This window comes from Zhongshania marina, from assembly GCF_002915595.1.
GTDB classification, from domain to species: domain Bacteria; phylum Pseudomonadota; class Gammaproteobacteria; order Pseudomonadales; family Spongiibacteraceae; genus Spongiibacter; species Spongiibacter marinus_B.
On sequence record NZ_PQGG01000005.1, the window covers coordinates 1 to 57,671 of the forward strand.

55 protein-coding genes (1 of these 55 running past the window's edge) are annotated in these 57,671 nt (G+C 47.2%); 49 read left to right on the top strand and 6 right to left on the bottom strand.

Features of this window, described 5'->3' with window-relative positions:
- Positions 1 to 199 precede the first annotated feature (199 nt).
- From C0068_RS01305 to C0068_RS19755, 6 genes are all read left to right on the top strand, one after another.
- Entirely contained in the window at positions 200 to 1,291 is a 1,092-nt protein-coding gene (locus tag C0068_RS01305; RefSeq protein WP_103682693.1) for an AAA family ATPase, read from the top strand.
- Between the two features lie 13 nt (positions 1,292 to 1,304).
- Positions 1,305 to 3,185, top strand: a complete 1,881-nt coding sequence (locus C0068_RS01310) for a S8 family peptidase (RefSeq protein ID WP_103682694.1) — start codon at positions 1,305 to 1,307, stop codon at positions 3,183 to 3,185.
- A 171-nt stretch (positions 3,186 to 3,356) separates the two neighbouring features.
- Entirely contained in the window at positions 3,357 to 3,758 is a 402-nt protein-coding gene (merR, locus tag C0068_RS01315; RefSeq protein ID WP_103682759.1) for a mercury resistance transcriptional regulator MerR, read from the top strand.
- A 49-nt stretch (positions 3,759 to 3,807) separates the two neighbouring features.
- Entirely contained in the window at positions 3,808 to 4,155 is a 348-nt protein-coding gene (locus C0068_RS01320) for a mercuric transporter MerT family protein (protein ID WP_103682695.1), read from the top strand.
- Positions 4,156 to 4,166: 11 nt separating this feature from the next.
- Positions 4,167 to 4,451: a mercury resistance system periplasmic binding protein MerP gene (gene merP / locus C0068_RS01325; RefSeq protein WP_103682696.1), complete on the top strand. Its 285-nt coding sequence runs from the start codon at positions 4,167 to 4,169 to the stop codon at positions 4,449 to 4,451.
- A 2-nt stretch (positions 4,452 to 4,453) separates the two neighbouring features.
- Positions 4,454 to 4,684 carry a GDCCVxC domain-containing (seleno)protein gene (locus C0068_RS19755; protein ID WP_103682697.1) on the top strand — a complete coding sequence of 77 codons (231 nt, stop codon included), beginning with the start codon at positions 4,454 to 4,456 and terminating at the stop codon, positions 4,682 to 4,684.
- Between the two features lie 4 nt (positions 4,685 to 4,688).
- Here the strand turns inward: C0068_RS19755 and C0068_RS01335 are convergent, their stop codons facing one another.
- Positions 4,689 to 5,270, bottom strand: a complete 582-nt coding sequence (locus C0068_RS01335; protein WP_103682698.1) for a recombinase family protein — start codon at positions 5,268 to 5,270, stop codon at positions 4,689 to 4,691.
- Positions 5,271 to 5,595: 325 nt separating this feature from the next.
- Here C0068_RS01335 and C0068_RS01340 point away from each other — a divergent pair, with 325 nt between their 5' ends.
- The 13 genes from C0068_RS01340 (at position 5,596) to C0068_RS01400 (ending at position 17,458) form a co-directional block, all read left to right on the top strand.
- The gene (locus C0068_RS01340; protein ID WP_103682699.1) at positions 5,596 to 6,234 is read left to right on the top strand and encodes a helix-turn-helix domain-containing protein; all 639 of its coding nucleotides are present in this window, start codon (positions 5,596 to 5,598) and stop codon (positions 6,232 to 6,234) included.
- A gap of 9 nt (positions 6,235 to 6,243) precedes the next feature.
- On the top strand, positions 6,244 to 6,819 hold the full coding sequence (locus tag C0068_RS01345) for a hypothetical protein (protein WP_103682700.1): 576 nt from the start codon (positions 6,244 to 6,246) through the stop codon (positions 6,817 to 6,819).
- A 14-nt stretch (positions 6,820 to 6,833) separates the two neighbouring features.
- Positions 6,834 to 9,404, top strand: a complete 2,571-nt coding sequence (locus tag C0068_RS01350; protein WP_103682701.1) for a Tn3 family transposase — start codon at positions 6,834 to 6,836, stop codon at positions 9,402 to 9,404.
- Entirely contained in the window at positions 9,405 to 9,998 is a 594-nt protein-coding gene (locus C0068_RS01355) for a hypothetical protein (RefSeq protein WP_103682702.1), read from the top strand.
- A gap of 79 nt (positions 9,999 to 10,077) precedes the next feature.
- Positions 10,078 to 12,105 carry an NAD-dependent DNA ligase LigA gene (gene ligA, locus C0068_RS01360; protein ID WP_103682703.1) on the top strand — a complete coding sequence of 676 codons (2,028 nt, stop codon included), beginning with the start codon at positions 10,078 to 10,080 and terminating at the stop codon, positions 12,103 to 12,105.
- 58 nt (positions 12,106 to 12,163) lie between these two features.
- A complete protein-coding gene (locus C0068_RS01365; RefSeq protein ID WP_103682704.1) occupies positions 12,164 to 12,658 on the top strand; it encodes a hypothetical protein in 495 nt (164 codons plus the stop codon).
- A gap of 128 nt (positions 12,659 to 12,786) precedes the next feature.
- Positions 12,787 to 13,467 (top strand): YgdI/YgdR family lipoprotein, encoded by a 681-nt coding sequence (locus C0068_RS01370; protein ID WP_146047815.1) that lies wholly within the window; start codon positions 12,787 to 12,789, stop codon positions 13,465 to 13,467.
- 63 nt (positions 13,468 to 13,530) lie between these two features.
- The gene (locus C0068_RS19425; protein ID WP_146047816.1) at positions 13,531 to 14,154 is read left to right on the top strand and encodes a hypothetical protein; all 624 of its coding nucleotides are present in this window, start codon (positions 13,531 to 13,533) and stop codon (positions 14,152 to 14,154) included.
- Positions 14,155 to 14,173: 19 nt separating this feature from the next.
- Positions 14,174 to 15,502 (top strand): DUF1173 family protein, encoded by a 1,329-nt coding sequence (locus C0068_RS01380; RefSeq protein ID WP_146047817.1) that lies wholly within the window; start codon positions 14,174 to 14,176, stop codon positions 15,500 to 15,502.
- Positions 15,503 to 15,511: 9 nt separating this feature from the next.
- Entirely contained in the window at positions 15,512 to 15,694 is a 183-nt protein-coding gene (locus C0068_RS01385) for a hypothetical protein (RefSeq protein ID WP_103682707.1), read from the top strand.
- Positions 15,695 to 15,859: 165 nt separating this feature from the next.
- Entirely contained in the window at positions 15,860 to 16,282 is a 423-nt protein-coding gene (locus C0068_RS01390; protein WP_103682708.1) for a DUF4262 domain-containing protein, read from the top strand.
- 172 nt (positions 16,283 to 16,454) lie between these two features.
- Positions 16,455 to 16,676 carry a hypothetical protein gene (locus tag C0068_RS01395; RefSeq protein WP_103682709.1) on the top strand — a complete coding sequence of 74 codons (222 nt, stop codon included), beginning with the start codon at positions 16,455 to 16,457 and terminating at the stop codon, positions 16,674 to 16,676.
- Positions 16,677 to 16,774: 98 nt separating this feature from the next.
- Positions 16,775 to 17,458 (top strand): hypothetical protein, encoded by a 684-nt coding sequence (locus tag C0068_RS01400; protein ID WP_146047818.1) that lies wholly within the window; start codon positions 16,775 to 16,777, stop codon positions 17,456 to 17,458.
- Between the two features lie 227 nt (positions 17,459 to 17,685).
- Here the strand turns inward: C0068_RS01400 and C0068_RS01405 are convergent, their stop codons facing one another.
- Together C0068_RS01405 and C0068_RS01410 are read right to left on the bottom strand one after the other, a co-directional pair.
- Positions 17,686 to 18,903, bottom strand: coding sequence for an NAD(P)/FAD-dependent oxidoreductase (locus C0068_RS01405; RefSeq protein ID WP_103682711.1), 1,218 nt, complete (start codon positions 18,901 to 18,903; stop codon positions 17,686 to 17,688).
- A 73-nt stretch (positions 18,904 to 18,976) separates the two neighbouring features.
- The gene (locus tag C0068_RS01410) at positions 18,977 to 20,356 is read right to left on the bottom strand and encodes a DUF1329 domain-containing protein (RefSeq protein ID WP_103682712.1); all 1,380 of its coding nucleotides are present in this window, start codon (positions 20,354 to 20,356) and stop codon (positions 18,977 to 18,979) included.
- 1,093 nt (positions 20,357 to 21,449) lie between these two features.
- On the opposite strand from C0068_RS01410, the gene C0068_RS01415 reads away from it, so the two are divergent.
- The 4 genes from C0068_RS01415 (at position 21,450) to C0068_RS01430 (ending at position 28,621) form a co-directional block, all read left to right on the top strand.
- Positions 21,450 to 23,813 carry an efflux RND transporter permease subunit gene (locus C0068_RS01415; RefSeq protein ID WP_233208702.1) on the top strand — a complete coding sequence of 788 codons (2,364 nt, stop codon included), beginning with the start codon at positions 21,450 to 21,452 and terminating at the stop codon, positions 23,811 to 23,813.
- A gap of 56 nt (positions 23,814 to 23,869) precedes the next feature.
- The gene (locus C0068_RS01420) at positions 23,870 to 25,255 is read left to right on the top strand and encodes a DUF1329 domain-containing protein (RefSeq protein ID WP_103682714.1); all 1,386 of its coding nucleotides are present in this window, start codon (positions 23,870 to 23,872) and stop codon (positions 25,253 to 25,255) included.
- A 52-nt stretch (positions 25,256 to 25,307) separates the two neighbouring features.
- Positions 25,308 to 26,288, top strand: a complete 981-nt coding sequence (locus tag C0068_RS01425; RefSeq protein WP_103682715.1) for a WD40/YVTN/BNR-like repeat-containing protein — start codon at positions 25,308 to 25,310, stop codon at positions 26,286 to 26,288.
- Positions 26,289 to 26,578: 290 nt separating this feature from the next.
- Positions 26,579 to 28,621: a DUF1302 family protein gene (locus C0068_RS01430; protein WP_103682716.1), complete on the top strand. Its 2,043-nt coding sequence runs from the start codon at positions 26,579 to 26,581 to the stop codon at positions 28,619 to 28,621.
- Positions 28,622 to 28,682: 61 nt separating this feature from the next.
- Here the strand turns inward: C0068_RS01430 and C0068_RS01435 are convergent, their stop codons facing one another.
- On the bottom strand, positions 28,683 to 29,588 hold the full coding sequence (locus C0068_RS01435; RefSeq protein WP_199176076.1) for a LysR family transcriptional regulator: 906 nt from the start codon (positions 29,586 to 29,588) through the stop codon (positions 28,683 to 28,685).
- Between the two features lie 253 nt (positions 29,589 to 29,841).
- On the opposite strand from C0068_RS01435, the gene C0068_RS01440 reads away from it, so the two are divergent.
- From C0068_RS01440 to C0068_RS01485, 10 genes are read left to right on the top strand one after another with little or no spacing between them, the layout of a single operon-like run.
- Positions 29,842 to 31,296, top strand: coding sequence for a 2-hydroxymuconic semialdehyde dehydrogenase (locus tag C0068_RS01440; protein WP_103682717.1), 1,455 nt, complete (start codon positions 29,842 to 29,844; stop codon positions 31,294 to 31,296).
- 10 nt (positions 31,297 to 31,306) lie between these two features.
- Positions 31,307 to 32,092, top strand: a complete 786-nt coding sequence (dmpE, locus tag C0068_RS01445; protein WP_103682718.1) for a 2-oxopent-4-enoate hydratase — start codon at positions 31,307 to 31,309, stop codon at positions 32,090 to 32,092.
- A gap of 10 nt (positions 32,093 to 32,102) precedes the next feature.
- Positions 32,103 to 32,894 (top strand): 2-oxo-3-hexenedioate decarboxylase, encoded by a 792-nt coding sequence (gene dmpH, locus C0068_RS01450; RefSeq protein WP_103682719.1) that lies wholly within the window; start codon positions 32,103 to 32,105, stop codon positions 32,892 to 32,894.
- Between the two features lie 2 nt (positions 32,895 to 32,896).
- A complete protein-coding gene (locus tag C0068_RS01455) occupies positions 32,897 to 34,144 on the top strand; it encodes an acyl-CoA dehydrogenase family protein (RefSeq protein ID WP_199176077.1) in 1,248 nt (415 codons plus the stop codon).
- 5 nt (positions 34,145 to 34,149) lie between these two features.
- Positions 34,150 to 34,398: a tautomerase family protein gene (locus tag C0068_RS01460; protein WP_103682720.1), complete on the top strand. Its 249-nt coding sequence runs from the start codon at positions 34,150 to 34,152 to the stop codon at positions 34,396 to 34,398.
- Positions 34,398 to 35,315, top strand: coding sequence for an acetaldehyde dehydrogenase (acetylating) (locus C0068_RS01465; protein ID WP_199176078.1), 918 nt, complete (start codon positions 34,398 to 34,400; stop codon positions 35,313 to 35,315). The genes C0068_RS01460 and C0068_RS01465 overlap by 1 nt, the downstream gene beginning before the upstream one ends.
- Positions 35,312 to 36,361 carry a 4-hydroxy-2-oxovalerate aldolase gene (gene dmpG, locus C0068_RS01470; protein WP_103682722.1) on the top strand — a complete coding sequence of 350 codons (1,050 nt, stop codon included), beginning with the start codon at positions 35,312 to 35,314 and terminating at the stop codon, positions 36,359 to 36,361. The genes C0068_RS01465 and dmpG overlap by 4 nt, the downstream gene beginning before the upstream one ends.
- Before the next feature lie 38 nt (positions 36,362 to 36,399).
- Positions 36,400 to 37,320, top strand: a complete 921-nt coding sequence (locus C0068_RS01475; RefSeq protein WP_269844872.1) for a catechol 2,3-dioxygenase — start codon at positions 36,400 to 36,402, stop codon at positions 37,318 to 37,320.
- Positions 37,321 to 37,334: 14 nt separating this feature from the next.
- Complete coding sequence (locus tag C0068_RS19840; RefSeq protein WP_103682724.1) at positions 37,335 to 37,634, top strand: 2Fe-2S iron-sulfur cluster-binding protein; 300 nt, start codon at positions 37,335 to 37,337, stop codon at positions 37,632 to 37,634.
- Between the two features lie 42 nt (positions 37,635 to 37,676).
- Entirely contained in the window at positions 37,677 to 38,423 is a 747-nt protein-coding gene (locus tag C0068_RS01485; protein WP_103682725.1) for an SDR family oxidoreductase, read from the top strand.
- A 292-nt stretch (positions 38,424 to 38,715) separates the two neighbouring features.
- Here the strand turns inward: C0068_RS01485 and C0068_RS01490 are convergent, their stop codons facing one another.
- The gene (locus C0068_RS01490) at positions 38,716 to 40,485 is read right to left on the bottom strand and encodes a sigma-54-dependent Fis family transcriptional regulator (RefSeq protein WP_199176079.1); all 1,770 of its coding nucleotides are present in this window, start codon (positions 40,483 to 40,485) and stop codon (positions 38,716 to 38,718) included.
- Between the two features lie 283 nt (positions 40,486 to 40,768).
- On the opposite strand from C0068_RS01490, the gene C0068_RS01495 reads away from it, so the two are divergent.
- From C0068_RS01495 to C0068_RS01540, 10 genes are all read left to right on the top strand, one after another.
- Positions 40,769 to 41,038, top strand: coding sequence for a phenol hydroxylase subunit (locus C0068_RS01495; RefSeq protein ID WP_103682727.1), 270 nt, complete (start codon positions 40,769 to 40,771; stop codon positions 41,036 to 41,038).
- A gap of 35 nt (positions 41,039 to 41,073) precedes the next feature.
- Positions 41,074 to 42,066, top strand: coding sequence for an aromatic/alkene monooxygenase hydroxylase subunit beta (locus C0068_RS01500; protein WP_103682728.1), 993 nt, complete (start codon positions 41,074 to 41,076; stop codon positions 42,064 to 42,066).
- Positions 42,067 to 42,091: 25 nt separating this feature from the next.
- Positions 42,092 to 42,370: an MmoB/DmpM family protein gene (locus tag C0068_RS01505; RefSeq protein ID WP_103682729.1), complete on the top strand. Its 279-nt coding sequence runs from the start codon at positions 42,092 to 42,094 to the stop codon at positions 42,368 to 42,370.
- A gap of 55 nt (positions 42,371 to 42,425) precedes the next feature.
- Positions 42,426 to 44,015, top strand: coding sequence for a YHS domain-containing protein (locus tag C0068_RS01510; RefSeq protein ID WP_103682730.1), 1,590 nt, complete (start codon positions 42,426 to 42,428; stop codon positions 44,013 to 44,015).
- Between the two features lie 17 nt (positions 44,016 to 44,032).
- Positions 44,033 to 44,392 (top strand): phenol hydroxylase subunit P4, encoded by a 360-nt coding sequence (locus tag C0068_RS01515; RefSeq protein ID WP_103682731.1) that lies wholly within the window; start codon positions 44,033 to 44,035, stop codon positions 44,390 to 44,392.
- Between the two features lie 5 nt (positions 44,393 to 44,397).
- Positions 44,398 to 45,453, top strand: a complete 1,056-nt coding sequence (locus C0068_RS01520; RefSeq protein WP_103682732.1) for an NADH:ubiquinone reductase (Na(+)-transporting) subunit F — start codon at positions 44,398 to 44,400, stop codon at positions 45,451 to 45,453.
- A gap of 62 nt (positions 45,454 to 45,515) precedes the next feature.
- Positions 45,516 to 46,559 (top strand): aromatic ring-hydroxylating oxygenase subunit alpha, encoded by a 1,044-nt coding sequence (locus C0068_RS01525; protein WP_103682733.1) that lies wholly within the window; start codon positions 45,516 to 45,518, stop codon positions 46,557 to 46,559.
- 330 nt (positions 46,560 to 46,889) lie between these two features.
- Positions 46,890 to 47,327: a GFA family protein gene (locus C0068_RS01530; RefSeq protein ID WP_103682734.1), complete on the top strand. Its 438-nt coding sequence runs from the start codon at positions 46,890 to 46,892 to the stop codon at positions 47,325 to 47,327.
- Between the two features lie 197 nt (positions 47,328 to 47,524).
- Positions 47,525 to 47,932, top strand: coding sequence for a tautomerase family protein (locus C0068_RS01535; RefSeq protein ID WP_103682735.1), 408 nt, complete (start codon positions 47,525 to 47,527; stop codon positions 47,930 to 47,932).
- A gap of 391 nt (positions 47,933 to 48,323) precedes the next feature.
- Positions 48,324 to 48,926: a DUF3141 domain-containing protein gene (locus C0068_RS01540; protein ID WP_269844871.1), complete on the top strand. Its 603-nt coding sequence runs from the start codon at positions 48,324 to 48,326 to the stop codon at positions 48,924 to 48,926.
- Positions 48,927 to 49,250: 324 nt separating this feature from the next.
- On the opposite strand, the gene C0068_RS01545 is transcribed toward C0068_RS01540, so the two are convergent.
- Positions 49,251 to 50,144: a LysR family transcriptional regulator gene (locus C0068_RS01545; protein WP_103682737.1), complete on the bottom strand. Its 894-nt coding sequence runs from the start codon at positions 50,142 to 50,144 to the stop codon at positions 49,251 to 49,253.
- A 194-nt stretch (positions 50,145 to 50,338) separates the two neighbouring features.
- On the opposite strand from C0068_RS01545, the gene C0068_RS01550 reads away from it, so the two are divergent.
- The 6 genes from C0068_RS01550 to C0068_RS01575 all read left to right on the top strand — a co-directional run.
- Complete coding sequence (locus C0068_RS01550; protein ID WP_103682738.1) at positions 50,339 to 51,469, top strand: S-(hydroxymethyl)glutathione dehydrogenase/class III alcohol dehydrogenase; 1,131 nt, start codon at positions 50,339 to 50,341, stop codon at positions 51,467 to 51,469.
- Positions 51,470 to 51,490: 21 nt separating this feature from the next.
- Complete coding sequence (fghA, locus tag C0068_RS01555; protein ID WP_199176081.1) at positions 51,491 to 52,339, top strand: S-formylglutathione hydrolase; 849 nt, start codon at positions 51,491 to 51,493, stop codon at positions 52,337 to 52,339.
- Between the two features lie 306 nt (positions 52,340 to 52,645).
- Positions 52,646 to 53,791, top strand: coding sequence for an acyl-CoA dehydrogenase family protein (locus tag C0068_RS01560; protein ID WP_103682740.1), 1,146 nt, complete (start codon positions 52,646 to 52,648; stop codon positions 53,789 to 53,791).
- A gap of 247 nt (positions 53,792 to 54,038) precedes the next feature.
- Complete coding sequence (gene fghA / locus C0068_RS01565; RefSeq protein WP_103682741.1) at positions 54,039 to 54,899, top strand: S-formylglutathione hydrolase; 861 nt, start codon at positions 54,039 to 54,041, stop codon at positions 54,897 to 54,899.
- A 595-nt stretch (positions 54,900 to 55,494) separates the two neighbouring features.
- The gene (locus C0068_RS01570) at positions 55,495 to 55,848 is read left to right on the top strand and encodes a hypothetical protein (protein ID WP_103682742.1); all 354 of its coding nucleotides are present in this window, start codon (positions 55,495 to 55,497) and stop codon (positions 55,846 to 55,848) included.
- 16 nt (positions 55,849 to 55,864) lie between these two features.
- Positions 55,865 to 57,671 carry the 5' portion of an FdhF/YdeP family oxidoreductase gene (locus C0068_RS01575; RefSeq protein WP_103682743.1) on the top strand. Its footprint extends 404 nt past the window's final position, so only the first 1,807 of its 2,211 coding nucleotides appear in the window; the start codon lies at positions 55,865 to 55,867; its stop codon lies beyond the right edge, outside the window.

Sequence of the window (57,671 nt, forward strand, 5' to 3'; positions counted from 1 at the left end):
ATGTGATAATACCATTTTCCCCGCCTTGCCACGCATCCAACCCGCAGATCGCATGAGTTGTGACAAATAAGTGCTGAAAGTGGAAGTAATAGCCATCTATGTTGATTTCTAACTACATGTAATTATGTACTTTATAATTCTCAGTGACTAGAATGATGCATAAACACACAATCTAGTCACTTATAATGGCGTAAGCAGTATGCAACCCAATGAAACGCTGGAAATCGCAAGGCTGGCATTAGAAGGCAAGCCTTCCGACGTGAGGCTCTACATCGCCAAACTGGTGCGGAAAGCGCGTAGGACAGACCCGGATTACGCGTCAAAACTCGAGGCGTTGCTGAAATCGGAGACCTCCAGGTCAAACGGGGTCTTGCGGAAAGGGCGCCACCCTGAGCAGGAGATCCCTGAAAAGTTAGAGCTGGCACTGCTTCGGCGGTATCATGGCGCGCCTGTGGCAGCGCCACTCCTCGACAGCGCCGTAAGCGATCAGCTGCAGCAGATATTGATGGAAAGGCGTCATGCGAGTCAGCTCGCGCTCAAGGGCTTAAGCCCTGCCAGTGCATTAATCTTTCAAGGACCGCCAGGGGTCGGCAAAACCATGACGGCGGGTTGGTTGGCTCAACAACTCGACCTGCCTCTCTATGTGCTGGATCTTACGGCGGTGATGAGCAGTCTGCTAGGGAAAACCGGTAGCAACCTGCGGTCGGTCCTGGACTATGCGAAAAGTCATCCTTGCGTTTTGTTTCTTGACGAGATCGACGCCATTGCAAAAAAACGTAGCGATGACTCCGATGTTGGCGAACTCAAGCGCCTCGTAAACGTGCTTCTACAAGAGATCGAAAACTGGCCAGATCAAGGGTTATTGGTGGCCGCCACAAATCACCCCGAGCTTGTCGACCCTGCTTTGTGGCGCCGGTTTGATCTGGATGTCACCTTTAGTTTGCCGAATGACGAAAATATCAAGAAAGCGGTCATCGAATTCCTTGGCGATGACCGCGTTGAATTCACAAATTACCTGGATTTACTGGCCGACAGTCTGAGGGGCGAATCGTATAGCAATATTAAACGAGCTATTTACAAACTTCGCAAAATGAAGCTGATCAACCCTGAGGGATTTGAGAATTTTGGCATCCAGCAATTAATTCCCAATATCGATACGCTTTCGCGGCAGGAACGAATAACGCTAGCGGTTAAACTTGTCTCCCAGCATGCCTTTCCAAAACAACGCGCCGCTAAACTTCTCGGCGTGAGCAGGGACACCATTCGCAAGAAATTGGGCGAGAACGAATAATAAGGACATTATTATGGCGAAAAAGACAAACTACCTGATCGGCAAGGCTGAAGAGCTGGCAAAAATAACGCCGCCACCTAAAATTAACCCTCAGAGTAGAGACCTTTACACCATCAACGAGGTAGTGGCGAGGCTTCGACCACAGCTCGAACACGTCAACAAGGAATTTTCAACGCTTGATGCCGATCTTTGCCCACGGGGATACGCCGTCGCGGAAATGACGCTGCATCCATCGTTTATAGCAAAAGGCCACTATCCAAAGCAGCTGCTCCGTGACATGGGGGTAAGGTCTATTGGCAGCAAGGCGACTGAGGTCAAGCCAGACAAATGGATGAGAAAAGGCGCGCCACAGCCATCCCCATCGACGAGCCTTTTTATTGCTGGGAAAATCACAAATTTTGAAGATTATGCCAATAAACTTCAAGGCATTACGGAAGAGTCGCCTTTTTCTGAGGACTTAATGAAGGTCTGGCGATTTAGCAGTGTTTCCGCAGCGTCAAAGCTAAAACAGAACGAATCCTCCAAGCCGGGATATTTTGAGGTCGGGATACAATTCATACCGGGCGGCACCTCCGAGTTTATTAAACAATCCTTTCTCGCTTATGCGCATAAGCTGGGCTTCCAAAGCAAGGATGAGTTGTCACTGGAGGTATCAAGTTTATGGTTTATTCCCGTAATAGGCGATCCAGATAAAGCGATCGAGCTTGCACGTCACTCCTTCGTGCGGGTTGTAAGGCCGATAGCGCCTCTGCGGTCATTCCGGCCCCTGGTGCGCTCGCTGCCAGGTTCAGCGATGGCCAAACTACCCACGGCACCGCCGTTGGCATCAGATGTGCGCGTCGCTATTCTAGATGGAGGGCTTCCTGAAACTCACGCGATTAAGCCGTGGCTAAATGAATACAAGCTGTCTGATTCAGCGTCGTCAGACTACCCAGGTGGCACGGATCACGGCCTGGGCGTGACATCGGCATTTCTATTTGGGCCGCTACCCCACGAGAGTGAGGCACCTCGACCGTATTCATTTGTTGATCACCATCGAGTTCTAGATTGCGATATTGATACCGAAGATCCGCTTGAGCTATATAGGACGCTAACCCATATTGAGGATATCTTAATTTCCCGCCAATATGAGTTCTTAAACATCAGCCTCGGCCCTGATCTACCGATAGACGACGATGAGATTCATCCATGGACATCGATGTTGGACTCCTATCTCGCAGATGGTGAAACCTTATTAACTATAGCCGCGGGCAATAACGGGGAAAATGATGAATCGCTGGGGTTGAATAGAATACAAGTGCCCTCCGATAGCGTAAATGCGATAGCTGTCGGCGCTTCAGATAGAATGAATCAGAGTTGGCAAAAAGCGAGCTATAGTGCAAGCGGGCCAGGGAGAGCGCCAGGTAGAGTAAAGCCGGATCTGCTCGCCTTTGGCGGCTCTCATCATCAATACTTTCATGTTTTAAACTCCTCAGCCATCCCAGAAATTGTTCCGCAACAAGGCACCAGCTTCTCCGCGCCCTATCTTTTGCGAAAGGCGGTCGGCATTCGCGCCTTATTTGGCCACGATATTTCTCCTCTTGCGATAAAGGCGCTACTGATCAACTCCGCCCAGCGAAACGAACAAGAGCAATTTCAGATTGGCTGGGGAAAAGTGATCGATGAGGTTGAAGACTTAATACGATCCCCATCAGGCGTCGCAAAAATACTGTACCAGGGCGAACTCCTACCTGGGAAATATTTGAGAGTCCCGCTACCGATCCCCAAAAGCGGAATTAACGGAATGGTTCGCATTAGGGCGACCTGCTGCTTTTCAACCCACGTTGACCCTCAAGACACGTCCATGTATACCAAGGCAGGTGTTGAAATAGCGTGGAAGCCCAAAAAGGACTAGCGGGGGCATTTGAACAGAAACTTACGGTTTCGCCCTCGCGGACCCACCTCAAACCGTAGGTTTTCGCACGAAAACCCCTTCGTTGAGAAAGTGGCTAAATTAAGCGCGTATACTGGGCGTGGCCTCCAGGCTATAATTTCCGTACTTAAATACGGTCTTGTTAATGCCACTATGTATACTATTAGCCAGCTCGCCAAGTCCGCAGGCGTGAATGTCGAAACCATCCGCTACTACGAACGGCAAAATCTTATCGAACAACCGAACAAGCCGCCCCAGGGCTACCGGCAATATCCCGAAGATACTCTGACCAAAGTGTTGTTTATCAAGCGTGCCCAGCACCTGGGGTTTACGCTTGCCGAAATCCATGCATTGATTGAATTGAGTACTGGGTCTTGTCACGAGGTTCAACACCTGGCAGAACATAAGCTTGATATTGTTCAAGCCAAAATCAAAGATCTGAAACGCTTGGAGAATAGTCTGAAACAGTTGGTTACTTCGTGCCAGTCCAATCCCGATACCGCTTCTTGCCCAGTCATCGACGCGCTGGTTCCGGTAGGTCGCCGTCTTTCTTGACTCCGTAGTATAGTACGGAGTTTATACTGCCTCTCAGAGGTATTTCGACATGAAAAAAAATACACCTGCCTGGTTATTGGGTGGTGGCATGGTCGCTGCCATTGGCGCGAGTGTTTGTTGTGCTGGCCCCTTTGTTTTGCTGCTACTGGGAGTTAGTGGTTCCTGGATCAGTACACTAACAGCCTTTGAGTCATTTCGTCCGTATTTCATTGCTATTGTGGTTGCGCTTTATTGTTGGGCTGGTTGGCAGGTTCATCGACCTATTGAACGTTGCCCTGAAGGTAGCGTGTGCGCTATCCCCAAAAATCGACAGCGTTATCAGCTCTTCTTCTGGATTTTTACTGTTGTAGCACTGTTGCTGATTTTGAGTCCCTATTGGCTGGTCTGGCTCGCATAGGAGAAAATGGTATGAAACAGGTTTTAATTTTTGCCCTACTTATGAGTGGTTTGTTAAGCGTTGCGTGGGCAGATACCCGTACCGTGAAGCTGTCGGTACCGAGCATGAATTGCGCGATGTGTCCCATCACCGTGCGTAAAGCCTTGGAGAAGGTCGATGGCGTCAAGCAGGCTGATGTGGACTATAAAACCAAATCAGCTGTAGTCGTCTATGATGATCAAAAAGCCAGTGTGGATCTGCTTACCAAGGCGACACAAGATGCAGGGTACCCATCGACAGAAGTCATGCAGGAGTAGTTATGACGCAAGACGTTATTCTGGAGTCCGAACTTACCTGCCCGGATTGTGGGCTCAAGAAACGGGAAACCATGCCGACGGATGCCTGTCAGTGGTTCTATGAGTGTGAGCAGTGCCATACAGTGCTGAAGCCCAAGGCGGGCGATTGCTGTGTCTATTGCTCCTATGGTTCGGTTCCCTGCCCACCCATACAGCTCTCGCCACAAAGCAAGGGCAGAGGCTGCTGTTCGTAACTCGTCATTTTCGAGGGTTCTTCCACTGGCTTCCTTTGGCGGCGTCGATGTATTTATAGAGCGTGGGCTTTGAGATCCCCATCATTTCGCAGATCTGATCCACGGTGTGTTTCTTTTCATCGTAAAGCTTCACGGCCAAGGCCTGCTTATCTTTGTTGAGCGACTTAGGTCTACCGCCTTTTCGTCCACGCGCTCGCGCTGCCTGGAGTCCGGCCTGGGTGCGCTCACGGATCAGGTTCCGTTCAAATTCAGCCAGCGCTCCGAATATATGGAAAATTAGCTTGCCGGAGCTGGATGAGGTGTCGATGGCTTCTTGGAGGCTCTTCAAGCCGATTCCCTTGGATTCAAGCAATGTCACCATCTCAATCAGGTCTTTGAGTGACCGGCTCAGGCGGTCCAGCCGCCAGACCACTATGGTGTCACCCGCTCTCGCGTACTGCAAAGCCTGGTGTAGCCCTGGGCGTTCCGCTTTGGCACCGCTAAGCTGATCCTCGAAGATTTGCTCACACCCAGCCTGGTCGAGGGCGTCTCGTTGCAGGTTGAGGTTTTGATCGTCAGTCGATACTCGTGCATAACCAACCAGCATGTGCTTTTCACTCTCCAGGCAAACTTTACAGATTTGGGGGTTCTTCCACCGGGCCAAAAAAGTTGGCGGTTATCACAGCTACCCGGTCATCGCTCGCAAAAAGTTAATTTACTCGTAATTGCAGCCTGTATATTAACATTGAATTATTAACCGAGTATATTAACTTCAGATATACTGCAAATCCGTTGTCTTTCAAGGCCTGTGCGAATCAGTTAATAAAACGAGGGTTTTCTTTACTCTACAATTATTAAAGTAAATATATATTTTATAGTTATTGTGGTATAGTGCCTGTAATTGGCATTGAGCACTTGCTGGAGGTACCGCGATGCAGGCCGTAAATGATGAAGCCATCCAGGTAGAGAATCTGAAAATCCGGGCAACCCTGGCTCGCGCCGTGCGCGATACTCTGGTTCAAAACCATCTGACCCAAATCGAAGCCGCCGAGCGTCTTGGCATTTCCCAGCCACGGGTAAGTGCGTTGCTTAAAGGCAAAGCCAGAGAGTTCCGCGTGGACGCCCTGGTCAACATGGCGCTCAAGTTGGGTTTGAACGTATCCCTGGAGGTCGATGCACTCCCTAAGCGGGATGTTCTGACGCCCGGTGGTGTTCTGGATCGCATGTGCGAATCAGCCATTCAACAAGACACAGTGGCCTTTATGGATGACGTGCAGCTTTTCTGGCGCAAGGAGTGGGATTTGGCCCTGGTGCCGGATCCCCACGAAAAAGATGCGCTGAAATATGCGCTCAAGGCCTGCTTCCTGGAGCGCATGGCCGAAGTCTGGTCGGAGCCGCCGAAGTCTCACCCTGCGCAAGCACCTGACTGGTGTCAGCGCGTACCGGCAGTACAAAAAGAATTTTCTGTCATCCCTGAAGAATATCGGGAATTTTACGAGGGAGACTTGGTGTCGCCCATTTTCAGCAAGCGCAATATTTTTGCGCCACGCGACTTCATGTTTTTTGTATAAGGACTTTTCATGTACCAGTATTCCAGCACCGGCAAACAAATCAGTATCCATACCTTGACCCAAGCACTTAAACGCTTGGGTGATTTGCTCCAGAAGGAAAACAAGCGGCTGGAACTCACCTGTTGCGGCGGCATTATCAGCTTGATGTATTTCCACTCCCGCGCCATGACTCAGGATGTCGATGCTATCTTTCCCGAGAATCCGGCCAACAAACAGTTGCTGATTAAACTGATCAAGCAGGTCGGTGAAGAAATGGGGTTGGCGGCTGATGAAAAATCGCTGTGGTTCAATGACAGCGTGAGCTTTTTCGGTCTGGAAACCACGTCCAATGTTATTATTTTTCAGCATCCCTTCCTGGTCTTAAAAGCCGCGAGCTGGGAAGAACTCCTGGCCCACAAAGTTCACGCCTCACGCCATGACAAAGACATTCAGGATGCGGTGCGCCTGTTGAAAGAAATCAAGGGTAAGGAGAAAGAGCAGATTTACGAGGCCGTAAAAAAGTACGCGCCTTTTACCCCGCACGTCCCGGAACCCTTGCTGAGAAAACGTTTTGAAGGGGTCTGGAATATCGCCTTCAAGAAATAGCCTGGGATTTCGTCATGACCGCCAAAGAGAAGTTCCTGACCCAGAGGCAGCGTTACCAGCCGGTGACATTGCCGCAGGACTTCTCCGATGAGGAAATGGCCAGGGACTGGACGCTATCTGAGACCGACAAGAAAGAAGTCAATCGCTACCGCACCAACTCCCGCTTATTCATTGCCATCCAGCTTTGCGCCGTGCGCCTGTATGGCCGCTTCCTAGTGGAGGTCAACGACCTGTCGCGGCGCATTGTGAGCTACCTGAATAGCCAGCTTGAATTGCCGCCATCACTGACCATCAGCACCCCGGATCGAGATGCCACCTTTTCCGAGCAACGCAAGAACATCCTGACCTACCTGGGCTTTTCCAAATACGACGATACCGCACAGGCCAGTCTGGAAACGTGGTTATCCAAGCAAGCGGAACAAGGTTACTTGCCTGACGAATTGTTTCTGCGTGCAGAGCAATATCTTCTGAGTACCAAGGTAATATTGCCGGGGCCAAGTGTCATGGAGCGCTTGATTATCAGTGTCTGCTCCGATGTTCATGAGCGACTGTTTGAATCTCTCTACCAGCAACTGTCCGTGGAAATCCGGCAGGCCATCGATGAGCTGTTGATTGCCGCACCAGGTGATCAACGATCACTGTTCTACCTTCTGAAAGAATATCCACCTTCAGCCACCATCACCTCGATTCAAAGCTACCTGGAGCGTTATCGCTCCCTTGACGGTACCGGCATCGATGCCATTGAATCCAGAATCGTGGATCCGGCGTTTATGGATTACCTCTACAAACTGGCTCGCCGCTACAACGCCAAGGACATCAAACGGTTCAAGGAAAACAAGCGTTACTCGTTGATGCTGTGTTTCCTGCTGGAAACGCGCAAGGTACTGCTGGATCACCTGGTGAAAATGCATGATCAGTACATCCTGGACATGCTGCGCAAGGGCAAGCAGGTTCATGAGAAAAAGCACCGTGAATTTCGCAAACGCCAAAAGAAAGCCATCGATACAGTGCTGGACGCGACCCACTTGGTTCTGGACTGGCCGGATGAGAAGCCGCTGACCAAGGTGGATCTGTGGCAACGCATCGATGAAAAGAAGCTGCTGGAATCGGTGGATGATTTGCATATCTTCAAGCGCCTGGAAGAGCGCGGCTACGGTGATTTGCTGCTGGCTCGCTATCCCAGTTTGCGCAAGTATTTCCCGGAGTTCCTGCACCTGCCGTTCCAGGCCAAACCCGGTACTGAACCCCTCCTGAAGTCCATACAACTGATTCGCCAGCTCGATGCCGGGGAGCTGAAAACCCTGCCCGATGACAAGGCAGAAATCCCTGAGGCGGTGAAGAAACTCCAGAAGGTCATCGATGCCAGTATGCCCACCATTCGCATTGAAGAATTGCTGATGGAGGTGGACAGGGAAACCAATTTCACCCGGCACTTTATCCCGGTGCAGCAACATCACTCCAGGCCCAAGAATTTCTATAAAACGCTGATTTCGGCCCTGATTTCCCAGGCCACCAATCTTGGTGTCGTGGCCATGAGTGCAAGCGTTGATGACGTAACTGTGGACATGCTGCGCCACGTCTTGCAGTTTTACGTGCGCGAAGAAACCATTACGGCGGCCAGCGCCGAGATCGTGAACCAGCACCACCAATTACCGTTCAGTGAGGTACACGGATCCGGCCAGGTGTCGTCATCGGATGCGCAACGCTTCCGGATCCGGGCCGACAGCCTGTTGGCGGCCTATTATCCCCGGTACTACGGCTACTATGAGAAAGCGATCGGCATCTACACCCATGTGTCCGATCAATACTCGGTGTACAGCACCAAGGCCATTTCCTGTAATCCCAGGGAAGCGCTGTACGTCCTCGATGGAATATTGGAAAACAACACCATTCTGAAGATCCGCGAACATACCACCGACACCCACGGCTACACCGAAATTATCTTCGCCTTGTGCTATTTGCTGGGGTATTACTTCATGCCCCGGATCCGCGACCTCAAGGATCAACAGCTCTACCGGGTGGAGCGTAACGTCAATTACGGCGTGTTCACGCCCTTACTGAACAAGACGGCGGATCTGGATATTGTTGAAGAGCAGTGGGATGAAATGATTCATGTGGCCACGTCGTTAAAGGAACGCACGGCTCCGGCACATGTGATTGTGGAGCGACTGACCAACAGCTTTCCCTCCGACCGGCTGGCGAAGGCCTTCACCAACCTGGGCAGGATCATAAAAACCGAATACATCCTGCGTTACATTACCGACAAGGATTTGCGCCGCACGGTTCAGCTCCAACTCAACAAAGGCGAGTATCGGCACAACCTGCCGCGCTGGATCTTCTTTGCCAACCAAGGCGAGTTCACCACCGGTGATTACCTAGAGATTATGAACAAGGCCAGCGCTTTAAGCATGGTGTCCAATGCGATCCTGTACTGGAACACCTCCAGGATCAGCAATATCGTTGATGAACTCAGAAAGCAGGGTGAGACAGTGGATGACGACCTGCTGGCTCATATCTCCCTATTGCCATATAAACATGTATTGCCCAATGGCACTTACTTTATTGAACAAGAGGATACGAAATAGATGGGCGAAATCCACAACTTCCTGCCACGCCTGACAGTCAATCAATTGTTGATCCGCGATCTTATGGCCGCGCAAGCGCCGTGTTTCGCCTTGGGTTATGTGGAGGATCGGAAAGAAAAGTGCGGTTTCATCGCGGTGCGGCCAGAGAGTCCAATACCGAACCAGGTAACGCAGCGAGGCATGAACTTCGGCCACTCAGTTCTTGGCACAAGCCAGTACAAGGTGCTTCACTTTGGGTTTGAATTCTATGGCCATGCGACGTATCACGGCCTGGTACCTGCCGGAAATCCGATCATTCAGGCCGTAATTGCAACCATGCTGGATACCCAGGACTACTTTTTCTTCGCCATCAATCCGGATCAAACCGTCACAGCCTTTCGATCACAATTCGAGGCCCAAGACCTTGCGGGACTACGTACCAACCAAGAACAATTTGGCGAGGACAGCTGCTCTTTAGAGCAGTACGAAAGCGCGGTAAAGACCTTTACTAAAAACCCGGATCCACCGGGTACAGTGATGAACTGGGTATGCAGAAATAACTGGGATTACCTGGATTTAAAGAAGTATCCGCTAGATCTCAATCCCCGGCCATGAAATGAGGCAGGTGAATATTGCGCAGGAATTTACGGTTTGAGGTGGATCCGTGAAGGCGAAACCGTAAGTTTCTGTTCAAATGCCCCCGCTAGTCCTTAAAGCAACCAACATTTCTCCCGAACAGACTATGGCTGACCTTTCCGCTCAACTGATCCAGTGGGCGAAAGAGTACTACCTGCTCGATTCACCTACCGTCTGCGATCAACGCTACGACCGCGCCTTCCGCGAGCTTCAGGAGCTGGAAAAGCAGTTTCCAGAATTCATCAACCACAATTCGCCAACTCAGCGCGTGGGCGGAGGGCGGCTGTCATCCTTCGGCGAAATCCGCCATGCCACACCCATGCTATCCCTGAACAATGCCCTCGACATGGACGAGCTAAATAAGTTTGTCGTTGGCACCAGCGAGCACGAATGGGTCGCTGAACCGAAGATAGATGGCTTGGCCCTGTCCCTCTACTACGTGGATGGCAAGCTGGCCTATGCGGCTACTCGCGGCGACGGACAGGTGGGCGAGGACGTCACGCACAACGCCAAAACCATCCAGAGCATTCCGATCCAGCTTGAGGGGCCAATGATCCCGAATAGGCTTGAAGTCAGGGGTGAAGTATTCATGCGTAAGTCCACGCTGGATCGGCTTAACAAACAGGGCGGCTCGGATCGCAAGTTCGCCAACTGCCGCAATGCTGCTGCCGGAACCATGCGTCAGTTAGACTCCGCCAAAGCCATGCGTCGGCCCTTGGATTTCTTCGCCTACTCCATCGCTGAATGCAGCGGTTTACCGAAAAGCATCAAGACCTCTCCAGCAGCTGAGTACCATTACTCCGCGCTGAAATTTTTGAAGCAGATCGGATTTCAGGTGAACGAGTATTCCCAAGTGCTGACCAGCAAGGACATGGAGAGCTATTGCGAAAAACTGGCCTCCGTCCGTGACAGTCTCGACTATCTGGTTGATGGCATCGTGTTCAAGGTTAATTCTCTTTTCAGTCAGGCGGAACTGGGGTTCGTCTCTCGCGCCCCCCGGTGGGCCATCGCCTATAAATTCCCCTCAGACACCCGCGAAACCACCCTGACAGCCGTTGACTTCCAGATTGGCAGTTCTGGCGTTCTCTGCCCGGTGGCGAGGCTTTCACCGATTGCCATTGGTGGCGTGACCGTATCCAACGCCACTCTCCACAACATGGAGGAGATCGAGCGGCTCGGGCTTGCGATTGGGGATACTGTGGTGGTGTCGCGCGCTGCCGATGTCATCCCCAAAGTATCATCAGTCTCAGCACGACCCGAAAATCGCACACCAATCTTGATGCCCTCCGTTTGCCCGTCCTGCTCAAGCCCCGTGGCTAGAATGGAAGGGCAGGTGGCGTATCGCTGCACGGGCGGCTCCAGCTGTCCAGCACAAGCCGTCGCGCTGATTAAGCGGTTTGCCCGTCGCGACATCATGGACATTGATGGCCTTGGCGAGCGCCTGGTGGAACAGCTTTACGAGGCCGACTTCATCCGCCGACCCAGCGATTTGTATTACCTCTGCTACCACGCTGTTGCAGAGCTGCCGGGGATGGGCAAAAAATCTGCCGAAAAGCTCAAAAAGGGCATTCAAGCCAGCCGGGAAACCACGCTGGACAAAGTTCTCGCCGCCCAGAACATCCGGGAAGTTGGGCGCAGCGCCTGTCGGGAACTGGCAAAACACTTCCACAATGATTTGGACGCCATTTTGGCAGCCACTCAGGAGCAGTTGCTTGAGGTGGAGTTGTTCGGCCCCGTGATGGCAGAGCTGGCATACGAGGCCTTTCGAGACCCCGAATTAATCAAAGAAATTAGCCGCCTCCGCTATGGCGGCATGCAGTGGCCGGAAGGTAGCCAACCAGTTCCCAGTAGTGAATCCACGCTATCTGGTGAGGTGTGGGTGCTGACGGGGACGTTTGATTCCATGACGCGCAGCGAAGCCGAAGCCAGGCTCGCAGCCAAGGGGTGTCGCGTCGCCTCATCGGTAAGCAAGAACGTCACCACCCTATGCGCGGGAGCCAAGGCGGGATCGAAGCTGGCCAAGGCCGAAAAGCTCGGGGTGAAGGTTGTTGACGAGGGCTATTTGCTTTCTGTTCTTGAAGCCTAACCACGAAGCACTGAGCCGGGGCAATCCCCGGCTCTCACCACCGACCAGGAGAACACCAATGATTTTGAGATTCAGCGCAAGCGAAGTGCTAACCCTTGTGGAGCACGCAAGACAACACCCGGCCTGCAAGCCCACTTTCGAGCACATCTCGAACCCAGCGTTTTGGAAGGCTGGCGCAAAGCCCAATGAAAGCGGCTTTATCGTCCCGTCCGGCATCGACACAGCAAAGATCCCGACAACCCTCCAATTCGTTGTTGGGTACGGGGTCTACCTCTACAGCTCGTCCACAACCCCGTTGCTTGATGACAACGCCATCCTCGACGCCCCCGGCGACACGCCGCACTTAAAAGTGTATGCAGAGGGCTGCCGCCCGTCCGGCGATATTGACCAACTTACCGATACCCTTGAGGAAATGGGGACGAATGATTTTCAGGCATCTCTCCCAATAGAGATGTTCCATGACGAGCTGTTCCAGCGCGACACCATTTACCTCGCCTTTTCGCGCTGGAGTATCCGGCTTGTTGGGAGCGACGAGGTATCGGAGACATTTTAGGGGAGAGACTTATGCCCCAAAATGGATATTTTTTTGCCAAATGAGCTGACAAGATGTGTCCTAACAGCACTTTTGGGTGTCCATTGGTCTACCATAGACGCAAAAAATCAACTATGGAGCACAAATAGATGGAAAGGACAAGAAAACTGGGCATGGCACTGGCGCTCACTGGGGCGGTGTTTCTCGAGGGCTGTGCCTCTGGTCAGCACATCACGACCGCAGACGGCACTTGCCTGACCTGCATGAATAACCCCATCACGGGAAAGCCGATCAACTACGACCCAGGCACCCATCCTGGCAGCACCATCGCCGGAGGCCAAAGCGCGTCTAACCACGCCAGCTTCAGAGTGGAAGCGGCCCAAATGGTCAACCGGGGGTTTTCCTCTCTGCCCCAGGACAATCTGTACTTTCGCGACCGTACCGCCTACGTTCACGCCGATGGAATGGTAGTTGGCAACTCCATCTGGATGCCGTCAATTACCAGCCTCAAGCTGAAACAGTTCTTTGGCGTGAGGTCTGCTGATGAGATGCGCGCGCAAGGCATGTCGCAAGAGCAAATTCGCCTAGCATTGCAGGAAAAGCCCTATCGCCAATCAGGTGACACTTACTACCTGGGAGGCACATTCAACGGCGCTGCCGGCCCTATTACGGGCGTAATCGCTGCCTATCCCTATACCAATGAAAGGGGACAGTCGCTCGTTGCAGTTAATGTAATCGGCTATGACAAGGCTTACAGCAGCACCAAGGCGGCGCAGTCTAGCCTGTATAACCTGGTGCTTCAGGCAATTAACTACAACAAAGCAAACTAGGGGTTGCTGGTTGGAAAAGGTGGGGTAGCTTTAAATGGAACGTACTATTAAAGGACTATTTCAATGAAACTCCTCACCGTTTTTGTATTCGCTTTTTTAGCTATAGGGTGCGCTTCCGGACAGCACACTTACACCAAGGATGGCACCTGCCTGACTTGCATGAATAATCCAATCACCGGGAAGCCAGTGAACTATGACCCTGCTGTTGACTCTCCCTACAGCCCGCGCCAGAAAGCCGCTCAGGAGCGACAAGCCACTCACTCAGCCGGAAGTATTGGTTTCGAGGTTCCCTACAGCGTAGAGCACGCCTATTACGTCGTACAAAGGGAATTCAGCTTTCCCACCCCGCTCGATGATGAATTCCACCGGGCCAGAGTTGATCCCGTCGATCCTGACTTGAGACGCAGCGGTAAACGCAACTTTGATGTGCCTTCCAAATTCCGGTATGCACAAGGCTTCCGCCAGCATGGCGACTTGTATTTGGTTATTGGTGCAAAAATTCAGCGCGTAGATCATCGGACCAGCAAAATAACGCTGAGCTACCTGTCTGATGACCCCTCCCTTGAGGTTTGGGATATTTCCAGATCCTTGAGGGAGCGAGTCCGAAGCGCTCTTGAGTATTACCGTTGCGATTCAAATATCAATCGGGACTACGATAACAGATACCGCTATTCAGACCCTTGCTAACCAAGGGGAAGGGGGGGAAATGACGGACTATTTATTCTTCGGGGCAGCGGTATCCAAGATAGACGACGATTTCCAAGACTATCTCCAGCGCGCCCACACAGAAAGTCATCACCCCCTTTGCCTTTGCAAGTCTCCACCAGTGCCAATGTACGTTTCCAGGGTCAACAATTCCTACATTTTGAAGCGTATGCCCAACAAGGGGTCTGAACATCACCCCGACTGTGACTCATACGAGATCCCCGTTGGTCTATCTGGCCGAGGGTTGGTACAGAATCGAGCGATCGTTGAAGACCACGATTCTGGCCTGACATCCCTGAAGCTCGCATTCCCCCTGTCAAAATTGGCATCCAGCAGAGACCCGGTTACCGCAAGCGCCGGTGAAAAGAAGACCGTTCATGCCGATCCCGCAAAACTTTCTATGCGAGCCTATTTTGAATACTTGTACGAAGAGGCTGGATTAACCCGGTGGTCACCCAAAATGAAGGGGAAGCGAAACTGGCACATTGTCAGGCATCACTTGCTCCAGGCTTCACAGAATAAGCTCTCTCGACGAAGCCCTCTCGCCGAATGCACATGGGTACCAGAAGTATTCTCCGTAGACAAAAAGGATGAAATAGCTGGCCGTCGGCGCCGATTCCTTTCTGGCCTAAAGGCTGAGAAGGGCAAGACCCCCTTTGCGTTGATGATAGGGGAGATAAAGGCAATAGAAACATCGCGGTTTGGCGGCAAACTGATTATCAAGCACATGCCAGACGCGCCGATCTACATGGCGGAGGACGTCTTCGGCAGAGTCAACAAGGCTTTTGCTGCAGAAATCGCGCTATTTGAGGAAGACGAATCGATCCACCTTCTCGCAATGATGACGTTCTACCTATCTGCATCTGGGAACCCACAGGTCGAAACCATCACATTTATAACAGTAGATCAAAACTGGCTTCCGTTTGAGTCCCTGGATGAGCGGGAGCTACTGGAAAGGCTTGTCTCGGATCGACGCTATTTTATCAAGTCCATGCGGTACAACCTTTCCTCCACTGATGTCGTTGCCGCAGCAATAATCACTGATACAAAGCCAGACCCAACTGCTTTTTATATTGTGCCAATGGGTGCTACTGAATCCTTCTATGACGAACTGGATGAACTTTGCAAATCGACCGGCATCCCCAGCTCCATCTGGGACGCGAACGAAGAAGCGGCAATGTCCCTGCCCCCCGCTGGCCGATCTACGCTCGCCAGAGAAACATCTGGAGGACCAGATTCAGAGGAGTCGCTACCTGGTCAGCATTACGACGACTACCCCGAGCCTGATGGCGAAAGATTTGATATGTACGCTGACGAAGACCGGGGCTGAGGCCGCACTATGGACAATTGCAACTTTGTCACGGCCTACGTAACTGGCGTGGGCTGGTGTTATATGTGCGACGGCGAAATTGTAGAGGTTATCGACAATGGCCACGACCAAGAGGGACATGGCACCGACACAAGCAGTCTGTCTATCCGCACAGGTCAAACAACACCAATAGCGGTAAGCGACAGAAATTAACAGCGCGCACCTCAAAACCTGGTGGAGCGCGACAATCCAGGGTCGGTGACGCGGATAGATGCCGACCTTTCACTCAAAATTTCACGATTTCATATGAAAGTAGGCTTGCTGGTTTCGGCTTCCATGATATTGCTAAAGATACACATCATTAGCCGGAGCTAAAAAATGAATTTTCAGTTTACAAACGGACTTGAGATGCAAAAACAGAGGATCGCAGAAGAAGTTCTCAGATCAGGTTTTTACATCGACCACCAGGCTGGGCTGGCCGGGGGCAACAAGAGCACCACTGTCGGCTTCAACCGAATAGGCCTGCCAGAAATGCTCATCCGCGGAGAGGATCTTGACACGGCCCACAAATACTTCGGCAACCTATACCTAGCCGCTCAAATCGGCCTGACTAAGCTCACCAAGGGCGGCCTGATCGAGGATCTCTTTGATCGAGCCGTTCGGTTCTCCGAGGTCTCTCCCGAAAGAAAAAGATCTGAGTTCATTGTCGCCAGGCTCTACCACATGACGTGGGATTTCCCTGTTCTGGAAATGACACTGGAAGGCACGGACCCTTGTCAACGGAGTCAAGATGCGGCCTAAGCACCAACACCCAAGCATGCCACCGAAACAAGGTCGATGAGAAGCCTAGTATCGTTAACAAAAAGGGAGAGGGCGCCCCTGTGCGCATTTTTCTTCGTGCGAAGAAAGTTAGCCTACGGTTGCATCCTCTGTAAACACCAGACACACCTATCATCCGAAGAAGGATTGCATAATGAATGTTGATTCAAAGGAAAAGCATCCTGGCCCGACCAACAAAACTGCAGAATTAGTCGTCACTATTGGAGTCTGGGTCGGATTATTAGGACTACCGTTCGGACTGGTGGTAACAGGGTCCCAGCTCTTGCTATCCCCGAAAGGGTGGCCAGATATAGGGATCGCGCTGACCCTCTTTTTCGGTGCAACTCTCATGCTATCTATATGGAAGTTCAAATAATGCAGAAAATCATAATTACCGTCGCTTTGCTATCTACGCTTAGTGGGTGTGGTCTGGCCAGCATCCCTATTAACCCGCTTGGCGGAAATCTAGACTACATGAACAAACTGGCCGATAAATACTCCAAACAAGATTTCGACGGCGAACTTGAAAAATGCGTTGATTTGCAGTCAGCCGATGCTGTTGAGGGCTGCTATAAGAGAGAGCGAAACAAGATCATCAAAGACTTGATGGCCATCGTCGATTGGCGGTATCAAACTTACGAGGGGAATATCAGCGCCAACCAAAGCCACCGCGATTTCGGCTTCGGCATGGGAGGATCACTTCTTTCGCTGGGATCGTCAGTCTCGACAGTAGAGACAACTAAGACCATTTTCTCCACCCTGTCCTCCGCTATTCAGACAACAGCTACCAAGTATGACGAGAGCTACCTCGCAGACCAGGCTTCCGCAGCACTGATTTTGCAAATGAGAACCGATCGGTCCCTGATTCGCCCGCGGCTTCTGGCGGGTCTGCAGATGGACTTTTCCGACTACAATCTAGCCCAGGCGGTGGGCGACATCTTGCAATACTACAGGGCAGGTACCTTGGCGGATGCAGCTCAATCACTGCGCCAGTCTACTTCGTCGAACGCACAAAACGCCGAGGACAAGACTACCGAGACAGTTGAAACGCTTCTTCGAGACAACAAGAAAACCAAAGGATTGGTGGGCGAAACAGAGGCGCAGAGCAAACTAGAAAATGCGGATACAATGGTGGGTACAGATGCAGAAGGAACTTGAGGAAAGGGAACTGCCGTAGGGGTACGTCCGTGAACGCGATTGAAGTACTAAAGGAGTTAGCCTGAAGTTATATTTTTTATGCATTTATCGCACATCCAAACTTGGCAGATACCTCCCCGCCGAAGAAGACTAAACAAAATTCGTCATGAACACCAAGCGTTACCATAATTTTCACCTGTTTATACGCTCAGGATACCAATTATAGAATTAGCCAATATTCAGTATGATTAAAATATATCGTTCAAATCCACTGATTCATCCACAATCCTACCAGGGTCAGCGGTTTTACCCTCGGCCAGAAAACGCTTGGCCAGCATAAACTCCTTGGGTCGGTTGATGGCATCGACCGCCAGCAATTTGTCGCCTTTAAAGTAGAACGCCGCAAAGCTGCGACCTTCTGTGGCATCGCCGCGCAGCACGACATTGTCAAAACCGGCGGAGAAACCGGCAATCTGCAGCTTCAGGTCATATTGATCTGACCAGAACCAGGGGAGTGCGCGATAGGCTTCGAGCTTGCCACACAGGGTTTTGGCTGCGACCTTCGCCTGGTCGTTGGCGTTCTGTACTGACTCCAAACGCAACTGGGTATCGTAGATCGGATTGTAGTGTCGGGTGCAGTCTCCAGCCGCGACGATATCGTGGTCACTGGTGCGTGCAAACTCATCCACCACAATGCCGTTATCAACCTCCAGACCGGCGGCTTCGGCCAACTCGGTCGCAGGCAATACACCTACACCGATCAGTACGATATCGGCAGGAAGAACTCGCCCATTGGCCAGACGCACACCACTGACAAATTTCTCGCCTTCGATTTGTTCAATCGAGACATCTGTCAGCACCTGAGTGCCTTCCTCGTTGTGAACACGGGTGTAGAAGGCGGAGATTTCCGGCGAAGTTACACGCGCCAGTACTCGAGGTTGTGCTTCCAGTACGGTGACGTTCATGCCCATTTTGCGCATTGAGGCAGCCGCTTCTAGGCCAATATAACCCCCACCAATAACGACCGCGGATTTGCCACTGCCGATAAATTTACGAATCTGATGTGCATCGCGCAGATCACGTAGATAGCAGACGCCTTCCAGTCCGCTGCCAGGAATGGGAATCTTGCGGACTTTGGCGCCGGTGGTCAGAGCCAGCCTGGTATAAGCGATTTCCGCGCCATCGTGGAGGATCACTTTTTTGTTATTGCGATCGATCTTGGCGACGTCACAGCCAAGCACCAGATCAATATTGTTCTTCTCGTAAAACTCGGCGGGACGGATCAGCAGATCGTTGTCGCTCTTGTCGCCGTTAAGGGCGCCTTTCGACAGGGGTGGGCGGTGATAGGGAGGTGTAGGGTCAGCACCGACGATTGATATCATCCCTTCCCAGCCTTCCTGACGAAGTGACGCCGCCAGCATTGCCGCTGCATGGCTGCCACCGATGATGACGCAATGTTTTTCCATTTATTTTACACCTTAGTGATGTTTTATATTCTTTTAGATTGGCTTAAAAAGAGAAGTGATGCTGTCCTAACGTTTAGAATTTACCCATTCGGATAAGAGAGGCGCGGGTTAGAAATCTTTCATAGATTATTGGGTCATTAACTATAGTTTTATAAGTACCATCCAATTCCTTCACTTGTTGAATAAGTGTAACTTCGTTGGTCTGTATATCCGAAGCAGTAAGTTGAGTCCAACTCCAATAAGGGTGTTGCCCATCCATAACCACGTTTTTATCAGTTTGATACAAGCTGTAAGACCCATCAAATGAACGGAATGGTTTACCATTACGATCGTACGTTACCATACCAATCAGTACCTGATTGCGTGCATCGAACCATAAATGTTTCTTTGACACAGGTGCTCTGGAAAAGGCCGTGGGCTTGGCTTCTACAATAATGGCCTCTGGCACCAATTCAACTTTGGTGTTGAAAAAAGATTTCCCTTCTGGACCACCGTGGCGGATCTGCTCCCAGTTATCGTGGTCGTCACTCCAATTGTCAGAGATACCGGCTAGAAACGGCCCTCGGCCAACAATTTTGAATTCACCCCAGGTCCGCATAGGGTCGCCGGCGCCCCAAGCATCAGATAAATACAGCGTAGTGCCGGGTAGTAGTGGTTCAAAGCGTTGATCGGTCGGAAACTGCCTAATGCGTCTGAATTCTGGAATATAGCCGTACAGTAAAGGGAATTTATTCTGGTCATAGTCCCATATACTTAGGAACGAAGTGCCTCTGGATTGGTTCGGCGATAAAGCGATAAAGGATTGAAAACGCAATTTATCTTTGAATTTTTCCCAATAGGGTTTCGGATCCATGGCGACTCGGGATACGCTATTCATCTCGGCCCATAATCCATTATAGGAAAATTTATCCCGGCCATTTTTATCCACTGTCTGCATTTTCATTGCATAAAGTGACGCGTCGTGCCTTCCCCAGCTGAGTACCTGAGCTGCATAGATTTCTTCAGCTGAAGTCGGATTCGGAAACGGGTTACCGCCAATCCAGGGCTCGCCTTCAGTCGTTACGACATTACCTTTCTTGTCAAATCGCCCAAGGCCTGCATTACGCAGTGTCGCCTCTATGTACTCCCACGGAGAAAGTCGCATAATATCCGTGGTTGTGTGACGCATAGTTAAAGTGCGTCCCTGAGTAAGTATTTGCTGATAACGAATGGGCTCGAGTAAATCTTTCACGTACTCGACATTCGAGGCATCGATGGTGTCACCGGCGCTGATTTTACCACCAGTATATTCTTCGATAGAAAGCAGTTCGTCAGGATATGCACTTGCAACATCACCGGTACTGGCGATGGCCTCCCACAATGGTGAGAGAAGGCCGGCGCCTACAATACCAGCAGAGGTGCGTCTCAGAAATTCGCGTCGATGAAAAAATTTAGGATACTTGCGCAGGTGCATTGAATTTTCCTTCGAGCAATCAACCTGTCGATTTCTATCTCAAACTAAATTAAAAAAGCCCGGCAAGGTCGGGCAAAAGTCCCATCTACTTTCAAAGACCGGGATGGATAGGTGTTAGTAATACCCGAAATAATTGTTCGTTCATCAAAATCGATGTATTGTTACATAGGGTTTAAAACCATGTCTTCGCTGCTCTGTTCTAAGAGTCTCTTTATTCGCACATTGACCTACTTCTAGCATGAGTGAATTATCTTGTTTCAGAAGAATGCATCTGGACAAATTGAGATAATTAGCTAATTTGTTAGGTTTATAATTAAATATGTTACCACTCTGTCTTACGCTTCGTCGTTATAGCAGGGATTTTAGATATGGAGCCTATTAGCGTCTAATACTTTAATTGTCCGATACTGATACTCATTCGGTATCAGCGCTATGCTAAGTAAATTGCTCGGATGGTACGCAGCGGGCCGCCTTAGCGTGCGCGGAACTGGGCGTCAATTTATATTTTGGTCATAACGCTATTCTAGCGCCATGAAATAATTTCCATTTAATAATTTTACGCAAGTAAGTCTTTTCTCAAAATCTTTCTCTGACAATTACTGGCATGCCTTCAATTTAAAGTAGGTGCGTTAATTTTACGTGGCCTCCGAAATGCCATCACTTCAGCAATTAGTTAACTCATTATATAGCGGGCACACGAATAGCAAGCGGTCTAGCCGTGCGATACCCAAGGCGTATCGCATCAGGAGGTTAAAGGTATTGGACGCGATCGCGTCGAGAGAGCTATTTTCTAATCAACTTGCCATGCGAGCTGTTCACTACGGGCTGCATTCACTGGCTGGGAAAATAATATTGCGATCCCGCTGAATCCTAACAGCATATCTAAGCTGGCAGCGAGAAAATTGGGTCTAAAGTTATAAAGCAAAACGATAATTTAGGTCGCTAGCGGCGACCGTGAAAGCTTAAATAAAGGTACTGGAAATCGATGACTGCTCTAAAATTTAGAATAGCTGCGTGGCTCATGAGGCACCGAATATTAGCATGGATTTTTTTCGTGCTAGCAACGGCATTTTTCGCTGCCGGATTACCCCGTGTGCAGCTAAAAACTATCTTTTCAGATTTGCTTCCCGCCGATGACCCGTATGTACAAGTTTACCAAGATCACCCTAACTTTGGCAGTCCTCTCACCCTGACCTTAATGATCGAAAACAAGAATGGTGATATCTACAACCCGACATCACTCCAAAAGGTATGGGACCTAACACGTGAGATCGACCTTGCTCCCGGAGTGGATCACGATCAGATTCTGTCGTTAGCTTCTTCAAAGGCCAGGTTTATCGAAGCCACGCCATATGGTATTGATGTTCGACCTCTTATGGACGACAAGGTTCCTCAAACGCCAGATGAGATCGCAGAGTTTAAGGAGCGCGTTGAGCGCTCGCCCAATGCGAACACCTTTCTTGTTGCCAAAGACGGTAGCGCGGCCATTGTAACGGCGACTTTTATTGAGCGCCTACTGGATTATGGCGACATTTTTAAATACGCCACCAGCCTAATTGAAAAGCATAGTGACGACGAACACGTCATTCACATGGCTGGTCAGCCCGCATTGACGGGCTGGGTCTACCACCTGGAAGGGCAAATGTTCTGGATCTTTGGTGTCACTTTGTCCGCGCTGGTCCTTTTCCTTGTCCTGTACATGAAAAATGTTGTAGGAGTCATCACCCCAATCGTGACTAGCGCTGTAGCAGCTATTTGGGGTTTTGGCCTCACTGGGTGGATAGGTGCGCCGATCGAGCCGTTGCTCATGATTGTTCCGCTGCTGCTTGTTGCGCGCTCCTTTTCTCACTGTGTCCAGTTTGTCGAGCGTTACTACGAGATCTACGAGCAGGTTCACGATAAAGGGAAAGCTGCCGAGCTAACCATGGGAGTAATGCTTGCGCCAAGTGTTTTGGGGATTCTAACTGACGCATTCGGCATTCTGCTGATCTCTGTCGCCCCGATTCCTGCAATGGAGAGATTTGCTTACTTTTGTGGGTTTTGGGCAATATCAATGATTCCTACAGGTGTGGTGCTCATTTCTCTGATGTTGGCGGCATTGCCCAAACCATCAAATATCGACAAGTTAGTATCTGGTAAAAACGGTGGCATGGGCGCCCAGGCTATCCTCCACAAAATATTGTTGGGAATAGCCTCCTTGAGTAGTAGGAGGCATGCAAAGAAAACAGGAGTGGTAATTTCGATTCTAGCTGTTTTTTCAATATACACCGCTTTGCAAATCAAGATTGGCAACCCGGTGGAAGGGAGTAATCTTCTTTGGCCTAACTCAGAATTCAATACTGCGGTATCAGAAATTAACAGCAGATTCCCCGGCGTAAATACCTTGGAAATTATTCTTGAGTCCAAAGATCCAGGAGGTGAGGTCAGAGTCGCTCGCCAAGCGGAAACAGTTGCGGCCATGCTGGGCTTACAGAGCCTGCTGGAAAGCAGTGATCAAGCTCCTCGCGCATCATTGTCGTTCGCTGACTATATGAGTGAGGGCAACAGGCTGTTTTCCGGAGGAAATCCAAAGTGGTTGCCTCTGGACTCAAATGATCGCGCAACGAATGCGGCCGCTAATGCGGTAATGATGGGCTCGAGCGCGAAAGCCTTTTCTCACGTGACTGACTTCGAGCAGCAGCACGCGACGGTTTCTTTCTGGTACAAGGACAACAAACAGGAAACCGTGGATGCCGCGCTTGCAGCTGCCAACGCAGCCGTTGAAAAAGTTGGCCGGGACCATGATGAGTTTTCAGTCAGGCTCGGTACGGGAACCATAGCGCTGCAGCAAGCCACTAACAATGTCGTATCTCGCTACCATTGGATCATTATCGGCCTTCTCAATTTATTCATTTTTGTCAGTTGCAGCTATGCCTACCGGACTCCAGTGGCAGCACTGATGCTGATGATTCCAGTTAATTTGTCCACCTTTATGCTCAATGCCACCATGCATCTGCTGGGCATTGGTCTGGATATCAACTCACTGATGGTTGCCGCAATCGGTGTTGGTGTCGGTATCGACTACGGAATTTATCTGTTGTCGAGAATCTGTGAAGAGTTCGACGTAGATGATCACGACATTGAGGGCGCACTAACACGAGCGCTAACTACCACGGGTAAGGCAATTCTATTCACTGCGTCCATTATGCTAGTCAGTATCGTCCCATGGTATTTCCTAGCAGACTTGAAGTTTATGGCTGACATGGGGCTGTTACTGACATTAATCATGTTAGTAAATATGGCATTGGCGCTAATTGTTTTACCCCTTCTGGTAATGCTGATACGTCCAAAGTTTCTGTATCGACATGACTTGCTGGTCGGTGAAAAATTGGATTTAGACGTGTTGAAAGCAGCTAATACGAGCCTGAACGAGCTCATTGAGTCAGATGCTGCTGAATCTCGGAAGGTTGTTTGTTGAGCGAGCCCTGTCTCATTACAAAGGGCTGATAATAAGTACTTGTGGAGGTAATTCGTATGCACATTAGAAAATATGACTTTAACTACGGAAGAAGATCATTGTTAAAAAAAGCTGCGCTTGGTGCGTCAGCAGGCGTGTTGGCGCCGTTGTTTCCACTGATTGCCCGCGCGGATGATCCAGCAAAGGCTTACCCAGAAGAACTAACCAGCATTGAGATGCTAACCAAAGGCAAAGTTAAAGTTGGCGATGTAATCAACGCCAACAATGTGGAGTACGTCAAGGATCTGATGGATCCGATTACCTACATGCAAATAAAAGATATGGGGCGTGAGCTAGAGCTAGTCGCACCAATTACCGATGCGTCTAAGTTATTTGGACACGATATGTTTGAAGCTACTATCAAAAATGCAGGTAAAGCAGGTCTGGACAAAGACGGAAACGTTATAGTAGCCGCAACTGGGGAACCATGGATAGGGGGAATGCCATTTCCGGATGCAAAATCAGGTTTAGAGGCGACTGCAAACCTAACATTAAGTTGGGGACGGAACAATTTCTCACTCTATGCTATTCGCGACTGGGATATCGATCCTGAAGGCAACGTAACTTATCAATACGATTTCCCTTGGGCGGAATTGAACGCAACAGCAAGAGTAGGAAGCGACGGACCTTACCTTGAAGGGAAAAAAGATTATTTGCGTTATCAGTCCGTATGGTTTACCGCGCCAAACGATGTGGCAGGTACGTCGTTCTTGAACACATGGCATTATGATCAGCGTAAATTTCCAAATTTAGTAGGTTATCTTCCAGCGTTTCGAAGAGTTCGAACCTTCCCGACAAACCAACGATTCGAACCACTTGTGCCAGGAATTTCATTTTTTCTATCGGATGCATGGTCGGCTGGCGACCCAATGCTAACGTGGGGAAATTATAAAATTGTAGAGCGTAAGCCGTTCCTTGGGGCTATCGGTAATAACTGGGATGGCAAACTGGAAAATTGGGAGAAACCAGTTCATGGAGGCCCTAAAGGCCAATCTTTCTTCCGCACAAGAGTGCAGTTGATTCCTGAGGTTCTTGTAGTAGATGCTGAACCTACGGGTTATCCACGCGCTCCTGTCGGAAAGAAAAGAACCTATATAGATGTTCGCAACCAAATGGTAGTTGATTATGTGACCTACGATCGCCGAGGTGACGCATGGCGCAAAGGGGAGCCGAGTTTTGGTCAATTTGTCGACGGCGATAAAGTTTTTAAAGATGGAAGTGGAAACACTGCATGGAGCTTTACTCATGTACAGTTTCACGATGTGCAGAATAATCGGATAAGCAGATTCTCTCAAACTAAAGAAATCACGGGCGGATATAAAAGTAGGCATTATCAAGGTGATGAAGATGTGTATAACAAATATCTAACATCTGCTGCCATGCAGCGTTTAGGTCAGGTTTAGCACATTGATATTTAAGGGAGGCTTTCGCCTCCCATAGCTCTCGGGATTTACAATGAAATATTTACCCACTTCGTACCTCTTACGTGGATTACTCTTTCTGCCATTATTGACGATGTCTTGCTTAGTGAGTGCGTCTGAATTAATTCAGGTACATGGAGGTACCCAACATGAGGCAATTTTTGACGTTACACAATTTGAAGGAAGCATTGTAGCTGTTGGATCATCAGGAACAATTCTACTCAGTAATGACGCTGGAAAGAATTGGAAAAGGTCTGCTACAAATATTCAGGATTCCCTTTTAGGTGTCACTTATATCGACAGTCATATTGTCGCGGTCGGACAAGCAGGTACTGTTTTAGTAAGTCATGATAGCGGAAGCTCCTGGAGCTCGATAGAACCAATAACCAATGAAAGATTACTAGATGTAGCGATGCGTTCAGATGGAATGATCGTTGCAGTAGGAGCGTTCGGAACAATATTAAAATCGAATGATTATGGCGATACTTGGGATCAGATGGTTATTGACTGGGCAAGCATTACCCCTTCGGGATTTGCGCCTCATATATATAGCGTCCGATTATTACAATCAAACATAGTAATCGCTGGCGAATCCGGTTTAATTGCGAAATGGAGTTTTGAGACGAATGAATGGATAGCGCTACACAATGGGAATGTTGAAACACAGACTGACGATGCATCAATTTTTGCGATGGAGATAAATGAGCAATTAAATGGATTTTTCGTTGGACAGGATGGTTTCCTTCTTCGTACTACTGACGGCGGCAAGTCATGGATGCGGTTTAATAATCTAGATACTAACGAGCTGTTTCTTAATATTGTCGCAAAAAGGAAGAATATTCTAATAACAACAATATATGGTGTTCTGCTAAGTACAAATAGTGGAAAGACTTGGCGCCGAATGGCTCCCGACACTATGGACACTTTATGGATATCGGGTGCAGTTTTATTAGATAACGACAATGCCGTGATTCTATCGGGGAAAAATGGAAATATTTATCGGATGCCAATCTAAGGCACCTCTGATTAATTCGGCAATGGCTCAGCGGAGCCTCTGGCGCGCACTGGCAAGGAGCAGCGAGAAGGTCAAGGGTGACTCTCCTTGACGAGCGTTGCGACGCCGTCCAGGGTGCGCCAGAGGCCCGCCCTTCGGGGCTTTGCGTTGATCCGCCTGGCCTCGTTGCGATCACTTGAAAGGCAACCAGCCTTCCTGCGCGACCGCGCCTTGCCAGTCGAATCAACGCAAAGCCTGAGCTATCGCCGAATTAATCAGAGGTGCCCTAATATTAGAAGGAGATAATTAAAATGAAAAATAGTGTATTTAAATCTACATTATGTTCAATGTGTAAATATCCAATCATCTTAGCAGGATTAATTAATTATACTCAGGCTGGAATTTTGGAAGAGGTTTCTATTTCATCAAGCGGTTTCATACGTTTAGAAACGGCTTTTTCTACTAGCAACGATCAAAACGTAAGCAATCAAACAGGAAATCCCTTTAATAACGTTTCTATATCTCGTCAAGCATATACTCCACCAGCGCTGATTCCGAATATATCTTCTGTTCTTGGCTTGCCAGTTCCTGAGGTCGGGACATGGTCCACTTTGCCACTGCCAGCGATAGATGGAACTTCTCCTGGTATACGGAATGTTGAAAGTAAAGAATCCGACATTAATTACGGAATCATAAGAGGTGAACTTGATACAAAAGTAAACTTTAATGACAAGATTTCGCTGAATGCAAGAATACGCGGTGTTTTTACATCACCTGATCTTTATGAAACTCATTTCGACGCTTCTGAATTTGATAGTTTTCAGGGAGGAGTTTCGGGCGGACTTTCATCACTTTATCACGGAGAATCAAATTATTTCGAATATCGAGTTGAAGGGAATGACAAGCCAAATCCTTTGGAGATAGCGGGTGATAATTATTTAATTGATTTTCCAGCGCTGTTTCTTGAGTACAATACTGGGCCTTGGAATTTTAGGTTAGGAAATCAACAAATTGCATGGGGTCAAACCATTTTTTTTCGAGTTTTTGACGTTGTAAATGGGCTTGATCTTCGGAGGCACAGTATTCTAGATTACGCACAAGAAGAGTTTGCTGACGAGCGTGTTCCTTCAATTTCATTACGCGCAACTTGGCAAGCAACAGATAATATTCTCCTTGATGGTTATATTCAGAAATTTCAACCATCTGTCTTCGGAAATCCAAATACACCTTATAATGTGATTGCATCGCAATTTACTGTTCATGATCGGTATGATGAACAGGGTCTTAATGATTCTTTAAACTTTGGCTTGAGAGCAAAAGGTGACTATGGAAATTTTGGTTGGCAAGCAATGGCAGTACGGCGTTATAACCCGGATGGCGTATTTCGTTGGTCCAAATCCGGAGTGGTAAAAGATCTCCCAAATAATCTAGGCACCGTAGGGAATTTGGTTAATCTTGCATATGCAGGAACATTAGATCGGCAATTTGCATCTTCAGGTGAAGCACTCGCTAATTCTCCATTTGAGGTAGCGCCGACTGGGGTATGCTCAGCCACTGAATACTTTTATTATGCTGCCGAATCTAGGCTAGATGGATATAACGGTCTGAACGCTGCTATAGAAGAATTTGAAGGTCCTAGCGAGTTGTTCGCTTCCACTGTAAATACGATCGAGGATGCAGTTGCTCAATTGGATACCTTTTTCATGGCAGCAGGTGGTTGCATGAGAGGCCATATTCAAAGAGAGTACTACCGTGAAGATGTGTATGGAATCGGCGGTTCTTATGTTACTTCCGGCGAACCGGGTAGCATTTTTGATCAAATGATCATTAATATTGAGATGTCAATTACCCCAGATCGTGTTTTTACAAACCCTTCACTTAGCAAGAAGCGTATTGTAGAAGATGCGTTTGTCGGGGCTTTAGTGGCTGAAAATTATTATCGGTTTACTCAAAATTTTCCCGCAACATATCTAGTATTTCAATATATGTATCGAAATGCTGATGACCTGGTTGGACGCTCACTGGAAGGTTATGGTGCTAGCGCTCCAGTTGGAACTCCAAGTCCAGGTGATATACAAATTCCTGGCGGCGTGAATAATGCCCAATATTTAGCATTCGCAGCTCAACAGCCTTTTCCTCAAGATATCGTCCGTCTCGGTTTCGCTGTATTGTATGATGTGCGAGGCGGCATATTGTTGCAACCAGGCATCCGATGGAAGCCTAGTGGCGATGTTACAGTCGAAGCTTTTTATACACATATTGATGGAGATCTCGGTGGAAATCCTAACGAGAATACTCTTTCAACTCTAGATTTTGCAGATGAGTTAACCATTCGTCTTGGATATCAATTCTAAAATTAATCTCGCATTATTATAGGGAGGACTCTTCCTCCCTCTTCTAGTTAGTTATGATTAATCAAAGTGATTTTTTGACTGCATTTACAGTACTTATGAACGCTTGAAGTATTGGAGAAATATCGTTACGGCGATAAATAATATTGAGGTCAAAAACTGCACCTTCACTGGGGCTTAGTGGTATATACTCAACATTTGGCAATTTAAGATTGCATGCTGACTCTGTAACAAGGCTAATACCTAATCCACTTGAGACTAGAGCTACTGCTGTCACCACATCATCAACTTCATGTGCAATATTTGGGCTTAACTTTTGCTCATTAAAAAGTGAAATCATCCGATCAATAAAGCTTGGGCGGGCAGTTTTTGGATATAGAATGATAGGGTAATTAATTATTTCGCTTAACTTTAGAGATTTCTTTGTGGCCAACATGCTACTACTATGCAACGCAACGCTCATTTTTTCTGACTGAATTTTCTCCCATGCAAGGTCTGGTTCTTCCCTAAAGAATCGATTAAAACCAATAGCGATACGTCCATCCCTCAAAGCCTTAAGCTGCTCCACGCGGTTTAAATTGTGAAGTACTATTTCAACATCCGGAAAATCTTCCCTGAACTTTTGGATAACAATTGGGATGGTTCCAAAAACTGCGGAGCCAAATATCCCAACATTCAGCTTGCCTAATTTACCTGCACCTGCGCTATTCGCACGCTCAGCGGCCTGCTGTATCAGAGTAAATATATTTTTGGAGTCTATAAACAAGCTTTTTCCGGCCTCTGTTAATTCTACTCCTTTCGGGGTTCTGAGAAACAAATCTGTGCCTACAATATCCTCCAGCTGTTTAATTTGACGGGTCAAAGGTGGTTGTGAGACATGGATTTTTAAGGCCGCACGCCGAAAAGATGCCTCTTCGGCGACAGCTATAAAATAACGTAAATGCCTAAGCTCTATGCTCTGATTAATCACTATTTTAGCTCACATTGTGTTTTCTGATACGATATAGGTATCGGGGGTGAAGGTCAAAGGTATTGGACGGTAAGCTCCAATAATCTTTAAATAGCTAGTGTGCTGTCTACAATAAGATCACAATTTATAAAGATTATGCTTTCTTAAAATATCCATATTTTAATAGCTATATCGAATTACATTTTTGTATTTATATGCCATCTGCGATGGCTCGCAGTAAAAAACGATTTGAATGGCAGGGACATAATATTTTATGAAGGAATTCAAGCATTTTATCAACGGGAATTTTGTTACCAGCAAACAAACTTTCGATAATTTCTGTCCCGCAAATGGGCGTTATTTAGGTGTAGTGTATGAGGGATTGGAGTCTGAAGTCGATCTAGCCGCTGAGGCAGCCCATGCAGCACTACGTGGGCCTTGGGGAAAGTTTTCATTGGACGAGCGAGTTTCAATACTGAACAAAATTGCGGATGAAATTACTCGCCGCTTTGATGATTTTGTTGAAGCGGAAATGGCCGATACAGGCCAACCTCGCTCTGTAATGGAACATGCATTTATTCCCCGAGCAGCTGCTAATTTCCGTATTTTTTCTGATGTAATTAAAAGCGTTCCAAACGAATCTTTTATGACGGATACACCAGATGGTGCCGGAGCGCTGAACTATACAAGGCGTGCTCCCAAGGGGGTGATCGGTGTTATTTGTCCTTGGAATGCACCTTTATTGTTGATGACTTGGAAGGTGGCGCCCGCCTTAGCTTGCGGCAATACCGTCATTGTAAAACCTTCAGAAGAGACCCCAGCAACGGCGACACTATTAGGTGAAGTGATGCAAGCGGTGGGCTTGCCCGACGGGGTATATAACGTTGTTCATGGGAAAGGTGAGAAATCTGCCGGGGCGTTTATCACTGCCCACCCTAAAGTTGATGCCATTACCTTTACTGGAGAGACAAGGACTGGTACCTCAATCATGAAAGCTGCGGCGCCAGGTATGCGCGATGTGTCCTTCGAGCTTGGAGGAAAGAATGCTGGGATTGTGTTCGCAGATTGCGACTTTGATAAAGCTATTGACAGCTTTGTACGCTCAGTATTCCTCAATTGCGGGCAGGTTTGTCTAGGTACGGAACGTGTCTACGTTGAGCGGTCGATTTTCACACGCTTCGTTAACACGCTGGCTGACCGCGCAAGGGCACTGAAACCCGGTGACTTTAATGACAAATCGACTACCCTCGGTCCATTAATTAGTCCTCAGCACAAAGAAAAGGTGCTGTCCTACTATCGCAGGGCGGTCGAGGAAGGCGCGAACATTGTCACGGGCGGGGACGTAATGGAGATGGAAGGCGAGTGGGTCGGCGGAAATTGGGTGCAGCCCACCATATGGACAGGGCTTCCTGAAACTGCATCGGTAGTGCAGGAGGAAATCTTTGGCCCCTGCTGCCATATAGCTCCTTTTGATAAAGAAGACGAAGTTATCGAGTTCGCCAATGCATCTGAATATGGTTTGTCGACCACCATCTGGACCTCAGATTTGTCCCGGGCCCACCGGTTAGCTGCGGCAATTGAGGTTGGGATTACTTGGGTTAATAGCTGGTTTTTGCGTGATTTACGTACTGCTTTCGGCGGTAGCAAACAATCCGGTATCGGTCGTGAAGGCGGTGTTCATTCTTTGGAGTTTTACACCGAATTACGCAATATTTGCATAAAATTGTGAGTAAGAATTAATGAGTGATTTTTCTGTTCGGACATTGGGAGACGAGCTGTATGAGGCCCTTGTTGGCAGGCGTACCGTCGCTCCTCTATCAGAGCGATTTCCTGGCTTAACCATTGAAGATGCTTACCGCATTCAGGAGCGAATGCTGGCCCGTAGGGTGGACGCAGGCGAAAACATCGTCGGTAAAAAAATTGGCGTTACTAGTAAAGCGATTCAGGATTTGGTCGGCATTGATCAGCCCGACTTCGGTCAGTTGACCTCAGGGATGGCTTACTTTGATGGTGAGCCCGTGCCCCTGTCGGGCCTGATTCAGCCGCGAGCTGAAGCCGAAGTGGCATTTGTATTAAAGAAGGATCTGGTCGGTCCAGGTTTGACGGCCTCCGATGTCATTGCGGCAATTGATTATGCCTGCCCCTGTTTTGAAATTGTCGACTCCCGCATCACCGATTGGAAAATTGCTATTCAGGACACGATTGCTGATAACGCCTCCTGTGGCGTGTTTTTGCTAGGTGATGTCAGGGCCAAAGTGACCGACGTTGATTTTAATCTGGCGGGCATGGTGGTGGAGCGCAACGGCGAACTATTCAGTACGGCGGCGGGTGCGGCGGTGCAAGGCGGCCCCGTCAATGCGGTGGTCTGGCTGGCCAATACCCTGGGGCGTTTGGGCATACCCTTTAAAGCGGGGGAGGTCATCCTTTCCGGTTCCCAATCGACTCTGGTACCCGCCATGGTGGGTGACACCCTGCGTTGTTCGGTAGGTGGCCTGGGTAGTTGTGAAATTCACTTTGTAGATTGAGTCAATAATCATGCTTGCAGACAACATTATTAACGAGCTTGCCCATAAAGTGGTGAGCGCCCAGGATGGCGCACATACTATGGAGAAGTTAACTATTGCCTACCCAGAAATGGAAATGGCAGATAGCTATCGTGTTCAGGACGCACTACGGAACATTTGGATTGCCCGCGGAGAAAAGGTGGTCGGACTCAAAGCAGGTCTGACCTCGAAAGCTAAGATGGAACAGATGGGTGTTCACGAGCCCAGTTTCGGTATATTGACTAGCCGGATGGCGGTACCAGAAAACGGCATTGTCAAAATGACAGAGTTGGTTCATCCCCGCGTGGAAGCCGAGATTGCCTTTGTGATGGAGCGGGAACTGCGTGGTACACATCACTCAATCAACGATATTATTCAGGCGACGGATTTTGTGATCCCTGCAGTGGAAATCATCGATTCCCGCTATGAAAAATTTAAATTTGATCTGGTCAGTGTAATCGCAGATAACGGCTCCTCTTCGCGTTATGTAACCGGCGGTAAACCGCGAGATCCTAAACAGGGTATGGATCTTCAAACTATTGGCGTGGTGATTGAGAAGAATGGCGAAATCGTTGCCCTTGGAGCTAGCGCTGCAGTGTTAGGTCATCCAGTAAAAGCCATACAAATGCTGCTAGAACACCTCGATGCAAGGGGTGAGTCACTACCAGCAGGCAGTATTGTGCTAACCGGAGGTATTACTGAAGCGATCGCCGTGGAGGTGGGGGATTCTATCAATGCCCGATTCCAGGATTTGGGTAGCATCACCATCAAGTTTGGAGAGTAACGGTGAGCGCCGAACAGAAAATCTTCTCCCAGGACCGGCCGGAGCGACTGCAAAATAGTCTGTACTGCGATATGTTCTTGCCCGATGAGACAACGGCGATTCGCCGTGAAGTACGGGCTTTCTGTGAACAGCATGTGGCGCCAGTGGCCTGGAAAATAGGCCATACCGAAGAAAGCGTGGCCGCCTTCCCCCGGGAACTGTTTAAAAATATGGCAGCGGCGGGGTTGTTTCGCATCCCCTTTCCCGAGGATGTGGGTGGCCGAGGATTAAAGTACCCCGCAACTGCGACGGCAACGGTTATTGAGGAGCTGTCCTACTACAGTAATAGTGTTGCCGCCATTTATGACGTGCACTGCATTCTCGCCGGCCACGCGCTTGAGTATGGCAGTGATGCGACGCGCGAGAAATTTTTGGCCCCGCTATTGTCCGGCAAAGTGATTGGTAGCTTTGCGACCAGCGAGCCCAATGCCAGCACAGATTTGTCGGTTAGTGCACTGGAAACCGAGGCCATTTTTCACAGTGACCATATTGTTATCAATGGTCGCAAGCGCTGGATTACTAACTCACCAGTGGCCGACTTTGTGGTACTGCTTTGCAAAGACGACGGTCGTATGACCGAGGTGGTGGTGGATTTGCACGCCAAAGGCGTGACAGTGGGAGCCCCCGATAAAAAGCTAGGTAACCACGGACAGCTAACCGCCGATATTACTTTTGAGAATGTGGTAGTGCCTATTGGCAATGTGCTGGGTAAGCGCGGTGAGGGGTTAAAAATTGCCTTGCAAGTATTGACCTATGGCCGGATAGGCATTTCCGCCAGCGGTGTGGGGATGGCCCAAGCCATTTTGGATCACGGCAGTCATCGATTGAAAACCCGACGGGCCTTTGGCCAGGCAATGGCCCAGTTCCAGCATTGGCAGTTCAAAATGGCAGAGCGTGCCACCGAGATTGAAAACGCCCGCAATCTTTACATTAAGGCTGCCCGTCGAATGGACGAAGGTCAGGCTTTTCCCGAACCGGAAGCGGCCATGGCCAAGTGGTATGCCACTAATCTTGCAGGTGAATTTGCCCGGGAAGGTGTGCAGATATTTGGCGGCTACGGGTTTACCAAGGAATTAGCGGCAGATGGTTCGCACTATCGCGTCGAGGAAATTTATCGGGACTGCAAAATTGCAGAAATATATGAAGGGGCCAATGAAATTCAAAAATGGGTAATAGCCCGCAACATATTCGGCAAAGATTACACGGGGTAAGAGCGATGCCAATTATTCAATTTAATTTGATGACCGGCCGCAGTGCAGAAAGCAAACGTCGACTGGTAAACGAAGTAACTAAAACTGTCAGCGATGTTCTTGAGGTGGCGCCAGAGACAGTGCGCATTTTGATCCATGAGCTTCAAGAGGAAGACTTCGCTGTAGCAGGGGTCTCGGTGGCTGAATCGAAAGAGCGACTCGCTCGTAGCAATGGCCACGTCAGCGCGGCAATGACGCGAGAGTTGGAGGAATAGTGATGAGCAAAATTAAGTGCGCCTTGATCGGTTCCGGCAACATCGGCACCGATCTGATTTACAAAATTCAACGCAGCGAATTTCTTGAGCCGGTGTGGATGGTGGGCATCGACCCAGAGTCTGAAGGCTTGCGCCGGGCTGCGGATATGGGACTCAAGACCACCGCAGAAGGCGTTGACGGTCTGTTGCCTCATGTTCTTGAGGATGGCGTCCAGATCGCCTTCGATGCAACGTCCGCTTACGTGCATGCTGAAAACAGTCGCAAATTGAATGCACTTGGCGTGTTTATGGTTGATCTGACCCCTGCCGCCATTGGCCCCTTGTGTGTGCCTCCGGTTAATCTGACGGAGCTAGCTGGCGCCACCATGAACGTCAATATGATTTCCTGCGCGGGGCAGGCCACTATTCCCATCGTTAACGCCGTGGCTCGAATACAGGATGTGGACTACGCCGAAATCGTGGCCAGTCTGGCCTCACTGTCTATAGGCCCCGGCACCCGCGCCAATCTCGACGAGTTCACCTACACCACCTCCAACGCCATTTGCAAAGTGGGTGGTGCGCGCCGCGGCAAGGCCCTGGCGATTATCAACCCTGCAGATCCACCGATGATTATGCGCAATACCATCTCCTGCGTGACGGATGCAGAACCTGACAAGGAAAAAATTACCGAGTCGGTTATGGCGATGATTGGCGAAGTGCAAAAATACGTCCCCGGTTACAAATTGGTCAACGGGCCGGTGTTCGAAGGGAACAAAGTGGTGGTGTTTATGGAAGTGGCTGGTCTTGGTGATTACTTGCCGACCTATGCCGGCAATTTGGACATTATGACTGCGGCGGGTTGCCGCACCGCCGAAATGTTTGCCCAGGAAATTCTGGCCGGGCGCATGGAGCTGAAACCTACGGAGGCTGTGGCATGAGCGTGATCAATCGAGAAGGTAGACAAGTTCTGGTTCACGATATGTGCCTGCGTGATGGCATGCATGCCAAGCGCGAGCAGATTTCTGTTGAACAAATGGCCACGGTGGCCAAGGCGTTGGATCAAGCTGGAGTGCCAATGCTACAGGTCTCACATGGCGGTGGTTTGGGAGGCAACTCATTACAACATGGTTTTGCGATGCACAGCAATGAGGAGTACTGGGATGCCGTTGGCGACGTGATTACCCAGGCAACTATGTCGACCCTGCTTATTCCTGGCTTGGGTACCATGGACGATTTACGGGTGGCCTATCAACATGGTGTGCGCAGTGTTCATGTTGCGACACACTGCACAGAAGCGGACACCTCACCCCAGCACATTGCCTGCGCTCGGGAACTGGGCATGGATACTACTGGCTTTTTGATGATGGCCCACCTAAACAATCCAGAAGGCTTGGCCCAGCAAGGAAAATTGATGGAATCTTATGGTGCAAAAACTGTTTATATCACTGATTCAGCGGGTTATATGTTGCCTGCAGATGTGGTAGCTCGGGTCACTGCATTGAGGGAGGTTTTACTACCCGAGACCGAAATTGGCTTCCACGGACACAACAATATGGGCATGTCTATAGCTAACTCCATTGCTGCTATCGAAGCCGGGGCTACCCGTATTGACGGTTCAGTAGGCGGTCTTGGAGCCGGAGCAGGGAACACTCCTGTGGAAGCCTTTGTGGCCGTGTGCGACCGGATGGGCATTTCAACGGGTTGCGACCTATTTGGGCTGATGGATATGGCTGAGGACACCATTTTCCCGATGATGGAGCATATTGTTCGCGTAGATAGATCATCACTCACTATGGGTTACGCTGGTGTGTACTCCACCTTCCTGCTGCACGCTAACCGAATTGGAGAGAAATACGGGATTCCACCACGGGATATCCTTGTTGAGTTGGGACAGAAGAAGATGATCGGCGGCCAGGAAGATATGATCGAAGATACAGCTTTAACAATGGCCAAAAAACGCGGATTAAACATAAACGTAGCTTAAAAACGATTTTTCATAATACCGAGGATATATAAATGTCAATGCGAGGCGTACTTAGATTGGGCGAAGTCCAAATTCGAGTTATGGACATGGAAGCCGCTAAAACTCACTACGGTAAATGGATGGGTTTGATAGAAATGCACACTGATGAAAACGGATTAGTTTATTATAAAGCTTGGGATGAAAAGGATCATCATAGCGTTATACTCCGACACTCAGACAAACCCGGATTAGATCACTTCGCATTTAAAGTTTACGATGATGAAACATTAACTAAGCTGCGCTCTGGAATTGAAAAATTTGGAATAGAAGTTACCGAAATACCAAAGGGCGATTTGTATAAATCAGGAAGACGACTGAAGTTTTTTCTTCCCACTGGGCAGGAAATGCATTTATATGCAGAAAAGGAATATGTAGGTAACACTCTAGGCGAAATAAATCCAGGAGTATTGCCCGACGAAGGAGTAATCAGGGGATTTAGAATCAACGGATTAGATCACTGCTTCATTGCAGGCCCCAACGCCAAGGAATCAATTCGTCTTTTTTTAGAGGTTTTCGAATTTGATTTGACGGAAAAAGTAGTCGATGAAAATGGGGAGCCAAGACTTATGTTTGTAAGTTGTTCCACACGCGCTCATGATATTGCTATAGCCGAAGGGCCAGAGTTGGGGCTATTTCATCACGCATCTTTTAGACTAGATTCAACACAAGATCACGTACACGCTTCCGATCTGATTGGAAAGTATAATATACCTGTAGAAATGATTGACCGACATGGTGTAACCAGAGTTAAAACAGTCTACTATTTTGATCCATCTGGAAATAGAAATGAAATATTTTGCGATGGATATACATGGTATCCAGACAGCCCGACACTAACCTGGACTATGGATAATATTGAACCAGCTGCTTTTTCCCAAGCTAGGTATGTACCAGAATCATTCTTTGTATCAATGACATAATAGATTGCCAAAAAATGTACAAAATAAAGGTTCTAGGGAGTGATTTACTGCAAACCACAACAAGCAATGAACCTATATTAAATGCATTAATAAAAGGAAGGAAAGAATATCCCATTTCCTCAGGATGTAAGAAAGGTGGGTGTGGGATTTGTAAAGTAAGAGTTATAGATGGTTCATTTGATACTGGAAATATGAGCGCATCACATGTGAATAATGATCTAGTGGAAAATGGTATTGTTTTAGCATGTCAAACATTTGCATGCTCTGATCTTACCGTGGAAATTCTACCTATCAATAAAAGGCGAATGGGCTAGCATTAGATGCTAGAAATGTATTAATTTAACCGAAGGTTTATAATGGAAGATATTATTGTAGTTGGGGCTACCGGTGAAATTGGTAGTGAGATTGTTAAACGATTAATAAATAGGTACAGAATTATAGCCGTTGCTAGAAGCTCAGAATCACTTATTGCAGCGAAGGAATCGCTCGGCAATCCAATAAACTTTGTACCTTGTGTCGCCGACATCTCAAATGACAATGCAATAAATGTCATACAGGAAAGTATCAAGGGAGAAGTTCGCGCTGTAATTCACGGCCCTGGCGTGCCGACTGCCGGTGGCGTTTTAGAGGCACCTACCGAAGCGTTGATTGAAGCAACCAATATCAAAGTCGGAGGTATGATAAGATTAATCCGCGCAGCAGATCCATCACTTATAAAACATTCTAGACTGATTGCAATTGGTGGTCATTATGGCTTCGAGCCAACTGCTTATACCGCAGCTGCGGGAATAGCAAACGCAGCTTTAGTTAACTTAATGAAGCAATACTCATGGGCTATGGGTCCACGTGGTATAACTTCTCATGTCGTTGCACCAGGGCCCGCGGATACAGAGAGGCTACGTAGAGTCGCTAACGCAAAGGCTACCCAAGAAAATAAAAATATTGAAAATGTTCTATCCAGCATGCGCGAAGAATCAGCTATTGGTGAATTTACTGGCACTAATCAGGTTGCCTGGGCAATTGAAATGCTATTGGCGGAAGAAGCCGACGCACTTGCAGGAAGCACTTTATTCATGGATGCCGGCCGAAGGAAAAGTACCTAATTGAACGTATTCACTAAATAATTAGTTGTTGATAATTGAAAGCTGGCATTATTTTGCAAGATGACTAATTAGAGTACCGAAACCGCGTAGTAAATTAACTTCGGATCTTTTAGAGCGGATTTTAAGAAATAATCATGGTGTACGCTGGCAAGTGCGCACCATGATTGCGGATGAGCAAACTAAATAACAGGTTTGAAAACGGCTTCCGGTGGCCAGCAGACGAAGCGCGTTAGCGGGCTTCACCTGGCACAGAATTTTGGATTCCCTCTCGGAATCTAAATACACAAATGAATTACCTTTCCAGTCGGTAATATAATTGAGAGCGTGTAATACCCAGCAATTTTGCGGCCAAGGATTTATTTCCATTAGTTTGCTCTATCGCCTTGTCGATTAGAGTCTTTTCTAATTCTTCAATTGAAAAGTTTTGGTCGATAACATTATTTCCATTTTTAATCATGTTAATAATTTGGGAAGTATTACTAATCTCATCCTTAATATCATTATTATTCTTCAAATAAGCATCTGAAGTGATAAGACCCTCACTTGAAACAGTTAAATATTCCATGTTTTTTAGTTCATCTTCAGTGAAAATATGATGAACATCAATGACCCGATCTTTTGCAGCAAGAATAACCCCACGCTCAATCAGATTTTCTAGCTCACGTATGTTTCCGGGCCAGTCATAACTAAGCATGGCTGTGATTAATCGATTGGTATATCCTTTTATATCTTTATTATGTCTCCTGCAGTATTTCTTCATAAAATAATTCATAAATATTGGTATATCTTCTAATCTTTTTCTCAATGGCGGGAGCAAAATTGGAAAAACGTTCAATCGATAATATAAATCCTCACGAAATCTACCTAGTCGTATCTCTTCTTTCAAATCCAGATTTGTAGCAGCTACGACTCTTACATCAGTTTTGATAAGACGATCACCACCTATTCGCTCTATCTCCCTTTCCTGTAAAACCCTCAAAAGTTTACCCTGAGCTGAGAGGTTCAATATTCCAATTTCATCAAGAAATAGCGTTCCTTTATTTGCACGCTCAAATCTACCTTCTCTAGTTTTATTAGCTCCAGTAAACGCACCTTTTTCAACACCAAATAACTCTGCCTCTACTAAATTTTCGGGAATTGCAGCACAATTCACCGCTATGAATGGCATAGACGATCGTTCACTAATGTTATGTAAACTTCGTGCAAATACCTCCTTACCAACACCACTTTCACCTAAAAAAAGAACTGTCGCATCAGTTTCTGAAACTTGCCGTAATTTATGACACGCAGCATTGAAACCCGCAGATGCACCAACGACTCCGTCTAAACCAAGACTTGAACCAGGATCCGAATTAGAGATTGCAAGTCCGTTTGTTAATTTATCCGCTTTTAAATACTCAAGATCTTGTTCATCTCCCCACTCTTCTACGGGCTTGCCTATGATTCGGCAGCAAGGGGCTCCCTGGCCAACACATTGTACTTCTTTAAAAAGAACGGGCCGCCCCATGTAGCTACTCACAAAACCAGAGGCATACCCAATTTGCATCCAGCAAACAGGTTGATTTCCTATACCATACTCCTGAACGTGGATTTCAGCTTCAGAAGATCCCTCCCATAAATATTCTCCATGAAACAAACCAAGCTCAACATCAATATTGGTAAAGACCTCTATAACAAGGCCAGTACCTTCTAACATATGCAATTGAGGCCCTAAAAGAATGAACTCTTCGATGGTTGAGCTACGGGATTTATGCAAATTGTGGACGAGTTGGGCGTCATGGGCTCCATTATGATAACCCATTCTAGTCAATAACCCTCTAGCCTCACTATTACCAATGGTTTCTATAAGTTCTCGCCGAAGCACACCAAACCCTGAAGCATGCACTAATAACATTCGGTTTTCAGCTAATAGAATGCGTCCATCTTTTGGTGAAAACCTAACATTTGATAGTAGATTTTCGCTATTTGTAAACAAACCTTGTCGATTATCGTCACCTAGCATAAAACCATATCTCCGTATTGAAGATGTTTGGGGGTCTAAGGCCGCAATTCTTTCGGCCATACCCTATAGCACCCCTGCCTCTCATTACCGTCAAAATTGACCATTATTGTACAGTTTCAGGCTAAGGCCATGCCTGTCTTGTATATTATTGTACATTTTTAGTGTGATATCTAGTCTTTAAATGCAATAACTTATGGAGGTGGATATGCTATTTTCCTTTATATTCAATAATATAGGAACATCTTCGCAAAAATAAACCAGCAATGAGGTTTTGGCACGGTAGCTGCTATATAAATTTATAAAGCCGCCCTAGTGATGATAATTAAAGATAAGCATACAAAATATGGTAAATGGCAAAACAAGCACCCCACTGATTTTTAATCGCAACGAAAACCTGTTTGTTCGCGAATTAAATAACGATAAAAATGGTTTTGTAGAATTCCTATTCGGAATAGGAACGACTGATCTAATGGTTGAACTAATTCTACCCAAAAAAGCCTTCACAGATTTTTGCCTCGAAAATAAGGTAATCAAGCTCACTAGAGAGGAAATCGAAATACAGGATTCTGAACAGCAGAAATGGAAATATGGTTCGCCAGGAATTCAAGAATAATTAATCAATAAACACGCTAAAAGAGGAAATATTCAATGGCTGTTGAAATTAAAACATCCGGAGTAAAACCACTACGCAATACCTTTGATCACTTGGTGGCGCGCTTCGGCGACAAGCCTGCCAATAGATACCAGGAATTTTCATTTGATACGCAACCAGCGACAAATTTTCACTATAAACCATTGTGGAATCCAGACAGTGAAGTCTATGACATAAATGCATCTGCTATAAAAATGAATGACTGGTACGCACTTAAGGATCCACGACAGTTTTACTACGGGAGTTATGTTAGTGCTCGAGCAAAGCAGCAAGAGGCCATTGACCAACAGCTAGCATTTATCGACGATATTGGATCGCTATCATCGCTACCCGAAAAAGCCAAGAACCTCTTAACAGAAATTATAGTGGCTTTACGACATTATGAATGGGGTGCTAATACGAACAATAACTTTATTGCAGCTTATGGATACGGTACCACGATAACCCAAGCTGCGACGATTGCGACTTGTGATCGACTTGCAATGGCTCAGCACTTGTCGCGAATTGGTTTGCTCATAGATGAAAAGACCGGAGAATCACTTGATAAGGCAAAAAGGATATGGATAGAAAGTCCAGCCTGGCAGGGTATTCGTAAAGATATCGAAGGGGTCTTTGTTCTACGAGATTGGTTTGAGGTCTTTGTCGCACAAAACCTAGTCGCTGATGGACTAATGTATCCTTTGATATTCGATGAATTTGTAAGTTCATTCAGTCGAAATTATGGAAATGACCTAAATTCCCTCACAAACTACTCGGTCAAATGGCAGTCAGATTTCGCACGCTGGGTAGATTCAGTAGTAAAGACCGCATCGTCCGAAAGTGACGAAAATAAAGAACAAATAAACAAATGGATTGATAAATGGCATGCTTCGATATATTCGTCGTTAGGTGATCTAGCAAAGTTGGCTTTTGGAATTGAATGTGATGAAAGTTTAGAAAAAATAAATTCATCTTTCATTGCAAGAATTTCAAAACTTGGGTTGCGTTAAGAATTTTCATAACAGGGGATATAGTATGAACGAGTCCAAACATCCAGTTTTTATTGCATTTCAAGCAAACAACGACACACTCCCAATTGTAAACGCAATAACAAGAGATAATCCGCTAGCAATAGTTAATGAAATGCCCGCTATGGTTAAAATCGATTGTCCTGGTCGTTTAGTAATTAAAAGATCCTCCATTGAAGAAGAGGTGGGTCGTGAATTTGATTTGCAAGAGCTACAGATAAACTTAATCTCATTGTCCGGAGAAATTAACGAAGATGATGATGAATTTACACTATCGTGGAATTAGAGCTACCGAAATCAATTCAACGCTAATTTAGTACACAACTAATAGGTATAAATAAATGGCTAATGGAAAGAAATTAAATTTAAAGCAAAACTACAGCATGCTCACGAAAGGTCTAGACTGGGAGCCGAGTTACCAAAAAAAACAAGATATATTTCCACAGCTAGAATTCGAAGGGATCAAAATACACGATTGGAGTAATTGGGAGGACCCTTTCAGACTAACAATCGACGCTTATTGGAAATACCAGGGAGAGAAGGAGAAAAAATTATATGCCATCATTGATGCATTCCAACAAAATAACGGACAGTTCAATGTAACTGATGCTCGATATGTTCAAGCTCTAAAGATTTTTATAAATGCAGTAGTGGGTTTAGAATATAACGCTTGGCGTGGATTCAGCCGATTAGGAAGGGAATTTGGCGCCGCTAGTCCTCGGATTGCAGCACAAATGCAGGCTATTGACGAGATGCGCCATGCTACAACCCAAACTCATGCGTGTAGTCATTATGCTAGATTTTTTGAGGGTATGGGGAATGCTCCATACCAATTTGACAGGACGTGGTATTTATCAATACCAAAGTCATTTTTTGAGGATGCATGTTCATCCGGCCCATTCGAATTTGTTGTTGCAATTTCTTTTGCTTTTGAATACGTGCTAACCAATCTCGTTTTCATGCCCTGGATGTCTGGCGCCGCTTACAATGGCGACATGTCTACGGTCTCATTTGGCTTTTCAGCACAGTCTGATGAAGCGCGCCATATGACTCTTGGTTTGGAGGTGATTAAATTCTTGCTAGAGCAGGATCCAGATAATGTCCCAATAGTACAGAAATGGATCGATAAATGGTTCTGGAGAGCCTATCGAGTACTTTCGTTAGTTGCAACAATGATGGATTATATGCTACCCAAAAGGGTTATGTCTTGGGATGAAGCATGGACAATATACTACGAGGAAAATGGCGGTGCTTTGTTTGCTGACCTCGCTAGATATGGGATAAAACCTCCACGTGATGCCGACGTAACAATCAAGGAGAAAGAAAGGTTATCTCACGAAATGTGGAGCATTTTCTATGCGAACAGAGACGTTGTAGGCTTCCCCCTTTGGCTGCCATCTCAAGAAGAGATGAATTGGATGTCTGAGAAGTACCCCAATACATTCGATAAATATTATCGGCCTAGATTTGAATATTGGAAAGAACTAGAAGATAACGGTACTCCTTTTACAAACACAACACTGCCACAATTATGTCAGGTATGTCAGTGGCCATGCCTGTTTACAGAACCTGATGATCCAACGGAATTTTCACATCACCAAACGGAATATAAAGATGAGCATTTTCAATTTTGTTCGGATGGTTGTCAGCATATATTTGAAAATGAGCCAGAGAAATATATTCAAGCATGGTTGCCAGTACATGAGATATACAAAGGTAACTGCATCTTAGATGATGTGGATCCTGAATCTCCCGATTATAATCCAATGGTAGAAGCGATTAGATATATGGGGCTAAAGCCTGGTATAGACGGTGGGCTTTTTAAGGAACACAACGATGCTATGAATTGGGAAAAATGGACTGAGCGCCCTTCTAATATTCATAATCAACCGGCTACTGATTTTGTTCGAAAAACCGGTTCTGACAAATAATCGTAAGGAATCAAACAATGACAGTTAAAGCAATAAATCCGAATTATTCTGGGCGGTATCGAGATGGAGTTGAGAATTTCCACGGAAATCAACTATTAAATATTTGCTGGGAAAAACATACAATGATGGGGTGGCCAATGTGCGTACCAATATCACCAAACACCACATTTAAAGAGCTGCTAGACGTAGTCATTCCCCGAATTTATTCCATGCATCCTCAATTTGATAGTGTGGATCTATATAAAGCTCACTGGTCAACAAGTAAAGGAGCTTTTATCCCAGATATGTCAAAAACCATTTCGGATCACGGGTTTAAGCATAAAGAGCAAATTAGGTTTCGTACTCAACCACTTAGCAATAATCCACATAGAGGTTAATCTGTATGAGTTATCAGTTAACGATTGAGCCTCTAGGAGAAACCATTGAGGTAGACGAGGGGCAAACAATATTAGATGCTGCACTACGTGCTGGCATTTATCTACCCCATGCTTGCTGTCATGGTTTGTGCGCAACTTGTAAGGTACAGGTTATTGAAGGGGATATAGAGCACGGAGATGCATCTCCCTTTGCTCTTATGGACTTTGAGCGTGATGAAGGAAAAATTCTGGCCTGCTGTGCCACGCTTGAATCTGATATTTCGATAGAAGCGGATATTGATGAGGAACCGGATGCTGAGATTATTCCCGTCCAAGACTATCAAGGGAAAGTATCGAAAATTGAAAGCCTTACACCCACAATTATTGGGGTATGGATAAAATTGGAGAAACCTATTCACTTTCAAGCGGGGCAATATATTAATCTAAACATACCTGGATCAGATATTACTCGGCCTTTTTCATTGGCAAATAAGCCAAGTGAAAATTTTGAAATTGAACTAAATATACGAATTGTTCCCGGAGGTGTAGGGACAACTTATATTCATGAAAGATTAAAGGTTGGTGACCAAATAGGTTTCAGTGGTCCATACGGTCGTTTCTTTGTACGAAAATCAAATAATAAACCAATTATATTCATGGCCGGCGGGTCTGGCTTATCCAGTCCGCTCAGTATGATTTTGGATTTATTTGAGAATCAATTTACACAGTCCATCACTCTAGTATACGGCCAGCGGAACAAAGAAGAACTATATTACCATTCAATATTCTTAGATATGGCCGATAGATATCCAAATTTCAATTACGTTCCTGCGCTTTCCGACGAGAATAGCGATAGCGCATGGGATGGTTATAGGGGGTTCGTACATGAAGCCGCGCAAGAATATTTTAAAAACAACTTTTCAGGTCATAACGCATACCTCTGTGGCCCCCCATTGATGATCGATTCTTGCATCACGACTTTAATGCAAGGGCAGCTATTTGAAAAAGACATCTACCTTGAAAAGTTTATTTCTGCAGCTGATGCACAGAAAAGTACTAGCCCATTATTTAAGAAATTATAAAAAATATAGAACTATAATTATTAACAGATTTAACATGAATAGGTTTCATAAAGGAGATAATAATGTTTGTTAAAAACGCATGGTATTGCGCGGGCTGGGACTATATGGTCTCGCAGGGGAAGAACTCAATTGTTGCAAGGAAACTTGCAGATATTAGAGTAGTTTTGTATCGAAAGCCTAATGGAGAAGTTGTTGCACTAGAGGATCGTTGCCCTCACAGAATGGCTGCATTGTCGTTAGGTAAAAAAGAGGGCGATTCGATTCGGTGCATGTATCATGGAATGCGATTTTCGCCGGATGGAATTTGTGTGGAAATACCAGGCCAAGATCGAATTCCACCAAAGGCATGTGTTAAATCATTTCCTGTAATCGAGAGGAATAATTGGATTTGGGTTTGGCTGGGTGATCCGAAAAAGGCAGACCCTAAACTAATTCCATACGCTGTAGGGCCAAGCGATAGTAATTGGAACATGAAGACCTCACATATGCATGTCGATGCAAATTATCGATTTGAGATTGCAAATCTTGCTGACTTGAGTCATTTAACCTGGGTGCATGAAAAAACACTAGGTGGTACCGACAAATACACTCGTTCAAAAGTAGAGCATACTTTAACCGACCAATCACTGATAACCCATTTTATCGCTAGAGATGTTCCAGCACCTTATTTTCTTCAGCACCTCTTTCCAGTTGATGCAAGATTTGATCTTGAATTTAACGTGACGCATTCTATTCCATGTACGTGGATATTGAATTTTAAGGCATTCACCGCAGGCACGGCTTCTAGTGGCCCTTCAAATGGTGAGCTGGTTGCAAATACCATGACATGTCAAGCCGTGGTCCCAAATGACGATAAATCCGTAGAGTACTATTTCTCATGGGGTTCTCATATTGATTATGATTTTCCAGGCCTTAGCGATCTACTAAGAGAAATATTAGATGAAGCTTTTTTGGAGGACGCTGCGATGCTCGAATCACAGCAAGTAAACTATGAAGCTAACCCAGAATTTAAAATGATGGATATCTGCCATGACGCCGGACCAAATAAAATACTTTGGCTCCTAGACAAGCTCATCAAGGATGAGGCCGCAGAACCCGTAAACTGATACCTAATCTTTCGCTGTTAGTTTTTGCCCTGAATTTTTAAATAAATTGCAGGGCTTTTTCATTCCGGATTAGAAAGTTTCGATATAAGATTTATTTTTATCATTCTGGATGATATGGCATGTTGTTAAATAATAAAACCTACCCACCCGATATCGCATGATACCCATTTGGTATTGCTTAATCACCTATAAAGTATTAGTAATTGCAACCGCCTGCAAATATTATCATCGGGAAAACAGGCGAATTTAGTCATTAATTATCGCCAGCTGCTATTCAAATATCTTTTTTACACGAATCTATTAACCATAATTGGTCGAAGGGGTGTCACTATGGATGGAAATTTTACCGGTGGATGCGAGCACGTTAGTACATTTTGTAGAGCGGAACCAATTGACAGTCATATATGCCATTGCTCTGTTTGTAAAACAGTAACTGGTCAAAGTTCTACACATGTTGTTTTTTTTAAGTTTAATGATGTAGATGTAAAAAACCAGGATAAGTTAGTTCGTCAACCTTTCAACGTCAACAACCCAAACGGTCCTTTAGAGTTATGTGTTTGTAGCGTATGCAGCTCACCAATAATGCTTGATGATAAAGAGAGCCGTATTAGAGTAATAGTTCCAAATTTAATGGGGCATGATCCTATTTCTATGCCCGCAACTTACCATGCTTTTTTTGATCCCTCAAAAGGTGGAAGCCTCCCGGATGATGGGCGCCCCGTATACGATGCTCTCCGACCCGATTTTACATGGCCAGCCGGGCAATAATGCTCAAGGCTTTTGTTTATTTTGAGTAAGTATTTATCCACAACATTTACCGGGACCACATACATTGCGCGAATTATAATTATTCTATGCAATTTTTAATTCGCGTTTTCTTGGATGTTATTTTTAAAAATCTTTGACTTAAAATAATTTAAATCAAAGATTCAAGTAATATTGTTATTCATTGATTAGGTGAAATTATGCCCGTTATTCATTTTCATATCGTAGAAAATACATTGTCGGATGATCAATGTAGTGCCCTCCTTGTTCGTGCAAGCAAGATCTACAGTACGGTCCTAAATTCTCCGATGGAAAGAGTTAGGGCTTTTATTAAAACCTATCGACCCGAGCTGGTAGCTACATCGGGTAATGTTATTTCTGAGGGTGGCAGGCCCGCGCCTTACTTTGAATTCATCGTTTTAGAAGGTCGGCCGCTTAGTGAGAGGCATGAGCTTATGAAACAATTTTCCAATCTCATTGCAGAAGTTTCAGGAGTGGAGCTTAGTCTTGTCCGTGGCGCTTGCTGGCCGGTTCCACCAGAAGATTGGGGCATTGGCTCTGTACCTGCAAGCGAGCTGAGGAAGGCAGAAATTGATGCCAGGCGATAAGTCGATTTAATGGAGTTTGAAAATATATTTATGTGGCCTGATATATTTTCAAACTATGCAATAGTCTCTTTAAGAGAATGGATTCTTCTTGATGTCTGATATAACTGGTCCTCAATATAATAAATTCCCATTATTAATAAAGGAAATGTTACACGCCCCTCTCAGGGTTTTTCCAGATCAAGAAATCGTTTATTCCAATCAAAGGCGCTTTCAATACAAGGATCTTTATTGTCGGATAACGAAACTATCTGGTCTATTATCTCGATTAAAGGTCGAACTAGGGCAAACGGTTGCTGTTATGGACTGGGACAGTCATCGGTACCTAGAGTGCTAGTACTCTGTGCCTATGCACGGTGCAGTTTTATTTACTGTTAATGTGCGGCTGTCCCATATGGTCACGTCGCTGGTACTTGCCGGCTCACCTATGGACACCCAGGCTGGCGATGGCTACATAAAAGCCATGGCCAATCGACTACCGATGGCCTATTTTCAGGCCATTGTGACGATGGGGGGCGGTCGCTTGCGCGGGCGCTATATGTTAAAAGGCTGGAAAAACATGCATCCCAGCGAACATTACTGGGGAAAATATATCGATCTGTTCGACAATATTACCAACACCGAGTACGTGAGGCGGGCGCGTCATTTTGCCCGTTGGTACGAACATGTCGTTGATCTTCCCGGTCGCTTTTATTTGCAAGCAGTCAAGCATTTGTTTAAGAAAAACCGGCTCGCACGAGGCGAGTTCATTGCCTTGGGTGAACGGATTTCTCTGAAGGATATTACCGTACCCATATACCTGCTCGCTGGAACAGATGATGATATTACAACCCCAGAGCAAGTCTTTAATGTGGAAAATCTGCTCGGCACTGATTCCGAAAAGATCCAAAAGGACCTAGCTCAAGGTGGACATATCGGTTTGTTTATGGGTCGTAAAACATTAAATGAAAACTGGAGACGTATTGGCCACTGGTTGATAGATGCCGACAAAAAATAAACACCTATCCTTCCTATATTTACACATGCTGCCAAAGGCGGACTGTCACATATTTATATCGCGCAAACAGTCGATCACTTTAAAACCAATAGTTATACGTGGAGCTTTGAAGCGTGGGTTGAGCCCCGGCTATGTGTACGCCTTGAATTGTACTAACTCAAGCACGTATTGCCTAACGTTTTTGGGAGATACCAATCCCCAAGAACTGCTCAGCGACAAGCGCAGCCGGTACATCAAGGGTAAAATAAATAGAGAGCTATGTTTGGCAAGTGCTCATTTGCAAATTAGATGTTTACTCTACCTTAATATGTATTTTGTGAAAGGCTACAAATACTCGATTTGTTCAATTTCTGTAATTAGGTAGTCGATAAACAAACGTACCTTAGGTGACAGGTGACGCCGGCTAGGATAGACCGCCCACACGGCCATATCCCGCGGCTTAAATGCTGACATTATTTCGATCAGCCGCCCAGCAGCCAGTTCATTGTGCACATAAAACTCTGGCAGCTGGGCAATACCTATCCCCTGCTGTACCGCAGAAAGCAGCGCGTAACCATTATTGCTGCGCCAGGTACCCTGAACAGCTACATCGAGATGCCATCGGTTCTCGGGGTCGTACAGTCGCCAATGCTTGCGAGAACCGAGAAGGCAGTTGTGATCTTTAAGTGACGAAATAGAATTAGGTGTACCGTGTTCGTCGAAGTAATGACGGCTTGCGCAAAGGATTAGGTTACGTGAAGCAATGCGTCGTGCTACGAGGCTTGAGTCCTCTAACACACCGGCGCGAATGGCTAAATCGTAGCCTTCCTCTACTATATCGACATTGCGATTACTGAATTCCAGCTCTATCTGAAGCTGTTTGTGCGTGGCCATAAAGCTCGCAGCAGCTGGCGCTATATATCTCTCGCCAAAAGCTCCAGCGACACTGATACGTAGTTTTCCCCGCGGTTCAGTTTGTGATGCCAGAACCATTTGCTCAACGTCATCGATCTGTTCGGCAATTTCACGACAGCGATTGTAGTACACCCTACCTGTATCAGTGAGCACTAGTTTTCGTGTTGTGCGATTGATCAATTTGCTGCCGAGGTGGTTTTCAAGCTCACTAATTTTCCGACTCACATGAGACTTGGACAATCCAAGTGTGTTGGCTGCAGCGGAAAAACTGCCTTTCTCAATAACTTTAATCAGTAGCTCCGTAGCAGACCAAGGATTAAACATATAGGCATCCCATTGTTGTTATATAACAACATTGTTTTCAAATAATATTAATTATAGTCATTTTAGAAACAAATTATAATACAAGGTAGGGATCGTCTCAGCTTGACCAACATGCACTATGAGACATCCAAACCAATCCATCACAGCTGCATATTTTGTTGGTCACGCAGTACTCATCACCGGAGAACAAGACAATGAAAACACGAGCCGCCGTAGCGCTGGAGCCAGGTAAACCGCTAGAAATCATGGAAGTCAACCTCGAAGGCCCTAAGAAGGGTGAGGTGCTGATTGAGGTGAAGGCGACCGGTGTATGCCACACCGATGAATTTACCCGTTCAGGCGCTGACCCTGAAGGCCTGTTCCCGGCAATTCTCGGCCATGAAGGTGCCGGCGTCGTGTTGGAAGTTGGCGAGGGTGTGACGACCCTGAAGCCCGGTGATCACGTAATTCCGCTTTACACCCCCGAGTGCCGTCAATGCCATGCCTGCCTGAGTGGAAAAACCAATTTGTGTACCGCCATTCGCGGCACCCAGGGTCAGGGCCTGATGCCGGACGGAACCACCCGTTTCTCCATGCTGGACGGCACCCCGATTTACCACTACATGGGCTGTTCGACTTTCGCAAATCATACTGTGATGCCAGAAATTGCATTGGCGAAAGTGCGCGATGACGCGCCCTTCGACAAGATCTGCTACATCGGCTGTGGTGTGACCACGGGCATCGGTGCGGTGATCAATACTGCGGGTGTTGAGATTGGCTCTACCGCAGCGGTGTTTGGCCTCGGCGGTATCGGTTTGAATGTTATTCAGGGGCTGCGTATGGCCGGTGCCGATATGATTATCGGTGTCGATCTGAACTCTGACAAAGAGGAAATGGCGCGGAAATTCGGTATGACCCACTTTGTTAACCCCTCGAAAATCTCTGGAACCGTAACAGAGGCGATTGTTGAGTTGACCAAGACCGAGAAAGACCAGTTCGGTGGGGTAGATTACTCCTTCGACGCCACAGGCAATGTCAAAGTCATGCGCGATGCGCTTGAGTGTTCGCATCGCGGCTGGGGTGTGTCGGTCATTATCGGTGTGGCGCCGGCCGGGGCCGAAATCAGTACGCGGCCCTTCCAGCTGGTAACCGGACGGGTCTGGAAAGGCACTGCCTTTGGCGGCGCGAAAGGACGCACCGATGTACCGAAGTTTGTTGACTGGTATATGGATGGCAAGATCGAGATTGACTCTATGATCACGCATACTTTGCCTCTGGATGACATCAACAAAGCTTTTGATCTGATGCATTCTGGCGAAAGTATTCGCTCGGTCGTCGTATATTAATAGCCGGACGGGAGATTGATGGTGGAAAAGATTGCAGAAAACCGATGCTTTGGCGGCAAGCAGCAACGCTATACGCACCATGCCGAAAGTCTGGGTTGCGATATGACATTCGCGATCTTCCTCCCGCCGCAGGCTGAACAGGGTGCAGTGCCAGTGTTGTACTGGTTGTCGGGTCTCACCTGTACCGATGAAAACTTTATTCAAAAGGCCGGTGCGCAACGTATTGCGGCTGAACTGGGTATCGCTATTGTGGCACCCGATACCAGCCCGCGCGGAGAGGGCGTGCCGGACGATCCGGAGGGCGCGTATGACCTCGGTCTGGGTGCCGGTTTTTACGTTAACGCGACAGAAGCGCCCTGGTCACAGCATTACCGCATGGAAGAATACGCTTGTCGCGAGTTGCCGGCGCTGGTCGCCGAACAGTTTCCGGTAGACACCGCCCGCTGCGGGATTTTCGGACACTCCATGGGCGGGCACGGCGCGCTGACGCTGGCACTGAAGAACCCTGCGCTGTTTCGCTCTGTGTCGGCCTTTTCGCCGATTGTTGCGCCATCGCAATGTCCTTGGGGCGAGAAGGCTCTGGGTAATTATCTGGGTGCTGATCGTGGTGCATGGGTAAACTACGATGCCTGCGAATTGATCCGTCGCGCTGAGGTCTTGCCTGCCGAAATTCTGGTTGACCAGGGCGCTGACGACACCTTCCTCGAAGAGCAACTCAAGCCGCAGTTGCTGGTTGAGGCCTGTGCGGATCGCGGGATAGATCTCGAACTGCGCATGCAGCCGGGTTACGACCATAGCTACTTTTTTATTGCTAGTTTTATCGAAGATCACCTACATTTTCATTCTAGGAATTTTAAGTTTCTAGAATAATTTATACTCCTTACTTTCTTGTCGGTTAGTATAGATGAACTTCTTGTTTGGCAACCCTAAGGCAAAATATTTTCTATTCTTGATGTAGGTATAAGCAGCCTCATATTTTCTTAACATTGGGAGTGAGAAAATTTCTAAAGCATCGATTTATCAAAAATTTTTATAGATGCTCTTAGAAAAAATAATTCCCAAAAAAGTAATCATTCACCATCATGATATTTTTTTCCTAAAAGAAATATTCTATGTCCGTATTCGAAAGATAGCGGCTTGAAAGGCCGACAATTATGCCTTTAAAGAGGATTTTTTATGTCAGACAATGTAGCTGAAGAATTGGAATTGTTTAGAAGCATGATTCTGCGTTTTCTTGAGCAGGAGGTTTCACCATACTACGAGCAATGGGAAAGCGATCACCAGATTCCTAGAGCATTTTGGAACGCTATGGGCCAAGCAGGTATATTGTGTGTTGACCTACCTGAAAAATATGGTGCAGCGGGAACTAACTACCAGATAAATCAGTTAATCGCCTGGGAAATGAGTCGCCTTGGCTATGGTGGTTTGGCTACTAACTACAATATTCACGCCAATATTGTTTCATCTTATATCTACAATATTGGCACAGAGACGCAACGCCAAAAATGGCTGCCAGGTATGGTCAGCGGCGATGTTGTAGCCTGCCTAGCAATGACAGAGCCGAGCGCAGGTTCAGATCTTGCTAGCTTACGAACTTCGGCTGTAAAGGATGGCGATGAGTGGGTAATTAACGGCTCCAAAGTATTTATCACCAATGGTATACATGCTGATTTGGCAATCGTCTGTGCGAAAACCGACCCTTCCGCAGGTGCCAAAGGTATTTCTTTGTTCCTTGTCGACACCCACCTTCCCGGGTTTGCAAAAGGTCAATCAATCAAAAAAATAGGGCAACATGCTAGCGACACCGCAGAGCTATTTTTTGACAATCTCCGGGTGCCACAAGATGCCATTTTGGGCGAGGAAAACCGCGGCTTTTTTTATCTAATGCAAGAGCTTCCTCGGGAGCGTCTGGGTTGCGCAACCCAAGCTGTAGCCCAAGCGCAAGGTGCGCTTGAGCTGACCGCTGAATATGTTCAGGAACGCAAAGCCTTTGGACAAAATGTCAGTAAATTTCAAAATACTCGATTTAAATTGGCAGAAGCGAAAACGGAGATAGCATTGAGCCGCGCACTGCTGGATCAAAATATGGCTAAATTTGAAAAGGATAAAATGTCCGCTGAAGATGCGGCTATATTAAAATTAGCGACAACTGAAATGCAGCTCAGGGTTGTAAATGAATGTCTTCAGTTATTTGGCGGCTACGGTTACACGACTGAATATCCTATCTCACGCTATTATGTTGATGCTCGGATCCAAACAATCTATGCAGGAAGCTCGGAAATCATGAAAGAAGTGATTTCTCGAGGCATTGTGGGTCGCTAGTTACAATAGTTTCTCTAAGTACGCATTTTTATTTCTATGAATACACAATTCGGGGAATAAAGACTTGTTAAGCAATTGGTGCTTTTTTGATGCCACCAGAGACCACATTGGCATGCTAAAAATTTTCAATTGGTATATTGATAGATCATCTGCAAGTCCTAATGATTAATCACCCTCAGAGTCTTTGCTAAATAAAGGAGGGGTTGATCTGGCGTCCAAATACATCGCCGTTTATTGAGTTTTAATTATGAAAATCCATTCACAACACCTCTGTTTTGGAGGCACTCAGTACTATTGTCAACATTCTTCAATAGCTACTGGTACTGCGATGAATTTCTCTGTGTTCCTTCCCTATCAGGCAAGGATTCAGGAGTTGCCAGCACTTTATTATCTTCCCAGCCTCAACTGTACCGAGGAAACTTTCATGATCAAAGCGGGTGCACAGCGCATTGCCGCAGAGCTGGGTATGATCCTCGTCTCAAGTGACACAAGTCCTCGTGGTCTAGCTTTCCCTAGTGAATCAGACCACCGGGATCTCGGTGTCGGCGCCGGATTTTATCTCGATGCCACCAAGGAACCCTGGGCAAAGCACTATCGAATGGGGAGCTACATTAATCTCGAGCTGCCAACCTATATCGAGAAGCACTTTCCAGCTTGTAATAAGTATCGCGGCATTTTTGGCCACTCTATGGGGGGGCATGGTGCGCTCGTCACTGCACTTCGAAATCCGGATCGCTGGCATTCTGTGTCGGCTTTCGCGCCAATCTGTAACCCGAGCCAGGTACCCTGGGGGGAAAAGGCCTTCACAAACTATCTGGGTGATAATCAACTTCATTGGCAAGACTGGGATGCTAGCTTACTTTTGGCAAAGTCTGCTTACCCTGGGGATATTCTGATTGATCAGGGGCTGGACGATGAATTTTTGCAGCGTGAATTACGTCCTGATGCATTAGAAAAGGCAGCTGTAACGTCACACCGAAAACTGAATCTAAGGCGACATCTCGGCTACGGCCATGACTACTACTTTATTCAAAGTTTTATCGATGATCATTTGCAGCATCATGCACGACAACTGCAGCGCAGTGTCAAGGCATGTGTTGGTCGCTAGACTTTGAGAGATCTCTCTGTCTGGTTTCTATTACCAATCCGACTGAATGGGATCGTCAAGATGGCAAATGTAACGCGACCGTGGTCGCACCTTTTTTCTATGAGAGGGACAAGCTAGGCCAATACCGCTAAGGTATCTCATTCTGTGTCAAAAGGTATTCGACGGGCGAAGCTTACAAGTTTAATCTATTAAAGTTATTTCTAGTCAAGCATTCCGCCTATTTAAACATGGTTAATGTGCTGACGATAACCATAAAACGTGACAAATGATAATACGATACCAACTGAATTGTATTAGTAAATTATCCAGTCAGAGCAATAATTTGATGACATATTCTGAAATTTTCGACCTTGAAGCGCGGCGTAACTAACGAGAAGCTTACCAATTTAAGGCAAGGTGATTCATATTCAGCAAGGTTATTAGAGACGTTTATCAGTCAGTTTTTTTCTGCTGGTTCTTTGCTCAAACTGGCGAAAGCCTATTTCACAACGTTATTTTTACTGCACAGCGGTTGTTGTATTGTTAACCCATTGCAAGTTAGTGGAGAGCACTCTAGCAAAGCGCTGCTCACATTTTTCTCGGTGTATACGTATTGATGAAAGGAACTGTGGTACCGATAAAATCAGCCCAAAACGACTTCGGCTTTATGTTTGACATCAGCGGCAACGGTCAACCCATGATACTGCTTGATAGTGCCTTTAATACTGCACCATACAGCGAAAATTACAAGCAGAAGCTGCTGAGAAAAGGATTTTCTTTGATTACCCTACCAGTAAACAACGACGAGGACCCGGCCAACGTCAGTCGTCGTCTACACCAGTTAATAGAAGGGCTAGAACTTAGCGCTGTAACCTTGGTAGAGCGCGGTAGTACGTGGCATGTGCTGTCTCATTACTTAAATGCTTATGGGCCTACCCGTATAAAAAAATTGCTTATTGCGTCCGGCTGAAAATTTGAGATCTGTTATGAAAGTGATTGGCGGCGGCCCCAAGAAGGTCCTCTACACATTGAACACCGCCCGCAAGATTGGCTTGCTGAATTCTGCCAAGGCACTGAACTCCAAAAATGCCTGTAAAGCCTGTGGTTTGGGCATGGGTGGCCAGCGCGGCGGCATGACCAACGAACTGGATGAGTTCCCCTCTGTCTGCAACAAAAGCATTCAGGCCCAGTCTACGGACATTCAGCCGCCTATTCCCGCGGAGGTGTTCGGCCACAGTCTGACGGAGTTCCGAGCATTGTCAGCCCGGGAGTTAGAAACCCTGGGGCGCTTGGGCAAGCCGATCTACAAAGCAGCAGGTGAAGATCGATACCGCGTGGTAGATTGGGACTGGGCGCTCGATAAGGCCGCAGCAGGATTAGCCGCAGTAGCGCCTCAGCGCAGCTTCTTTTACAGCTCCGGTCGCTCGTCTAATGAGGCAGGCTTTGTTCTGCAATTGATGGCGCGTCTGTATGGCACCAACAATATCAGTAACTGTTCCTACTACTGTCATCAGGCAACCGGAGAAGCTCTGGGCAATACTGTGGGCACAGGCACCGCCACAGTGGAGCTGGAAGACATTGCCCACTGCGATTTGTTTTTCCTGATCGGAGCCAATCCAGCATCCAATCATCCCCGCTTACTGCACAAACTGATCGGCCTGCGTCGTCGCGGTGGTACGGTGGTAGTCATCAATCCCTTGCGGGAAGCCGGCCTCGTCCAGTTCGCGGCGCCGAAAATGATCAGCTCCATGATCAAGGGCGGCGATGAGGTGGCCAGTATTTACCTGCAACCCAAAACCGGTAGCGATATTGCCGTGTTTACTGCCATTGCCAAGGCAGTAATTGAAAAGGGCGGATGCGCGATAGACTTTATCGAACGCTATTGCAGTGGATTTCCCGAGCTCTCTGCCCATATTGAGTCGCAATCCTGGTCGGAATTATTAGATCGTTGCGGCTTGGATCACACCGAAATAGACCTAGTTGCCACGCTCTATCTAGGCTCGGAAAAAGCCATTTTTGCCTGGGGCATGGGGATGACCCATCATCGTCACGGCGTGGATAATATCGAGTGGATCAGCAATTTAGCTTTGCTGCGGGGCATGGTTGGAAAGCCCCATGCGGGTCTGCTGCCGCTACGTGGCCACAGCAATGTGCAGGGAATTGGCACCATCGGAGTCAAACCGGTGTTGAGCAAGGATGTGTTTCAGCGCATCGAAGATTGCTTTGGCGTGACACTGCCCACCGAGCGGGGCATGCACACCCTCGAATCCCTTGAGCGGGCCTATGACGGCGGCATTGATGCGGCGCTTATCATGGGCGGCAATCTCTACGAGGCCAGCCCTGACAGTGTCTGGTCGGCCAAGGCGCTGGATAATATCGGCTTGAAAGTGTTTTTAACCACCACCCTCAATCGCGGCCATATCACCGGAATCGATCGGGGTGAAGCACTGATTCTGCCAGTGTGCGCCAGGGATGAGGAGCCCGAGCCAACCACCCAGGAGTCCATGTTCAACTATGTGCGCCTCAGTGATGGCGGGATTGAACGCATTGCCTCGGTGCGCTCCGAGGTGGCTGTGCTGGCTGATATCGCCGCCCGCTTAATGCCGGATTGCCCGGTGAATTTCACTGAGTTCAAGCGCCATCAAAACGTTCGTCAGGCCATTGCCAGAGTGGTGCCGGGTATGGAGGAGTTAGCGGACATCGATGTGGCTAAACGGGAGTTTATGGTGCGGGGCCGCATCAAGCACCGTCCCGAATTCAGCACTGACAACGGCAAGGCCAATTTTGTCGTGC

Excerpts from the sequence above, each read along its gene's own strand:
- C0068_RS01305 (WP_103682693.1), top strand. The coding sequence starts at position 200 with ATGCAACCCAATGAAACGCTGGAAATCGCAAGGCTGGCATTAGAAGGC.
- C0068_RS01310 (WP_103682694.1), top strand. The coding sequence starts at position 1,305 with ATGGCGAAAAAGACAAACTACCTGATCGGCAAGGCTGAAGAGCTGGCA.
- merR (WP_103682759.1), top strand. The coding sequence starts at position 3,357 with ATGTATACTATTAGCCAGCTCGCCAAGTCCGCAGGCGTGAATGTCGAA.
- C0068_RS01320 (WP_103682695.1), top strand. The coding sequence starts at position 3,808 with ATGAAAAAAAATACACCTGCCTGGTTATTGGGTGGTGGCATGGTCGCT.
- merP (WP_103682696.1), top strand. The coding sequence starts at position 4,167 with ATGAAACAGGTTTTAATTTTTGCCCTACTTATGAGTGGTTTGTTAAGC.
- C0068_RS19755 (WP_103682697.1), top strand. The coding sequence starts at position 4,454 with ATGACGCAAGACGTTATTCTGGAGTCCGAACTTACCTGCCCGGATTGT.
- C0068_RS01335 (WP_103682698.1), bottom strand. The coding sequence starts at position 5,270 with ATGCTGGTTGGTTATGCACGAGTATCGACTGACGATCAAAACCTCAAC.
- C0068_RS01340 (WP_103682699.1), top strand. The coding sequence starts at position 5,596 with ATGCAGGCCGTAAATGATGAAGCCATCCAGGTAGAGAATCTGAAAATC.
- C0068_RS01345 (WP_103682700.1), top strand. The coding sequence starts at position 6,244 with ATGTACCAGTATTCCAGCACCGGCAAACAAATCAGTATCCATACCTTG.
- C0068_RS01350 (WP_103682701.1), top strand. The coding sequence starts at position 6,834 with ATGACCGCCAAAGAGAAGTTCCTGACCCAGAGGCAGCGTTACCAGCCG.
- C0068_RS01355 (WP_103682702.1), top strand. The coding sequence starts at position 9,405 with ATGGGCGAAATCCACAACTTCCTGCCACGCCTGACAGTCAATCAATTG.
- ligA (WP_103682703.1), top strand. The coding sequence starts at position 10,078 with ATGCCCCCGCTAGTCCTTAAAGCAACCAACATTTCTCCCGAACAGACT.
- C0068_RS01365 (WP_103682704.1), top strand. The coding sequence starts at position 12,164 with ATGATTTTGAGATTCAGCGCAAGCGAAGTGCTAACCCTTGTGGAGCAC.
- C0068_RS01370 (WP_146047815.1), top strand. The coding sequence starts at position 12,787 with ATGGAAAGGACAAGAAAACTGGGCATGGCACTGGCGCTCACTGGGGCG.
- C0068_RS19425 (WP_146047816.1), top strand. The coding sequence starts at position 13,531 with ATGAAACTCCTCACCGTTTTTGTATTCGCTTTTTTAGCTATAGGGTGC.
- C0068_RS01380 (WP_146047817.1), top strand. The coding sequence starts at position 14,174 with ATGACGGACTATTTATTCTTCGGGGCAGCGGTATCCAAGATAGACGAC.
- C0068_RS01385 (WP_103682707.1), top strand. The coding sequence starts at position 15,512 with ATGGACAATTGCAACTTTGTCACGGCCTACGTAACTGGCGTGGGCTGG.
- C0068_RS01390 (WP_103682708.1), top strand. The coding sequence starts at position 15,860 with ATGAATTTTCAGTTTACAAACGGACTTGAGATGCAAAAACAGAGGATC.
- C0068_RS01395 (WP_103682709.1), top strand. The coding sequence starts at position 16,455 with ATGAATGTTGATTCAAAGGAAAAGCATCCTGGCCCGACCAACAAAACT.
- C0068_RS01400 (WP_146047818.1), top strand. The coding sequence starts at position 16,775 with ATGAACAAACTGGCCGATAAATACTCCAAACAAGATTTCGACGGCGAA.
- C0068_RS01405 (WP_103682711.1), bottom strand. The coding sequence starts at position 18,903 with ATGGAAAAACATTGCGTCATCATCGGTGGCAGCCATGCAGCGGCAATG.
- C0068_RS01410 (WP_103682712.1), bottom strand. The coding sequence starts at position 20,356 with ATGCACCTGCGCAAGTATCCTAAATTTTTTCATCGACGCGAATTTCTG.
- C0068_RS01420 (WP_103682714.1), top strand. The coding sequence starts at position 23,870 with ATGCACATTAGAAAATATGACTTTAACTACGGAAGAAGATCATTGTTA.
- C0068_RS01425 (WP_103682715.1), top strand. The coding sequence starts at position 25,308 with ATGAAATATTTACCCACTTCGTACCTCTTACGTGGATTACTCTTTCTG.
- C0068_RS01430 (WP_103682716.1), top strand. The coding sequence starts at position 26,579 with ATGAAAAATAGTGTATTTAAATCTACATTATGTTCAATGTGTAAATAT.
- C0068_RS01440 (WP_103682717.1), top strand. The coding sequence starts at position 29,842 with ATGAAGGAATTCAAGCATTTTATCAACGGGAATTTTGTTACCAGCAAA.
- dmpE (WP_103682718.1), top strand. The coding sequence starts at position 31,307 with ATGAGTGATTTTTCTGTTCGGACATTGGGAGACGAGCTGTATGAGGCC.
- dmpH (WP_103682719.1), top strand. The coding sequence starts at position 32,103 with ATGCTTGCAGACAACATTATTAACGAGCTTGCCCATAAAGTGGTGAGC.
- C0068_RS01460 (WP_103682720.1), top strand. The coding sequence starts at position 34,150 with ATGCCAATTATTCAATTTAATTTGATGACCGGCCGCAGTGCAGAAAGC.
- dmpG (WP_103682722.1), top strand. The coding sequence starts at position 35,312 with ATGAGCGTGATCAATCGAGAAGGTAGACAAGTTCTGGTTCACGATATG.
- C0068_RS01475 (WP_269844872.1), top strand. The coding sequence starts at position 36,400 with ATGCGAGGCGTACTTAGATTGGGCGAAGTCCAAATTCGAGTTATGGAC.
- C0068_RS19840 (WP_103682724.1), top strand. The coding sequence starts at position 37,335 with ATGTACAAAATAAAGGTTCTAGGGAGTGATTTACTGCAAACCACAACA.
- C0068_RS01485 (WP_103682725.1), top strand. The coding sequence starts at position 37,677 with ATGGAAGATATTATTGTAGTTGGGGCTACCGGTGAAATTGGTAGTGAG.
- C0068_RS01490 (WP_199176079.1), bottom strand. The coding sequence starts at position 40,485 with ATGGCCGAAAGAATTGCGGCCTTAGACCCCCAAACATCTTCAATACGG.
- C0068_RS01495 (WP_103682727.1), top strand. The coding sequence starts at position 40,769 with ATGGTAAATGGCAAAACAAGCACCCCACTGATTTTTAATCGCAACGAA.
- C0068_RS01500 (WP_103682728.1), top strand. The coding sequence starts at position 41,074 with ATGGCTGTTGAAATTAAAACATCCGGAGTAAAACCACTACGCAATACC.
- C0068_RS01505 (WP_103682729.1), top strand. The coding sequence starts at position 42,092 with ATGAACGAGTCCAAACATCCAGTTTTTATTGCATTTCAAGCAAACAAC.
- C0068_RS01510 (WP_103682730.1), top strand. The coding sequence starts at position 42,426 with ATGGCTAATGGAAAGAAATTAAATTTAAAGCAAAACTACAGCATGCTC.
- C0068_RS01515 (WP_103682731.1), top strand. The coding sequence starts at position 44,033 with ATGACAGTTAAAGCAATAAATCCGAATTATTCTGGGCGGTATCGAGAT.
- C0068_RS01520 (WP_103682732.1), top strand. The coding sequence starts at position 44,398 with ATGAGTTATCAGTTAACGATTGAGCCTCTAGGAGAAACCATTGAGGTA.
- C0068_RS01525 (WP_103682733.1), top strand. The coding sequence starts at position 45,516 with ATGTTTGTTAAAAACGCATGGTATTGCGCGGGCTGGGACTATATGGTC.
- C0068_RS01530 (WP_103682734.1), top strand. The coding sequence starts at position 46,890 with ATGGATGGAAATTTTACCGGTGGATGCGAGCACGTTAGTACATTTTGT.
- C0068_RS01535 (WP_103682735.1), top strand. The coding sequence starts at position 47,525 with ATGCCCGTTATTCATTTTCATATCGTAGAAAATACATTGTCGGATGAT.
- C0068_RS01540 (WP_269844871.1), top strand. The coding sequence starts at position 48,324 with ATGGTCACGTCGCTGGTACTTGCCGGCTCACCTATGGACACCCAGGCT.
- C0068_RS01545 (WP_103682737.1), bottom strand. The coding sequence starts at position 50,144 with ATGTTTAATCCTTGGTCTGCTACGGAGCTACTGATTAAAGTTATTGAG.
- C0068_RS01550 (WP_103682738.1), top strand. The coding sequence starts at position 50,339 with ATGAAAACACGAGCCGCCGTAGCGCTGGAGCCAGGTAAACCGCTAGAA.
- C0068_RS01560 (WP_103682740.1), top strand. The coding sequence starts at position 52,646 with ATGTCAGACAATGTAGCTGAAGAATTGGAATTGTTTAGAAGCATGATT.
- fghA (WP_103682741.1), top strand. The coding sequence starts at position 54,039 with ATGAAAATCCATTCACAACACCTCTGTTTTGGAGGCACTCAGTACTAT.
- C0068_RS01570 (WP_103682742.1), top strand. The coding sequence starts at position 55,495 with ATGAAAGGAACTGTGGTACCGATAAAATCAGCCCAAAACGACTTCGGC.